At 51.4% G+C, this 57,671-nt stretch carries 57 protein-coding genes (1 of these 57 running past the window's edge); 44 read left to right on the top strand and 13 right to left on the bottom strand.

Features of this window, described 5'->3' with window-relative positions:
- A protein-coding gene (locus tag PPL9_RS19260) for a class I SAM-dependent methyltransferase (RefSeq protein WP_057464255.1) crosses the window boundary here: on the bottom strand, positions 1-547 show its 5' portion. 410 nt of this gene lie to the left of the window's left edge; only the first 547 of its 957 coding nucleotides appear in the window; it begins with the start codon at positions 545-547; its stop codon lies beyond the left edge, outside the window.
- A 605-nt stretch (positions 548-1,152) separates the two neighbouring features.
- Between PPL9_RS19260 and PPL9_RS19255 the strand changes: the two genes are divergently transcribed.
- From PPL9_RS19255 to PPL9_RS19235, 5 genes are all read left to right on the top strand, one after another.
- The gene (locus tag PPL9_RS19255; RefSeq protein ID WP_057464200.1) at positions 1,153-1,854 is read left to right on the top strand and encodes a carbon monoxide dehydrogenase subunit G; all 702 of its coding nucleotides are present in this window, start codon (positions 1,153-1,155) and stop codon (positions 1,852-1,854) included.
- Positions 1,855-2,047: 193 nt separating this feature from the next.
- Complete coding sequence (locus tag PPL9_RS19250; RefSeq protein WP_057464199.1) at positions 2,048-2,536, top strand: (2Fe-2S)-binding protein; 489 nt, start codon at positions 2,048-2,050, stop codon at positions 2,534-2,536.
- A 108-nt stretch (positions 2,537-2,644) separates the two neighbouring features.
- Entirely contained in the window at positions 2,645-5,008 is a 2,364-nt protein-coding gene (locus tag PPL9_RS19245) for a xanthine dehydrogenase family protein molybdopterin-binding subunit (protein WP_057464198.1), read from the top strand.
- 3 nt (positions 5,009-5,011) lie between these two features.
- On the top strand, positions 5,012-5,509 hold the full coding sequence (locus PPL9_RS19240) for a hypothetical protein (protein WP_057464197.1): 498 nt from the start codon (positions 5,012-5,014) through the stop codon (positions 5,507-5,509).
- Between the two features lie 41 nt (positions 5,510-5,550).
- Entirely contained in the window at positions 5,551-6,351 is an 801-nt protein-coding gene (locus tag PPL9_RS19235) for a xanthine dehydrogenase family protein subunit M (RefSeq protein WP_057464196.1), read from the top strand.
- Between the two features lie 32 nt (positions 6,352-6,383).
- Here PPL9_RS19235 and PPL9_RS19230 read toward each other — a convergent pair whose 3' ends face one another.
- Positions 6,384-7,109 (bottom strand): hypothetical protein, encoded by a 726-nt coding sequence (locus PPL9_RS19230; RefSeq protein WP_208989490.1) that lies wholly within the window; start codon positions 7,107-7,109, stop codon positions 6,384-6,386.
- Positions 7,110-7,274: 165 nt separating this feature from the next.
- On the bottom strand, positions 7,275-8,036 hold the full coding sequence (locus tag PPL9_RS19225) for an SDR family oxidoreductase (RefSeq protein ID WP_057464195.1): 762 nt from the start codon (positions 8,034-8,036) through the stop codon (positions 7,275-7,277).
- Positions 8,037-8,153: 117 nt separating this feature from the next.
- Here PPL9_RS19225 and PPL9_RS19220 point away from each other — a divergent pair, with 117 nt between their 5' ends.
- Together PPL9_RS19220 and bfr are read left to right on the top strand one after the other, a co-directional pair.
- Complete coding sequence (locus PPL9_RS19220; protein ID WP_057464194.1) at positions 8,154-8,363, top strand: (2Fe-2S)-binding protein; 210 nt, start codon at positions 8,154-8,156, stop codon at positions 8,361-8,363.
- Between the two features lie 54 nt (positions 8,364-8,417).
- Positions 8,418-8,903 (top strand): bacterioferritin, encoded by a 486-nt coding sequence (gene bfr, locus PPL9_RS19215; RefSeq protein ID WP_054784322.1) that lies wholly within the window; start codon positions 8,418-8,420, stop codon positions 8,901-8,903.
- 53 nt (positions 8,904-8,956) lie between these two features.
- On the opposite strand, the gene hrpB is transcribed toward bfr, so the two are convergent.
- From hrpB to PPL9_RS19195, 4 genes are all read right to left on the bottom strand, one after another.
- The gene (gene hrpB / locus PPL9_RS19210; protein ID WP_057464193.1) at positions 8,957-11,410 is read right to left on the bottom strand and encodes an ATP-dependent helicase HrpB; all 2,454 of its coding nucleotides are present in this window, start codon (positions 11,408-11,410) and stop codon (positions 8,957-8,959) included.
- A 100-nt stretch (positions 11,411-11,510) separates the two neighbouring features.
- Positions 11,511-12,554: a glucokinase gene (glk, locus tag PPL9_RS19205; RefSeq protein WP_057464192.1), complete on the bottom strand. Its 1,044-nt coding sequence runs from the start codon at positions 12,552-12,554 to the stop codon at positions 11,511-11,513.
- Positions 12,555-12,568: 14 nt separating this feature from the next.
- Positions 12,569-12,997: a methylglyoxal synthase gene (locus PPL9_RS19200; protein ID WP_057464191.1), complete on the bottom strand. Its 429-nt coding sequence runs from the start codon at positions 12,995-12,997 to the stop codon at positions 12,569-12,571.
- A gap of 261 nt (positions 12,998-13,258) precedes the next feature.
- Positions 13,259-14,083, bottom strand: a complete 825-nt coding sequence (locus PPL9_RS19195; RefSeq protein ID WP_208860247.1) for a DUF1194 domain-containing protein — start codon at positions 14,081-14,083, stop codon at positions 13,259-13,261.
- 680 nt (positions 14,084-14,763) lie between these two features.
- Between PPL9_RS19195 and PPL9_RS19190 the strand changes: the two genes are divergently transcribed.
- The 22 genes from PPL9_RS19190 to PPL9_RS19085 all read left to right on the top strand — a co-directional run bounded on the left by PPL9_RS19190 (position 14,764) and on the right by PPL9_RS19085 (position 37,078).
- A complete protein-coding gene (locus PPL9_RS19190) occupies positions 14,764-15,744 on the top strand; it encodes a sugar-binding domain-containing protein (RefSeq protein ID WP_193757871.1) in 981 nt (326 codons plus the stop codon).
- Between the two features lie 69 nt (positions 15,745-15,813).
- A complete protein-coding gene (locus PPL9_RS19185; protein ID WP_082596979.1) occupies positions 15,814-16,812 on the top strand; it encodes a BMP family ABC transporter substrate-binding protein in 999 nt (332 codons plus the stop codon).
- A 306-nt stretch (positions 16,813-17,118) separates the two neighbouring features.
- Entirely contained in the window at positions 17,119-18,657 is a 1,539-nt protein-coding gene (locus PPL9_RS19180; RefSeq protein WP_057464251.1) for an ABC transporter ATP-binding protein, read from the top strand.
- A gap of 61 nt (positions 18,658-18,718) precedes the next feature.
- The gene (locus PPL9_RS19175; RefSeq protein WP_057464189.1) at positions 18,719-19,822 is read left to right on the top strand and encodes an ABC transporter permease; all 1,104 of its coding nucleotides are present in this window, start codon (positions 18,719-18,721) and stop codon (positions 19,820-19,822) included.
- 10 nt (positions 19,823-19,832) lie between these two features.
- A complete protein-coding gene (locus tag PPL9_RS19170; RefSeq protein ID WP_057464188.1) occupies positions 19,833-20,801 on the top strand; it encodes an ABC transporter permease in 969 nt (322 codons plus the stop codon).
- Between the two features lie 11 nt (positions 20,802-20,812).
- Positions 20,813-21,217 (top strand): cytidine deaminase, encoded by a 405-nt coding sequence (gene cdd / locus PPL9_RS19165; protein WP_057464187.1) that lies wholly within the window; start codon positions 20,813-20,815, stop codon positions 21,215-21,217.
- A 2-nt stretch (positions 21,218-21,219) separates the two neighbouring features.
- On the top strand, positions 21,220-22,026 hold the full coding sequence (locus PPL9_RS19160) for a purine-nucleoside phosphorylase (RefSeq protein ID WP_057464186.1): 807 nt from the start codon (positions 21,220-21,222) through the stop codon (positions 22,024-22,026).
- Positions 22,027-22,040: 14 nt separating this feature from the next.
- Positions 22,041-22,820 carry a deoxyribose-phosphate aldolase gene (gene deoC / locus PPL9_RS19155; RefSeq protein WP_057464250.1) on the top strand — a complete coding sequence of 260 codons (780 nt, stop codon included), beginning with the start codon at positions 22,041-22,043 and terminating at the stop codon, positions 22,818-22,820.
- A 1-nt stretch (position 22,821) separates the two neighbouring features.
- Positions 22,822-24,138 (top strand): thymidine phosphorylase, encoded by a 1,317-nt coding sequence (gene deoA, locus PPL9_RS19150; RefSeq protein WP_057464185.1) that lies wholly within the window; start codon positions 22,822-22,824, stop codon positions 24,136-24,138.
- A gap of 99 nt (positions 24,139-24,237) precedes the next feature.
- Positions 24,238-25,458 (top strand): phosphopentomutase, encoded by a 1,221-nt coding sequence (locus PPL9_RS19145; protein ID WP_057464184.1) that lies wholly within the window; start codon positions 24,238-24,240, stop codon positions 25,456-25,458.
- Positions 25,459-25,708: 250 nt separating this feature from the next.
- A complete protein-coding gene (locus tag PPL9_RS19140) occupies positions 25,709-26,584 on the top strand; it encodes a phytanoyl-CoA dioxygenase family protein (protein WP_057464183.1) in 876 nt (291 codons plus the stop codon).
- Between the two features lie 3 nt (positions 26,585-26,587).
- Positions 26,588-27,589: an adenosine deaminase gene (locus PPL9_RS19135; RefSeq protein ID WP_057464182.1), complete on the top strand. Its 1,002-nt coding sequence runs from the start codon at positions 26,588-26,590 to the stop codon at positions 27,587-27,589.
- A gap of 243 nt (positions 27,590-27,832) precedes the next feature.
- Positions 27,833-29,068 carry a DUF1688 family protein gene (locus PPL9_RS19130; RefSeq protein WP_057464181.1) on the top strand — a complete coding sequence of 412 codons (1,236 nt, stop codon included), beginning with the start codon at positions 27,833-27,835 and terminating at the stop codon, positions 29,066-29,068.
- Positions 29,069-29,195: 127 nt separating this feature from the next.
- Positions 29,196-29,825, top strand: a complete 630-nt coding sequence (gene upp / locus PPL9_RS19125) for a uracil phosphoribosyltransferase (RefSeq protein WP_057464180.1) — start codon at positions 29,196-29,198, stop codon at positions 29,823-29,825.
- 171 nt (positions 29,826-29,996) lie between these two features.
- Positions 29,997-30,659: a phosphoribosylanthranilate isomerase gene (locus tag PPL9_RS19120; protein ID WP_057464179.1), complete on the top strand. Its 663-nt coding sequence runs from the start codon at positions 29,997-29,999 to the stop codon at positions 30,657-30,659.
- A gap of 164 nt (positions 30,660-30,823) precedes the next feature.
- Positions 30,824-31,333: a TIGR02281 family clan AA aspartic protease gene (locus tag PPL9_RS19115; RefSeq protein WP_208989489.1), complete on the top strand. Its 510-nt coding sequence runs from the start codon at positions 30,824-30,826 to the stop codon at positions 31,331-31,333.
- A gap of 142 nt (positions 31,334-31,475) precedes the next feature.
- Positions 31,476-32,468 carry an aldose epimerase family protein gene (locus PPL9_RS19110; protein WP_057464178.1) on the top strand — a complete coding sequence of 331 codons (993 nt, stop codon included), beginning with the start codon at positions 31,476-31,478 and terminating at the stop codon, positions 32,466-32,468.
- A 47-nt stretch (positions 32,469-32,515) separates the two neighbouring features.
- Complete coding sequence (locus PPL9_RS19105) at positions 32,516-33,565, top strand: histone deacetylase family protein (RefSeq protein WP_057464177.1); 1,050 nt, start codon at positions 32,516-32,518, stop codon at positions 33,563-33,565.
- A 250-nt stretch (positions 33,566-33,815) separates the two neighbouring features.
- Positions 33,816-34,259 (top strand): DUF805 domain-containing protein, encoded by a 444-nt coding sequence (locus tag PPL9_RS19100; RefSeq protein WP_057464176.1) that lies wholly within the window; start codon positions 33,816-33,818, stop codon positions 34,257-34,259.
- A gap of 102 nt (positions 34,260-34,361) precedes the next feature.
- A complete protein-coding gene (gene dapE / locus PPL9_RS19095; RefSeq protein ID WP_057464175.1) occupies positions 34,362-35,531 on the top strand; it encodes a succinyl-diaminopimelate desuccinylase in 1,170 nt (389 codons plus the stop codon).
- Between the two features lie 24 nt (positions 35,532-35,555).
- The gene (locus PPL9_RS19090) at positions 35,556-36,164 is read left to right on the top strand and encodes a hypothetical protein (RefSeq protein WP_057464174.1); all 609 of its coding nucleotides are present in this window, start codon (positions 35,556-35,558) and stop codon (positions 36,162-36,164) included.
- 95 nt (positions 36,165-36,259) lie between these two features.
- On the top strand, positions 36,260-37,078 hold the full coding sequence (locus tag PPL9_RS19085; protein ID WP_057464173.1) for a DUF2189 domain-containing protein: 819 nt from the start codon (positions 36,260-36,262) through the stop codon (positions 37,076-37,078).
- A 62-nt stretch (positions 37,079-37,140) separates the two neighbouring features.
- Here PPL9_RS19085 and truA read toward each other — a convergent pair whose 3' ends face one another.
- The 4 genes from truA to def all read right to left on the bottom strand — a co-directional run bounded on the left by truA (position 37,141) and on the right by def (position 40,324).
- Entirely contained in the window at positions 37,141-37,971 is an 831-nt protein-coding gene (gene truA / locus PPL9_RS19080; protein WP_057464172.1) for a tRNA pseudouridine(38-40) synthase TruA, read from the bottom strand.
- Between the two features lie 152 nt (positions 37,972-38,123).
- Positions 38,124-38,663, bottom strand: coding sequence for an N-acetyltransferase (locus tag PPL9_RS19075; protein WP_057464171.1), 540 nt, complete (start codon positions 38,661-38,663; stop codon positions 38,124-38,126).
- Positions 38,664-38,718: 55 nt separating this feature from the next.
- Positions 38,719-39,657: a methionyl-tRNA formyltransferase gene (fmt, locus tag PPL9_RS19070; RefSeq protein WP_208989497.1), complete on the bottom strand. Its 939-nt coding sequence runs from the start codon at positions 39,655-39,657 to the stop codon at positions 38,719-38,721.
- A gap of 139 nt (positions 39,658-39,796) precedes the next feature.
- Positions 39,797-40,324 carry a peptide deformylase gene (gene def / locus PPL9_RS19065; protein WP_057464169.1) on the bottom strand — a complete coding sequence of 176 codons (528 nt, stop codon included), beginning with the start codon at positions 40,322-40,324 and terminating at the stop codon, positions 39,797-39,799.
- Between the two features lie 232 nt (positions 40,325-40,556).
- Between def and rmuC the strand changes: the two genes are divergently transcribed.
- Entirely contained in the window at positions 40,557-41,780 is a 1,224-nt protein-coding gene (rmuC, locus tag PPL9_RS19060) for a DNA recombination protein RmuC (protein ID WP_208989488.1), read from the top strand.
- Positions 41,781-41,784: 4 nt separating this feature from the next.
- On the opposite strand, the gene PPL9_RS19055 is transcribed toward rmuC, so the two are convergent.
- Complete coding sequence (locus PPL9_RS19055; RefSeq protein ID WP_057464167.1) at positions 41,785-42,702, bottom strand: LysR substrate-binding domain-containing protein; 918 nt, start codon at positions 42,700-42,702, stop codon at positions 41,785-41,787.
- Positions 42,703-42,874: 172 nt separating this feature from the next.
- On the opposite strand from PPL9_RS19055, the gene PPL9_RS19050 reads away from it, so the two are divergent.
- The 13 genes from PPL9_RS19050 (at position 42,875) to PPL9_RS18990 (ending at position 55,595) form a co-directional block, all read left to right on the top strand.
- Positions 42,875-43,300 (top strand): VOC family protein, encoded by a 426-nt coding sequence (locus PPL9_RS19050; RefSeq protein WP_057464166.1) that lies wholly within the window; start codon positions 42,875-42,877, stop codon positions 43,298-43,300.
- Between the two features lie 10 nt (positions 43,301-43,310).
- Complete coding sequence (locus PPL9_RS19045; RefSeq protein WP_057464165.1) at positions 43,311-44,309, top strand: carbon-nitrogen hydrolase family protein; 999 nt, start codon at positions 43,311-43,313, stop codon at positions 44,307-44,309.
- 255 nt (positions 44,310-44,564) lie between these two features.
- Complete coding sequence (locus tag PPL9_RS19040) at positions 44,565-45,563, top strand: carbon-nitrogen hydrolase family protein (RefSeq protein WP_057464164.1); 999 nt, start codon at positions 44,565-44,567, stop codon at positions 45,561-45,563.
- An 89-nt stretch (positions 45,564-45,652) separates the two neighbouring features.
- Positions 45,653-46,597 (top strand): glyoxylate/hydroxypyruvate reductase A, encoded by a 945-nt coding sequence (locus PPL9_RS19035; RefSeq protein WP_208989487.1) that lies wholly within the window; start codon positions 45,653-45,655, stop codon positions 46,595-46,597.
- A gap of 132 nt (positions 46,598-46,729) precedes the next feature.
- Positions 46,730-46,945 (top strand): hypothetical protein, encoded by a 216-nt coding sequence (locus PPL9_RS19030; protein ID WP_057464162.1) that lies wholly within the window; start codon positions 46,730-46,732, stop codon positions 46,943-46,945.
- 108 nt (positions 46,946-47,053) lie between these two features.
- Positions 47,054-47,566, top strand: coding sequence for a prepilin peptidase (locus tag PPL9_RS19025; protein WP_057464161.1), 513 nt, complete (start codon positions 47,054-47,056; stop codon positions 47,564-47,566).
- Between the two features lie 230 nt (positions 47,567-47,796).
- Positions 47,797-48,576, top strand: a complete 780-nt coding sequence (gene cpaB, locus PPL9_RS19020) for a Flp pilus assembly protein CpaB (protein ID WP_057464160.1) — start codon at positions 47,797-47,799, stop codon at positions 48,574-48,576.
- A 79-nt stretch (positions 48,577-48,655) separates the two neighbouring features.
- A complete protein-coding gene (locus PPL9_RS19015; RefSeq protein WP_057464159.1) occupies positions 48,656-50,038 on the top strand; it encodes a type II and III secretion system protein family protein in 1,383 nt (460 codons plus the stop codon).
- Positions 50,035-50,784: a CpaD family pilus assembly protein gene (locus PPL9_RS19010; protein ID WP_200962340.1), complete on the top strand. Its 750-nt coding sequence runs from the start codon at positions 50,035-50,037 to the stop codon at positions 50,782-50,784. Before PPL9_RS19015 ends, PPL9_RS19010 begins: the two co-directional genes overlap by 4 nt.
- Positions 50,785-50,795: 11 nt before the next feature.
- Positions 50,796-52,076 carry an AAA family ATPase gene (locus PPL9_RS19005; protein ID WP_057464158.1) on the top strand — a complete coding sequence of 427 codons (1,281 nt, stop codon included), beginning with the start codon at positions 50,796-50,798 and terminating at the stop codon, positions 52,074-52,076.
- A gap of 41 nt (positions 52,077-52,117) precedes the next feature.
- On the top strand, positions 52,118-53,599 hold the full coding sequence (locus tag PPL9_RS19000; RefSeq protein WP_057464157.1) for a CpaF family protein: 1,482 nt from the start codon (positions 52,118-52,120) through the stop codon (positions 53,597-53,599).
- Complete coding sequence (locus PPL9_RS18995; protein WP_082596975.1) at positions 53,592-54,611, top strand: type II secretion system F family protein; 1,020 nt, start codon at positions 53,592-53,594, stop codon at positions 54,609-54,611. Before PPL9_RS19000 ends, PPL9_RS18995 begins: the two co-directional genes overlap by 8 nt.
- A 9-nt stretch (positions 54,612-54,620) precedes the next feature.
- Complete coding sequence (locus tag PPL9_RS18990; protein ID WP_057464156.1) at positions 54,621-55,595, top strand: type II secretion system F family protein; 975 nt, start codon at positions 54,621-54,623, stop codon at positions 55,593-55,595.
- 4 nt (positions 55,596-55,599) lie between these two features.
- Here the strand turns inward: PPL9_RS18990 and PPL9_RS18985 are convergent, their stop codons facing one another.
- Positions 55,600-56,382: a tetratricopeptide repeat protein gene (locus PPL9_RS18985; protein WP_057464155.1), complete on the bottom strand. Its 783-nt coding sequence runs from the start codon at positions 56,380-56,382 to the stop codon at positions 55,600-55,602.
- Positions 56,383-56,594: 212 nt separating this feature from the next.
- On the opposite strand from PPL9_RS18985, the gene PPL9_RS18980 reads away from it, so the two are divergent.
- Positions 56,595-57,671: leucyl aminopeptidase family protein (locus PPL9_RS18980; RefSeq protein WP_244273421.1), on the top strand; the 1,077-nt coding region annotated here is incomplete at its 3' end.

Below are 57,671 nucleotides of genomic sequence, written 5' to 3'. Positions count from 1 at the left end.
ATAACTCCTGGTTCTCACGTGCCCAGACAATGGCCTTTTTAGAAGCATCAACATGAGTGACTTGTGCGCCAAGAGCAGCAGGCAGCAGCGAAGCCATTCCTGTGTATCCAAACAGGTTGAGAACTTTGAGCGGACGATCTGCTTTTTTGATCTGCTCGCCAACCCAGTCCCAGTGTGCAGCCTGTTCAGGAAACACGCCCACATGGCGAAAAGACATGAACTGGCCATTGAAGGTAGCAGGGCCGTATTTCATCTGCCAGATCTCATCAACCTGATTGGCAAACTTCCAGCGACCAGGGCCTTCTTCTTCTACGTCACCGGTAAAGATAGCGTCTGCGCTTTTCCATTCGCTTTCTGGCAGGCGAGGGGCCCCCATAGCCTGCGCTTCAGGGCGGATCAGTTTATAGCGACCATAGCGCTCAAGCTTTTGTCCGTGTCCCATATCCAGCAAGGCATAATCGTCCCAGCCGTTCATTTCCACCATCACAGGCAAAATGCTGGCAGGGGTGGTGAAACGGGCAGATGTTGGCTTATGTTCGCGTACAATGGGCTCAACAACTGTGGTGGCTGGAGCGCTGCGCGTTTGGTCTCGCCGGTTCGGGCGCGTTGCTGCTGCGCTATCTTTCTTGCCACCACGAGTGTCGCGGGGATTGCGCGCCTCTCTCTGGTCCCGATTATCTCGAGTATCGCGTTTGGCAGAAAAACCACGCTTCGGACCGTTGTCCTTCCGTGCTCCGCCTTTTTTGGATTGCGCATTGCGGGTTCGTGGAGCGCCGCCTTTGGGTGATTTTCTCAAGGATGTTGCCTTTGATTTTCTGCGCACAAACGCGAGACAAAGCCTCACGCTGAATTCGTTTATTTAATGAAAAGGCATTAAGGCGATGCGGGCCTCGGGTCAACGCTTTAGCGCAAAACAAGCTCTTTACCGTTAAGTGAGTATCCACAGCGTGGGAACACTAGCATAATGCAGGACGTATAAAACGTCGTTGTGTTCTGAAAGGAAGTTTTGAGCATCCATGACAATTTTAACACGAGAGGTACTTGTCTTTTCCCTCGATTTAAGTCCAATCTACATGATGTGGAATGCAAAAGTGACCTTAAGGCGTGGAGCCTACCTAAAGGAAGCACTGAAAAGAACGAGGGGGCCAATCCATGGAAATGTCTGGAGAGCAGCAAATACCTGCGAGTCAGGAAAAGGTTTGGGAAGCTCTCAACGATCCTGAATTGCTGAAAAAGTGTATTCCCGGTTGCGATAGTCTGGAAAAAACCTCCGACACTGAGATGTCTGCCACGGTCACAGCAAAAGTGGGACCGGTCAAAGCCAAGTTCAAAGGAGAAGTAACCCTCTCCGATCTGAACCCGCCAAACTCCTACAAAATTTCCGGAGAGGGCAAAGGCGGTGTTGCAGGGTTTGCGAAGGGCTCGGCAGATGTAACCCTGTCAGAGAGTGGGGATGGCACTCTTCTAAGTTATGAGGTTAATGCAAAGGTCGGTGGTAAACTTGCTCAATTGGGAAACCGGTTGATCGATTCAACTGCCAAGAAGATGGCTGAGGAGTTCTTCTCGAATCTGAACAGAGAACTCGGTGGAACTCCGGTAGCAGGCAAGGACGAGCCGCTAGAAGCTGTTGAGTTGGATCAGGGTCTGATCGAGGAAGCCAAGTCTATCGCAAACGAGCACGCCATCGAAGGATCAGTTGAAGCCATGGCTGATGCTGAACATGCGTTGGAAGATGCAGTCAAAGACGTTGAGGAGAAGGTAGAAGTTGCGGCGGGCAAGGGATTCTTAGGTGGTCCGCTGGGTTGGGGCCTTATGGCTCTGGTTGTTTTGATTGCTCTTTATTGGTTACTTTGAAACTAGGAATTTGGCGGTCGGAAATTGCAAGGCGCGTAGAGGGCGCTTTGTAAGCTAACGGCCCCGCCGAATAACAAGGCCAATGGCCTAAATTACAACCAACTGCCTTGATAGGACGGGAGATCCTGACCAAGGCTGTTGGCTTCATAGTCTGCGGACGCGAAATTGCAGGCTTTTTTGAGGGAGGAAAACCATGACGACTGTCTCTATGACGGTGAATGGAAAGCAGATTTCTGGTGAGGTCGAAGACCGCACCCTTTTGTCTACATTTCTGCGCGAAAATCAGGGACTGACCGGAACACACATCGGCTGTGACACCTCACAGTGTGGTGCATGTCTCGTGCACATGGACGGTAAAGCAGTGAAGTCCTGCAGTATGCTTGCTGTTCAGGCAACTGGTTCTGCTGTCACCACAATTGAAGGTGTTTCCCAAAATGGCCAACTGCACATCATGCAGAAAGCCTTCAAGGAAAACCACGGTCTTCAGTGCGGTTTCTGCACCCCTGGCATGATCATGTCCGCAATCGATATGATTGATCGCCTGGGAACAGATCTCGACGAGAAAACAATCCGCCATGAGCTGGAAGGCAACATTTGTCGCTGCACCGGCTACCACAACATCGTCAAGGCAATCAAAGCCGCAGCTGACGAAATGGCCGAAGTTCTCGAAGCCGCAGAATAATTCGGAAATTCAACTGATCATTGATCCAGCTGCACCTTATTTCAGGTGCGTTGCACTGCTGGAGCCTATGAACAGTTGCTGAAGTCAACCTTCCGGGAGGGGATGGAAATGACAGCAGAAGGAATCGGCGCACGAGTGCTGCGCAAAGAAGACAAAAGATTTATTACCGGAAATGGCCGCTACACGGATGACATGACCATGCAACGCATGGGCCACGCTGCTTTCGTCCGCTCAACACACGCTCATGCTCGTATCAAGTCCATCAACACAGATGATGCGATGAAAATGCCGGGTGTTGATGCAGTCTTGAACGGACATCAGTTGGTTGCAGACGGCATCGGCAACATCATTTGCGGATGGATGATCCATTCCAAAGATGGTTCTCCAATGAACATGGGCGCGTACCGTGCTTTGGAGTCGGAAACAGTCCGTTATGTCGGTCAGGCCATCGCAGTTGTTGTTGCTGATACTCAGCAGCAGGCACGTGATGCAGCAGAAGCTGTTGTGGTGGAATATGAAGATTTGCCAGCTGTCGTTGACAGTCTTGATGCTCTGAAAGATGGCGCACCACAGCTCCATCCGGAAGCCGCTGGCAACCTCATCTACGATTGGGAGATCGGCGAGGAAGCTCCAACGGATGAAGCGTTTGCAAACGCTGCGCACATCACTCGGATGGACATTGACAACAACCGTCTTGTTCCAAATCCGATGGAACCACGCTCTGCTCTGGCGCATTTTGATCCGTCAGAAGAGCACTACACGCTTTACACCACCTCTCAGAACCCGCATGTGGCACGCTTGGTACTCTCCGCGTTCTACAACGTGGCACCTGAGAACAAGCTGCGCGTAGTTGCGCCGGATGTTGGCGGTGGCTTCGGCTCCAAGATCTTCATTTATCCTGAAGAGATTGCTTGTCTTTGGGCAACAAAGCGTGTTGGCCGCCCAGTCAAGTGGACCTCCGACCGTACAGAAGCCTTCCTGACAGATGCGCATGGTCGTGATCACCACAGCACCGCAGAGCTGGCTCTGGATGCGAACAACAAAATCACCGGGTTCCGTGTGAAGACAGTTGCCAACCTTGGCGCTTACATGTCTTTGTTCTCATCTTCTGTACCAACCTACCTATACGCGACGTTGCTGTCGGGCCAGTACAACATTCCAAACATCTACGCGAATGTGAAAGCGGTCTACACCAACACCACTCCAGTGGATGCATATCGCGGTGCAGGGCGACCGGAAGCAACCTATGTGGTTGAGCGCATGATGGAGACGGCTGCAAAGGAAGTTGGCATGGCGCCAGCTGAATTCCGCCGCATCAACTTTGTGCGCGAGTTCCCGCATCAAACACCAGTGATCATGGCTTATGACGCCGGTGATTACGAAGCCTCTCTTGATGCAGCCATGAAGGCTATCGATTATGATGGCTTTGCTCAGCGTCGCACTCAGTCTGAAGCAGCTGGCAAGCTCCGTGGTATCGGCATGTCTTGCTACATTGAGGCATGTGGTATCGCACCATCTCAGGCTGTCGGCTCACTCGGCGCAGGTGTCGGTCTTTGGGAATCTGCTGAGGTTCGTGTGAATGCCGTTGGAACCATTGAGGTTCTAACTGGGTCTCACAGCCATGGCCAGGGTCACGAAACCACATTTGCTCAGTTGGTCTCTGACCGGCTTGGCCTGCCTACGGAGAGCATCTCCATCGTCCATGGTGACACTGACAAAGTGCAGATGGGCATGGGCACATATGGCTCCCGCTCTGGTGCCGTTGGTATGTCTGCAATTGCTAAGGCACTCGACAAAGTCGAAGCCAAGGCGAAGAAGATCGCAGCGCACCTGATGGAAGCGTCCGAAGGAGACATCGAAATCGAGAATGGTGAGTTGAAAGTCACCGGAACCGATAAGAAACTCACCTTCACCGAGGTTTCTCTGGCAGCTTACACAGCCCACAACCTGCCGGAAGGCATGGAACCGGGCCTGAAAGAAGGCGCGTTCTACGATCCAACCAACTTCACGTTCCCTGCAGGGTGTTACATCTGCGAAGTCGAAGTTGATCCGGATACGGGCGTTGTCTCCATCGAGAACTTTGTCGCAGCTGATGACTTTGGCACCATCATCAATCCGATGATTGTGGAAGGTCAGGTGCATGGCGGTTTGGTGCAAGGCATTGGTCAGGCCATGCTGGAAAACACCCAGTATGACGAAGACGGTCAGCTGCTTACAGCTTCTTTCATGGACTACACCATGCCGCGTGCGGATGATGTGCCATCCTTCACGCTGGAAACCACAGTGACCGAATGCCCGGGCAATCCGCTCGGCATGAAGGGCTGCGGTGAAGCTGGCGCGATTGGGTCACCACCTGCTGTCATCAACGCCGTGACGGACGCCCTTGGCATTCGTGACATGAATATGCCTGCCTCGCCAAACCGCGTCTGGCAGCTCATTCAGGACAACGGCATGAAGCAGGCAGCGGAGTAATCAATGGCACAGGCTGGCGCTAAATCGATATTGGATCACAAGTTCATCGCCATCGAACTCAATCAGCGCGCATGGGCTCTCTTAGAAAATGAGAGCCGCTCGCCCGAGGAAAATGACGAGATGCTCCATGTCGCCCACGCCAGCCTTTGGCACTGGCTTCAGGCCGGAACGAAAGTCCATCACCAACGTGGTTTGTGGCTCGTGGGTCGTATCCATGTTCTGCTTGGAAACCGTGAAGCAGCAATGCGTTACGCCCGACAGACCATGGACCTGACAGAGGTTCATCAAGAGGATATGGCAGACTTTGACCACGCCTATGCCTCTGAACTACTGGCACGCGCCACATTGCTGGCAGGGGAAGAAAGCGAAGCCTCAGTTCTGTTTGAAAGAGCTGCGCGGCTTGGCCAACTGATCCACGGTGAGCAAAATCGCAAGATTTTCTTTTCCGATCTGGAAGCTATTCCGTACCCGAAAACTGAATTGTCTGAACTTAACTCATAGCAACTCTGCCAAAGACCCCTTTAGGGGATGGGAGGCTAAAAATGTACGAGACCAAATATCATCGCGCATCAACTGTGTCAGATGCTGCGGCAATGCTGAAAAATGCTGATGACGGCAAACTGCTTTCTGGTGGTCAGACCTTGATCCCCACCATGAAGCAACGCCTGGCAGCGCCAAGTGATCTGATTGACCTGCGCCACATCGGAGAAATCTCCGGCATTGTAAAGCAAGCTGATGGCTCTATCCGCATCGGTGCAGCAACTTGTCATGCAGATGTCGCGGCCAATGAAGATATCAAGGCTGTCCTTCCAGGACTGGCTGACCTGGCAGGCACAATCGGTGATCCGCATGTCCGCCATATGGGTACGATTGGTGGCTCTGTCGCCAACAATGACCCGGCAGCGGATTATCCGGCAGCTTTGCTGGCTCTTGGGGCAACCATCGAGACCAACAAGCGTGAGTTCTCTGCGCAGGACTTCTTTACTGGTATGTTCGAAACAGCGCTGGATGAAGATGAGATCGTGACCGCGGTTGTCTTCCCGGTCGCATCGAACACCGCATATGCAAAGTTCCCCAATCCTGCCTCGCGCTATGCGATGGCTGGCGTCTTTGTAGCAAAGACCGGAGCGGGTGCTCGTGTGGCTGTGACAGGTGCCGGTCAGGATGGTGTTTTCCGCATGCCTGACATGGAAAAAGCTCTGGATGGTAACTGGTCTGCCGATGCGGTTGCAGGCATGGCGCCATCTGCTGACAACATGCTTTCAGACCTTCACGGTACCGCTGCCTATCGCGCTAATCTGGTGACGGTCATGGCGAAGCGTGCTGTTGCAGCATCCAGCTAACACATTGAGGGAAGGGGCTTTGTCCCTTCTCCTCACTTCTCTGGTGTGACATAACCTGCCTGAATTGATCGCTGGAATGTAATGGCCGCGTACTGGTGAACTTCACCCAGATAGGCAAGCAGAGCAGAGAGAAAGGTCGTCAGACCGACCAGCTCGAATGTCTCTTCCAAAATGTAGAAGATCTTGTAGCCAAGCGCATCATAGCCTTCGCTACCAGCAAACACAGCTCCCAGCATCTCAAAACCAATCGCACCGGACAGATAGATGCTGCCTGACAGCACAAACAAAACAGCAAACCGTTTTGGTAACCGCATGAGAAAGCGAAGATAAATCAGCCCAAGCGTTCCAACCAGAACCACAGCAGGCAACACCCACGCAAAGTAAAAAGCACCGCTCAGGTTAAATGCATTGCGTAGCGGATCGATCGTGACTTCATGGATTGCGATGTTCTCGTCAACGGACATGTAGAGAAAACCAAAGGCGAGCACGAACCAGTAGGGCCAGTTTTGCGGTTTGTTGGAGTGCCGTTCAATGATGCCAATCAGAGCAGTCAAACCGGCAATGCAGAGCATCACCATGGAGGAGAACCATGCGCCGAGGTTGAGTTCTTCATCCAGTGAGATATGCCGCAGGTCTTTCAAAGGCGTTTCAATGCCAATGGTATCAACGAACACCTGCTGAACAATGCCGAGCAGCACAATCAGAAACACCATGCCGTACAAAACGACCGGCACTCTTTTTAAGTTGACCGCTGGCATGTGTTTGATCCCCCAACACTTCTGAATGCAACCAGCTAATTAAATCAGAGGATCCATAAAAAAGAGCTAAGATATATTGCCAATGATTGACGCTCTTCAGCACGCATGCTGGTAACAAAAAAGGGCGCCCAAAGCGCCCCTTTCACGTTTCACAGAATAACGCGTTTATACGTGCTGACCGCCGTTGATATGTATTTCAGCGCCTGTCACGTAAGACGATGGGGCTGAGCACAGGAAGTAGATGGTGTCTGCCACTTCTGTGGTGCTGCCCAAACGGCGCATCGGAATGGTCTCGACGATTTTCTCGGTACCAGGTGAGAGAATCGAAGTATCGATCTCGCCCGGAGCAATCGCATTCACACGAACGCCGTGCGGCCCAAAGTCAGCAGCCATTTCGCGCGTTAGGGAAGCAAGAGCTGCCTTGGAAGTGGCATAAGCTGTTCCCGCAAACGGATGCACACGGCTCCCAGCGATGGACGTGACGTTCACGACAGAGCCTCTCGCAGCCCTCAGCTCATCAAACAAACCGCGAGCCAGCATAATTGGCGCGAAGAAGTTCACCTGAAACACATCTCGCCATGTTTGCATTGGGGTTGTCAGGGAATCGAGGCGTTGGCCTTCCTCGTCTTTCGGGCTGATACCCGCATTGTTGACGAGGGCATGAAGCATGGAGCCGTTGTCTTTCAGACGCTCTTTGATCTGGAGAACGGCGTTTTCCAGATTACCTGCATCACCCAAGTCCACTTCAATGTGGTCCTCCGGCCCGGATGGCCAAGGGCATTTGTCAGAAAATGGTTGTCTGGAACAGCTAATGACCCGATAACCCGCTGAAGAAAATTTCTTTACGGTTGCGTGGCCGATTCCACGGCTTGCGCCCGTTAAGACGATTGTCTTGCGGAGATCCTTCGTCGTTTGGTTGGTGTTCATAGGGGCTTTGCTCGTGATAGGACTGCAGGAAACTGGAGTATTATTCTCTAGTTTTAAAAGATCTACTGTTTATATAATGCTTTGCAAGCGAAATTGGGAGCCCGAAAGCAACCAACAATGATCATTTGTCACTGCAACGTCATTAATGACAAGGAAATAAAACAAGCTGCACGTGAGCTTTGCGAGAATCCTGAGGGGGGTGTCCCCACTCCGGGCGCGGTATTTCGTCATCTTGGGTACAGGCCAAAATGTGGTGGTTGCTTTAAAAGCATCATCGAAGTTGTATACGCTGAGGCTGAACAAGTTAAAGATGACTCTGGACAGTAACTTGGAATTATTCTAAAAAAGGTCAATACCTCAATTTGTCAAGGAGAGAGTGACATGAAGGGTGAACCTAAAGTACTGGAATATCTCAACAAGGCTCTACGCCACGAGCTGACCGCAGTAAATCAATACTGGCTGCACTACCGTCTCCTTGAAGACTGGGGCTTCACAAAGCTTGCAAAAAAAGAACGTGAGGAATCCATTGAGGAAATGGAACACGCCGATAAACTGATCGAGCGTATCATTTTCCTCGAAGGTCACCCGAATCTGCAGACACTCGATCCGCTGCGCATCGGTCAGGACCTCAAGGAATGCCTTGAATGCGATCTGGCAGGTGAATACTCCGCTCGTGCTCTTTACAAAGAAGCACGCGAAGTTTGCCGTGATGAAGGTGATTACGTCACCATGAAACTCTTTGAAGACCTGATGGCAGATGAAGAAGGTCACATCGACTTCCTCGAAACCCAGCTGGAACTTCTGGAAAAGATCGGCGTCGAGCGTTACGGCCTGCTGCAGGCAACTCCTGCAAACGAAGGCGAATAAGCTTTTCATCTTTGAGTTTTAGAAGGCCGGAGAGCGTTATGCTCTTCGGCTTTTTATTTGCGCGGCTTCACGCGGCGCGTAGCTTCTGCATCCAGCGGATTATCAGGCCACGGGTGTTTAGGATACTGCCCCTTCATATCAGCCTTCACATCCGCCCAGGACCCTTGCCAGAATCCAGGTAGGTCCCTGGTGATCTGAATAGGTCGCTGAGCAGGGGAGAGCAGTTGCAGCACCAGCTGAACCTTCCCACCGCAAATGCTTGGGTGCTCCGCAAGGCCAAACAGCTCCTGCACCCGAACGGAAAGCATCGGCCCTTGCTCGCCATCATAATCAACCGGAATGCGCGATCCGGTGGGTACGACAAAGTGTGAGGGTGCCAGATTGTCCAGTTCCGAACTCAACTCCCACGGAACCAGCGTTGCAAGCGCGTCCCCCAACGTGCCCGCACTCACTTGAGACAGCACCGTCTTCCCTGCTAGGAATGGACGCAGCCACTCAAAATCTGTACCCAGAGCCTTGTCACTCAAGTCTGGCCACTCTTTCCCAGCAGTCTCGCGCAGATAAGTCACCCGTCCGCGATAGCGTAACTGATCCTTGTTCCATGGCAGACGGGCTGCACCTTTACGGGTAATCTGTTCAAGCAGCGCATCAACAATCGCTTCAGGATCAGGGTCAGAGATTTTCTTCTCGTTCAGCACCAGTTTGCCAAGGACCCGCTGTCGAACCGCTTTGATGGCACCGTCTGGCATCAACTGCACCTGTTCCTTCTCGCGGATGTGCGAGGCAAAGCGAGCTCCGAGTTCATTGAAGGAAAGTGGTGCAGCCAGCAAGATACGTGCACGGGCTGCTGTACCGGTCACTTCAGCAATACTCAGGAATTTCTCGGCATAAAGCGCCTCGCTCTCTTCCAGCTGTGCACCACGCCCATTGGCAAGGCGGAAGCTGCCCCGGGCACCACGTTGCTGTGCGATGCGGTCAGGATAGGCAAGGCTCAGGATATCGCCCGCATCCTCAAAACTGGCACGCTCAGAGGGGCGTCCGCCAACAAGCTTCACCCAGCGCTTGGCCTGCGCTCGTGCTTCTTTGCCTCGTGGACTCTGGTCTTGCATCAAGCGGCGTAAGCGATCTCGCAGATCAGTCGAGCGACCGCCTAAACCATGCTCACCAATAATCACGGCAATCAGCGATGCCAGCTCGGCCTGTCCCTCTTGCGAGGCTTGCACCAGCATGTGCCCGAGACGAGGGTGCAGCGGCAGTCCGGCAAGGTCACGCCCAGCTTTGGTCAGTCCGCCATCTGCATCCAGCGCGTCGAGCTCTTCCAGCAGCTCTTTAGCCTCAGACCAGGCAGCTGCAGGCGGCGGTGTCATAAACTTCAGCTGAGCGGGATCAGAAACACCCCAATTGGCGACATCAAGCACAAGTCCGGAAAGATCACTCTCCAAAATCTCTGGCTTTTCAGCAGCAGGCAGGGCCTTCGTCTGCGCTTCCTCCCAAAGTCGATAACATATGCCCGATTCCACACGGCCTGCGCGCCCTTTACGCTGTTCCGCTGTCGCACGAGAAACCTTCACGGTCTCAAGACGTGTCAGTCCCGTTTGCGGATCATAACGCGGTACGCGGGAAAGACCCGCATCAATCACAATACGCACGCCCTCAATGGTCAGGGATGTCTGCGCAATGGCTGTGGTCAGCACCACTTTTCGCTGACCGGGCTTGGCAGGACGAACAGCCAGATCCTGCGCCTTACTATCCAAAGCGCCATAAAGAGGTGCAATGCTCACATCAGCAGCAACGCGTCCTTCCAGCAAGGACTGCGTGCGCTTGATCTCCCCCTGACCCGGCAAGAACACAAGCACAGAGCCTGTCTCTTCAGCCAAGGCTGAACGAACAGCCCGCGCCACCTGGTCTTCCAGCCTTCCACGCGGATCACGGCCAATGTAGCGCGTCTCAACCGGATACTGCCGACCTTCACTCTTCAGGATTGGTGCATCATCCAGAAGCTTGGAAACTTCAGCCGCATCCAGTGTTGCGGACATCGGCACAATGCGCAGGTCATCGCGCAACGCTTCCTGAACATCCAAAGCAAGCGCCAGCCCAAGGTCTCCGTCCATGGAGCGCTCGTGGTATTCATCAAAGAGAACGGCAGCCACGCCGGAAAGCTCAGGATCATCAAGGATCATGCGGGTGAAGACACCTTCCGTCACCACCTCAATGCGTGTTTTGCCTGAAACCTTGCTGTCCATGCGCACACGATAACCAACCGTCTCGCCAACGCTCTCACCCAGCGTATGCGCCATACGTCGCGCAGCAGCACGCGCTGCAAGGCGCCGAGGTTCCAGCACGAGGATCTTACCATCGCCTCGCCATGGAGCATCCAGCAGGGCGAGTGGCACACGGGTTGTCTTACCCGCACCCGGCTCGGCAACAAGAACCGCATTGGTGTTTTGCTCAAGAGCAGAGAGCAAGTCCGGCAGGATCGCTTCGATTGGCAAAGAGGAAGACGTCATGGGCTCCGCAAAAAAGTAGGCGTCAAAAAAGAGAAAGCAGCTCCACAGACCTTAATCTATGCAAAGCTGCTCCCAGTCAATTTGGAATTTAAGCACAAGGCTAATCTGCAGTCTTGGCGTCCTTGCGGTGCCAGCTACGGCCCGTCAGATCTACCAGATACTCATCAGGTGCGCGGGTATAAGCCGCAAGACCTTCAAGGGCAGGGCTTTTGTGCGTGATGATGTAAGTCGGAATAGACTTCATGATGCCTTCATGCGGAGCCTTGGCCTCAAAAGCAGCCCGAAACTCACCACCATGCAGCCAATGTGAGATCTTCGGCGGAATGCCGCCCGCCAGATACACACCGCCGCGCGCAAGATTGGTGATCGCGAAATCCCCCGCAACACGGCCAAGTGCAGCACTGAACAAGCGCAGCACTTTTTGCGCAACTTCATCACCATCATCCGCCGCCAAAGGCACATCCGATGGCTTCTCATAGGTACGATGCACCCCATCAGCCTGCAGCACAGCTTTAGCAAGGCGCACAAGGCCGGCACCACAGACAACCTGCTCGGCACCAACACGCCCGCCAATGCGCTCGATATACGGCCAGATGCGGTATTCTTCCTCACTCAGCGGGCCAAGCTCAACATGGCCGCCTTCGCCGGGAACCGGAATCCACTTTCCGCAGGAGCGGATCATCGCACCAGCACCAAGGCCAGTACCCGGACCAACAACAAACTTGGTCGCATTCTGCTCAGCCACGCCGCCGCCCACCTGATCCAGATCGACTGGGGAAAGGGATGGCAAGGCAAGGGCCTGTGCTTCAAAGTCGTTGAGAAGAACCACCTGTTCCAGACCAAGCTCTTTGATGAGAGCGGGAGGCTCAATCACCCAGCTTGCATTGGTCAGGGCGATCCGGTCGCAGGAAACGGGAGCAGCAACAGCCAGCACCGCAGACCGTGGCGCAGCGTAGCCTTGTTCCAGAACTCCGGCACGAATGGCATCCTGAATGGTTGCATGCGCCTTCGTTCCTTCCTGACCACAAAGCTTGGTTGGCTCATTGGGGCCTTCTATCAACGCAAAGCGAGCATTCGTGCCGCCGATGTCAGCGACAAGGACCGGGTAGGGTAGGTTTCTTGTAAGCGGAGCAGAGTGCAGCATTTATAAGTTTGACTTTATTGTTGGCTGGAAATTTCTGGTGTCTGCGAGGAAGTGGAAAGTCCCGCTAAGCGTGCAGAGCGCAAAATGATGTCTGCTGTACTGCGGTTCAACGCCATTGGAATATCGTAGACCAGCGCCAGACGCATCAATGCTTTCACATCCACATCATGCGGCATTGGGGAGAGGGGGTCGACAAAGAAGAAAAGACCATCCAGCGCACGGTCAGCAATCATTGCGCCAATCTGCTGGTCACCACCAAGCGGGCCGCTTTTCATGCGTTCTACATCCAGAGATGGGCATGCATCCTGAACACGGCCACCCGTTGTCCCTGTCGCAAAGAGCTTATAGTCAGCGAGTTTGCTTTCGTGCAATTTGGCAAACGCGACCATTTCGTCTTTTTTTGCATCGTGGGCGATAAGGGCGAGAGTTCTACGCTCGGTCATTTGGGCTCCGTCAACACGTCGCTGGAGCGCATCCCTGAAAGGTGGTTCCGTTTTTCGGAGAGGGACACGCAGAAACAAAAACTTAGAGCTTGCCTGAAACTGTGCACGGCATGCTCTAAGTCTCTTGGGATTACTTATCCTTTAGCGCGTCTTGACAGGCTTTGAAAGAGTCAACTTGCGCCGTTTGTACCTGATATCTGAGCGGCGACAAACGGCAGCAGGTCATACACAGGTTTCCGAAACATTTCGGAGCCAGCAGCATCAGTCGAACAAAGAGCACATGACCATATCTCTGCGTGACTTGGCGCGGATGAATTTAGGTTTGTCATCGACAAGACCGGCAATCTCCAGCACAAGCTTCATGCGGATGGCATCACTGAAGCCTTCCTTGGAACGGACTGGAATCGAAAATGCCCCAGGCCCACCAATGACGCAGTCTTCATAGTAATGGTCCAGATGCAGCATGGATTGCCACGAAATGCTCTCTTCCTTCAGCATCAAAGGCAGACCGTTGACTGTCATACCCTGCGCGATCGCAGCATCACGCGCTTCGGTGACAGCACTGCCCTGATTGTTCGGACCATCACCGGAGATGTCGATGACCTGACGCATGCCGTTGTATTCGTTCGCGATGACCAGATTGACCGCCTGTGTCAGCGCGGAGGAGATGGAAGTGCGCTGTACACGGCGCAAAGGGGCCTCGGCAATCTTGCCTGCAAACTTACCCGCAGTTGCCTCGTCCGAAATAATGGTCCAGTCCGCAACAACAAAGTGCTCGTCCTTGCCACCCCATTCCATGTAGGCAACAGCAATGCGACCGATGGGGCCGTATTTGATCGCATCAAGCACCTCGTCAGATGTCAGTGCTGCAACATACCCTTCTCTTTGAATGCGCTGTTCCTCTGGATCCATACTTTGAGAAATGTCCACGGCCAGAACCAGTTCAAGGTCCACCTCCTTGGACATATCGAAGTTCAAAGATGCATGAGTATTGGAAGTTGCCAGGATGGGGGTAGAAAACAAGAAACCACCAAGTGCGAATGCGCCCGCAATCGCAGTGAGGGGTTTTGTGCACATGGGCCGCATTTTCAGCCTCCTTTTTTGCAAGGTTCAGGGTGTCCCGGTCACGGACCTCCCCGCCTCAATTTTTTTATTTTGCTGCAATCGACACTGAGCTAACGAAAACAGGTTACATCCATAGTATTCCCACGGTCATCCATGAATGTGGAAGACCATTCACTAGCATTGATATATATAGGGTTGTATTAAGCTGGCTCTGCGGAAAATAACTGTTTGATTTGCCAGTAAACGCAATCTGAAGATTTTGCGGCGACAAATGTTGTGCCAGTTAGTGCGTTGAAAATATTTTGTTTATTTTACAAATATTGAGAGTTGATCAAATGTTACATAAAGTTGATTAATTTCTTCATGATCGCTTTGCAACTTTGACCTGAGACGTGAGTCGTAACCTAAGTAATTTCCGCAAGTACTTGAATTGAAACTATTTGATTTTATTAGTATGGCAAAAACAGTGGTTTAGTTAGCTAGCAATAAGATTCTGCAAATCGCGCAGTTTATTTCCTTGACCTTCCGTTTCACCTAATGCAAATGTGTGGTTGAAATATTTCTCACGTGGTGAAGAAATATTCTTCTCTGATTTGGGGGAGTGCTCAGAAGCTCTGAAACTGAGCATTTCGGTAGGAAAATTGGGAATGGATTCTGGAGGTATTTCCAGAAAGCCATATAGGAATATAAGAGGCTAGACCATGAAGGCAGACGAATGGACCACATCTTTGGCCATTAGGGCCGCTTGGATGTCTTTCATTGGCCGAAGCACTCAGGGAGAGATTGCTGGCCGCCTTGGGGTTTCTCCTGCAAAAGTTCATCGCCTAATAGCACATGCTCAAAAAGAAGGCTTGATAAAATTTCATATCGAAGCCCGGCCTTCTGAATGCGTTGAATTAGAACAATTTCTCTGTAAGCGAATGAATCTGGAAAATTGCTTTATTGCTCCGGATCTTGGCAGCGGTGACGAAACAGACTCTTTCACGGCAGTTTCATCTTTTGCTGGCCAATACCTTCATTCACTTTTTACAACGAATCCACCTAAGCGCATTGGCGTAGGCATGGGGCGCACGCTCCAGTCCACCATCGAGGCGATGCCTCGTGTTCACCTTCCTGAGCTTGAGCTGCTGTCCGTATCCGGCTCGCTCACCCGTCGTCTTTCTGCCAACCCGTATGATGTTGTGCAGCAGCTATGTGCGAAGACAGGCGGTGAAGGTTTCTATCTTCCTGTTCCTTATATTGCTGAAACCAAAGCAGAAAGAGACACCTTTGTGTCTCAGGGCGCTGTTCAGGAGCTGCTCGCAAGAGCGAAGGCCGCAGAACTCTTCATCATCGGCATCGGGTCCGTTGAGAAGGAAGGCCACCTTGTACAACGCAAGCTGATTACCTCTGAAGAACGTGAAGAGCTGCTGGAAAGCGGCGCTTGTTCTGACGTGATGGGCCGCTTTGTCGACATTGACGGCAACGAAGTGGCCTGTTCTCTAAACGAAAAAGCAGTTGGATTGCACTTTGATGACGTCCGTAAGGCGCATGTTGTCGCGATCGTTGGCGGTTACCGCAAGGCGAAAGCAACACTGGCAGCATTGGCGACCGGCATCATCAAGGATCTGATCATCGATGAGGTTTTGGCCAGAGAACTCGCTGGCCTGCTGAAAGAGAACGAGCTCGAAGCAACGACATAAGTTGGGAGTCTGTTCTTCTTAAGGGAGAGTCCTTTCCGCTCTACGGGAAGATATAATAAGGAAGAAACCGTGAAAACCACAACAATCCTCGGTGCAGTTGCTTTAGCAGCAGTCATGACGACTGGAGCTATGGCAGAAACTTTCAAGCCCGCAGTCGTTTATGATTTCGGCGGTCGTAATGACCGGTCTTTCAATGAAGCAGCTTACAAAGGCGCGTTGCAGTTCGAAGAGCGCACAGGCATCAAGTTCCGCGATTTTGAGATCCAGAATCCATCCCAGCGTGAACAGGCTCTGCGTAACTTCGCGCGACGTGGTCTCGATCCAATCATCACGATTGGTTTCGCTCAGGCAGCTGCACTGGAGAAAGTTGCTAAGGAATTTCCTGACACGCACTTCGCAATCGTTGATTCTGTTGTAGACCTGCCAAACGTACGTTCCATTGTCTTCAAAGAAGGTGAAGGTTCATTCCTCGTTGGTCTTCTGGCTGCAATGTCAACTGAATCCGACACCATTGGTTTTGTTGGCGGTATGGACATTCCGCTGATCCGCAAGTTTGCATGTGGTTACAAGCAGGGCGCGAAATACGCGAAGCCTGACATTGAAATCATCGAAAACATGACCGGAACCACCGGCGCAGCATGGACTGACCCACTCAAGGGTGGTGAGCTTGCGCGTTCACAGTTCGCGCGTGGCGCAGATGTTGTGTTCCACGCAGCAGGTCTGACCGGCACTGGCGTTCTTCAGGCAGCAGCAGATGAAGGCAAGCTGGGCATTGGTGTGGATTCCAACCAGAACCACCTGCATCCGGGTTCTGTTCTGACTTCCATGATCAAAGCGGTAGATGTTGCTGTCGATAAGACGCTGACAGATGCTAAAGAAGGCAAGTGGACTTCAGGTGTTGAAGTTCTCGGCCTTGCTGAGAATGGTGTTTCCTGGTCTTACGACGAGTATAACAAGCCTCTCATCACAGCAGAAATGCAGTCTGCAGTTGAACAGGCAAAGATGGATATTATTTCTGGCAAAGTAGAAGTTCACGATTACATGGTGGATTCTTCCTGCCCGTTCTAATCTAATGAAAAGTGCCCGCACTATCTGGTGTGGGCATTTTCGCTTACGGTGGTTCTTCGGAACGACCACTCCTTCCAGACTTTCAGTCTTGAAGGGATTTATGAGGGACTTGCGCCCCTGTAGCCCGAGTAGAGTTTTCAGCCTTTGGGAGCGAAGGTTGAAGGGGAAACGAGGATAACTGCATTGGGATCTGTTCTCTGCTTCTCCTGGGGGTGGGGCAACGCTTTTGAAACGGTGTACTTCGAAAGCAAGAACGAGATTGATGCGCAAGTTATTGATTTGATAGACCAGAAAGGCCGGGCAACAGTGGCTGAAAGCAATGTACCTGCCATCGAGTTAATTGGCGTAAGTAAAAGTTTTGGGCCTGTTCAAGCAAACAAGGACATTGACCTTGTTGTAGGAAAAGGGTCCATTCACGGCATCATTGGGGAGAACGGAGCGGGCAAATCCACCTTGATGTCGATCCTCTACGGTTTTTACCATGCCGATAGCGGAACAATTAAGATCGATGACAAGACAACCACTATTCCTGATTCGAAGAGCGCGATTGCGCAGGGCATCGGTATGGTGCACCAGCATTTTATGCTCGTCGATCCATTCACAGTTCTAGAAAACGTTATTCTTGGCGCTGAGGGCGGCGCACTGTTGAAAGATGGTGTAGCAAACGCACGTCGCGAACTTAAGCGTTTGGCAGACGAATACGACATGACAATTGACCCTGACGCAGTCGTGGGTGAGTTGCCAGTTGGTTTGCAGCAGCGAGTAGAGATCCTGAAGGCTCTGTACCGCGGCGCAGACATTCTCATTCTTGATGAGCCGACTGGTGTTTTGACACCATCTGAGGCTGATCACCTCTTCCGCATTCTTCGCGTTCTTCGCGATCAGGGCAAAACAGTTCTGCTGATCACCCACAAACTGCGTGAGATCATGGATGTGACCGATACGGTCTCCGTGATGCGTCGTGGTGAAATGGTGGCCTCTCGCAAAACTGCAGAAACCTCCATGGAAGAACTGGCTGAACTTATGGTTGGCCGCAGTGTTCTCTTGGAAGTTGACAAGCCTGAAGTCGAAGTTGGCAAGCCTCTCCTCAAAGTGGAAGGCCTCAACGTTAGGGACGATCGCGGCGTGCTACGTGTGAAGGATGTGTCCTTCGAAGTGCGTGCAGGTGAAGTTCTTGGTATCGCAGGCGTTTCCGGTAACGGTCAGTCTGAGCTCCTCGCAGCTCTTTCCGGCATCACCCGCGCCGAAAGCGGCAAGATGGAGCTGTCAGGCGAGACGCTGGACCTCTCAGCGCCACATAATGCAGCTGAAATGCGCACCAAGGGAATGAGCCACGTACCTGAAGATCGCCACCGGATGGGGCTGGTCAACAAGTTCGCAGAGTATGAGAACTCCATTCTCGGCTACCATCGCGAACCGAAGTACTCAAAAGGTATGTTCCTCAATAAAGATGCGATCCGTAAGGAAGCTAAGGAACGCATCGAGAAGTACGACATTCGCCCTCCAACCACCGAAATGACAGCTGCAAAGTTCTCTGGCGGTAACCAGCAGAAAATCGTTCTGGCACGTGAAATTGAGTGTAACCCGGACGTTCTTCTGATCGGTCAGCCGACACGCGGTGTTGATATTGGTGCGATTGAGTACATCCACAACCGGATCATGGACATGCGCGCGCAGGGCAAAGCTGTCCTTCTTGTATCCGTGGAGCTTGAAGAAATTCGTTCACTCTCCGACCGCATCATTGTCATGTTTGATGGCAACGTGGTTGGTGAACGCGGGCCAGAAGCAACAGAGCAGGATCTTGGTCTTCTCATGGCTGGTGTCAATCAAGAGGCAGCAGAATGATCATGAACTCCCTGTTTAACAACAAAATTTGCTTTGACCTGACATTTGGGGGAACACAGAAATGAGTAAGGGGCAACTTCCTCGTTGGGTTGACTACGGTGTTTTACCGGCCCTCAACCTGCTCGCGGCATTTATCATCTCTGGCTTGGTCGTTGTAGTAATTGGCGAAGATCCGTTCGAAGCCGTTAAATGGCTCGTTTGGGGTGCTTTGGGGTACGGTGAAGGCTTTGGCTATACACTGTACTACGCAACAAACTTTATCTTTACCGGTCTGGCTGTGGCAGTCGCCTTCCATGCTGGTCTGTTTAACATTGGTGGTGAAGGTCAGGCCTATGTCGGCGGTCTGGGTATCGCTCTGGTCTGCCTCGCCATGGACCGCTTTGTGCCATGGTGGGTGACGTTCCCATTCGCGATTATCGGTGGTGCCGTATTCGGTGCAGCCTGGGCATTCATTCCGGGCTACCTGCAGGCTAAGCGCGGCTCTCACATCGTTATTACGACGATCATGTTCAACTTCATCGCATCCGCGTTGATGGTGTACCTGCTGTCTAACATCCTGATCCCTCAGGGTACGATGTCCCCATCCTCTCGCAACTTCGAGGCTGGCGGTCAGCTTCCGCTGCTCAGAAACGTCTTCTCAAGCTTCGACTTCGGTCAGTCTCCTGTGAACCTGGCGTTCTTCCTCGCTCTTGCTGTTTGCGTGGTGGTCTGGCTTCTGATCTGGCACACCAAGCTTGGCTATGAAATCCGCAGCTTCGGTGCAAACCCGGATGCAGCAGCCTACGCTGGCATCTCCCCGGTTCGCATTACTGTTGTAACCATGCTGATTTCCGGTGCTCTTGCTGGCTTGATGGGCATCAACGTTGTGATGGGTGAGCAGACACGCTTGCTTCTCGACTTCGCAGGTGGTGCAGGCTTCGTTGGTATCGCGGTAGCGCTGATGGGACGAGGGCATCCGATCGGGATTATTCTCGCCTCCATGCTCTTTGGTTTGCTCTATCAGGGCGGCGCAGAGCTGGCGTTCGAAATCCCAACAATCTCACGCGACATGATCGTGGTCATTCAGGCCCTGGTTATTCTCTTCGCTGGTGCTCTTGAGCATATGTTCCGCCCAGCAGTCGTAGCGTTCTTCGATCGCTTCTCATCAAACACAGCAGAAGCATAGGGAGACGGACATGTTAGACACAATCATTCTCGTTCTCGACAGCACATTCCGCCTGTCAACTCCTCTTCTGTTTGCGTGCCTTGCTGGCCTGTTTTCAGAGCGTTCCGGTATCGTTGATATCGGTCTGGAAGGTAAGATCCTCGGCGCAGCTTTTGCTGCCGCTGCCGCAGCCTACGTCTTCCAGAGCCCGTGGATCGGCCTTCTGGCGGGTATCATGGTTTCCGTTATGCTGGCATTGGTGCACGGTTACGCATCTATCAGCCAGCGCGGCAACCAGGTGGTTTCCGGTGTGGCGATCAACTTCCTTGCAGCTGGTCTGACCGTATTGCTGGGTCAGGCATGGTTCTCTCAAGGTGGACGAACACCGGCTCTGTCTCCGGCAACCCGCTTTGAAAGCCTCACGCTGCCATTCGCCGACACTCTGGCAAACGTGCCTGTGCTAGGTCCGATCTATGCTAATCTGATCTCCGGTCACAACATTCTGGTTTATGCATCTTTCGCTGCCGTACCGTTGACCTGGTGGATCATTTTCAGAACCCGCTTTGGTCTGCGTCTTCGTGCAGTAGGCGAGAACCCTTCCGCAGCTGATACAGCAGGTCTATCAGTAACACTGCTACGTTACCGTGCGACAATCATTTGTGGTATTCTCTGCGGGTTCTCTGGTGCTTACCTGTCTGTTGCTCAGGGCGCCGGATTTATTAAAGATATGAGTGCGGGCAAGGGCTTTATTGCTCTGGCAGCTCTTATCTTTGCAAAGTGGAAGCCAGTGAACGCCATGTTCACATGCCTTCTCTTTGGTTTCCTAGATGCATTGGCAATCCGTCTTCAGGGCCAGGAAATTCCTGGAATTGGTGAAGTGCCTGTTCAGGTCTTCCAGGCTCTGCCTTACGTGCTGACTGTGGTTCTTCTTGCCGGCTTTATCGGTCGCGCAATCCCACCGAAAGCATCTGGTATCCCATATGTTAAAGAGCGTACATAAGGACAATAATAATGAGCGCATTTGACAAGCTTTTTGAAGAAGCAAAGGCGGCACGAGAAACCGCCTATGCGCCATACTCCAACTTCAAGGTGGGCGCTGCATTGCTCACCACTGATGGCAAAGTCGTCTCCGGGTGTAACGTCGAAAACGGCGCCTACCCGGAAGGCACCTGTGCTGAAGGCGGAGCAATCGCGGCAATGATCCGTGGGGGCTCCACCAAGATCAATGAGGTTGTAGTGCTGGCAGACGCCGCGCTGTGCACACCATGCGGTGGGTGTCGTCAAAAACTTTCTGAATTTGCAAGCAACAAGCAGATCAAAATCCATGTAGCCAACCTCGAAGGTCTGCGTAAAACCTTCACCATGGAAGAACTGCTGCCTGCTGGCTTTGAATTGAATGAACAGATTGAGGATTGATTATGAGCGGATTTGGTAAGGAATCAGCGGAAATTGTACGCGCTGCTCGCCCAGGTGATTATAAAGTTGGGATGATCCTCGGTTCTGGTCTGGGTTCTCTGGCTGACGAAGTGGAAGACGCGGTTCGCGTGTCTTACAACCGTCTCACCGGTTTCCCTGTTTCTTCTGTTACCGCGCACGCAAGTGAACTGGTTGCAGGCACTCTGGAAGGTGTCCCGGTTGTTATTCTGTCCGGTCGTGCACACTACTATGAGAGCGGCAACCCATCCGTGATGCGCACTCCGCTTGAGACCCTCAAAGCACTTGGCTGTGACACAATCGTTGCAACCAACGCTGCAGGCTCCCTGCGTGAAAATATCAAGCCGGGTTCTCCAATGCTGATCAATGACCACATCAACTGGTCTGGTCTGAACCCGCTCATCGGCGAAGAAGACGAGAGCCGTTTCCTCGATCTTTCCTCCGCATACGACCCAGAGCTTCGTGAGCAGCTCAAAAAAGCAGCTGCTGAAACTGGTGAAGACCTCGAAGAGGGCGTCTACATGTGGTTCTCCGGCCCGTCTTTCGAGACACCGGCAGAAATTCGCATGTCTCAGGTGCTCGGTGCTGATGCCGTTGGCATGTCCACTGTACCGGAAGTGATTATGTCTCGCTTCCTCGGCATGCGCGTCGCAGCAATCTCCACCATCACCAATATGGGAGCTGGCCTACAAGCCCACGGCCTCTCTCATGATGAAACCAAGGAAATGGCCCCGCTCGGAGCGGCCAAGATCAAAAAGATTTTGCGTGCCTTCCTCAAAAACATGGCTTGAAGGAAACTGGCAAAATGACCGAAGCATCAACAAAAGAAATAGCAAAGCGTGCTCTAGGACTTATCGATCTTACCAACCTGAATGATGACTGCACTGCAGAAGATGTAGCAGCACTTATTGAGCGCTCAACTACACCTTACGGTCACACTGCAGCCATCTGCATCTGGCCTCGCTTTGTAAAGCAGGCTGCTGAGCTTCTGAAGAACTCTCCAGTTCGCATCGCGACTGTTGTGAACTTCCCTGCTGGTGGTGAAGACACTGCAGCAGTGATTGAAGAAACCAAAAAGGCTGTTGCTGACGGCGCGGACGAAGTTGATCTCGTCATGCCATATCGCGCATTCGCAGAAGGCCGTCGTGGTTTCGCTGAAGATCAGATCAAACAGGTTCGTGGCGCAATTCCTGCTCCAGCACAGCTCAAGGTTATCCTTGAAACCGGTGAGCTGAAGGATCCTCGTTTGATCCACCTGGCTTCTGAAATTGCAATTGCACAGGGCGCAGACTTCATCAAAACCTCAACAGGTAAAGTGGAAGTCAACGCAACTCTCGAAGCTGCGGAAATCATGCTCAACGTGCTGCGTGAAACTTCCAAGGAAGATCACCGTGTTGTTGGCTTCAAGCCAGCCGGTGGTGTGCGCACTGTAGAAGAAGCAGCTGAATACCTGAAACTGGCTGACGACTTGATGGGCAGCAACTGGGTATCCTCAGCAACGTTCCGTTTCGGCGCAAGTGGCCTGCTTGATGCAGTGCTCGCTGGCATCGAAGGCCGTGATAACGACACTAAAGAGACCTACTGATATGCTTCCTCAAGAAATCGTTCGTAAGAAACGTGAAGGCGAAGTCCTGACAGCTGAAGAAATTCAGTTCTTTGTAAAGGGCATCACTGATAACAGCGTAACCGAAGGACAGGTTGCTGCTCTGGCAATGGCCGTGTTCTTCCAGGGTCTCAGTGTTGACGAGCGTGTTGCTCTGACACTCGGAATGCGTGACAGCGGTGACGTTCTTGACTGGTCCGACATCGGCGCGCCAGTCGTTGACAAGCACTCCACGGGTGGTGTTGGCGACAACGTTTCTCTGATGCTTGCACCTGCACTTGCTGCAAACGGTGCTGCTGTTCCAATGATCTCCGGTCGCGGCCTCGGCCACACCGGCGGTACTCTGGACAAGCTGGAAACCATTCCAGGCTACTCCGCAAAACCATCCAATGAACTGTTCCGCAAGGTTGTTCGTGAAGTTGGTTGTGCGATCATCGGCCAGACTGGTGACCTCGCACCTGCTGACAAGCGCTTCTACGGTATTCGTGACGTGACCGCGACTGTTGAGAGTATTGATCTCATCACCGCGTCCATCCTGTCCAAGAAGCTGGCGGCTGGCCTTGAAACTCTGGTTCTCGACGTTAAGTGGGGCACTGGCGCATTCATGGCGAACTACGAAGACGCGAAAGCTCTGGCAGAAAGCCTCGTTCTTGTTGCAAACGGTGCAGGTCTTAAAACCACCGCATTGCTCACAGATATGAACGAGTCTCTGGCATCTGCAGCTGGTAACGCGATCGAAGTTCAGAACGCTGTAGACTTCCTGAAAGGCACCCACGTTGACAATCGTCTGTGGGATGTGACCGTTGCAATTGGTGCAGAAGGTCTTGCCAACTCAGGTCTTGCTGACAGCGTTGATGACGGTAAGAAGAAGATGGAAGAAGCCTTCACCTCTGGTAAGGCAGCTGAACTCTTCGGCAAGATGGTCGGCGAACTCGGCGGTCCAAACGACTTCATGGAGAAGCCAGAAGCATACCTTGCAAAGGCTCCGATCCAGCGCGCAATTCATGTGCCAGAAGCATCTTTGGTGACTGGTGTTGATGCACGTGCAGTTGGTCTCGCAGTTGTTGAACTTGGTGGTGGTCGTCGTGCCGCAGCGGACGAAATCGATCCTGCTGTTGGTCTCACAGACATTGCTGGTGTTGGCACGTCCGTAGACAGCGAAACTCCAATCGCCGTCATCCACGCACACACCGAAGATCAGGTAGAGCGTGCAGAGAAAGTTCTGCGTGATGCTTACACCTTCGGTTCTGCAGCGGACGTTAAAGAGTTCGACACAATCCGTGACCGTATTGCGCCTTAATCTGCGCAGCAATAATTAACTGGCAGGACAGCCTCTCACCTCTTTTGAGCAGACAATTATCTGATTGAGAGCTGTCCTCCAAAAACTAAGGAAACGCGAATGCCACGCGCAATTATGTGTGTACTCGACAGCTTCGGTATCGGCGCAGCCGACGACGCTGACAAGTTTGGCGATGTCGGCTCCGACACCCTTGGTCACATTGCCGATGCATGTGCAGAAGGTAAAGGCGATAAAGAAGGTCTGCGCAGCGGTCCTCTCTCCTTGCCAAACATGGATCGTCTTGGACTGGGTGCTGCCGCTCGTGCATCCACTGGTAAAGACATTAAAGGCCTGGATTTCTCCGGCACGCCAGAATCCCATTGGGGTTTTGCTGCTGAAGTTTCCAACGGCAAAGACACACCATCCGGTCACTGGGAAATTGCTGGCGTACCAGTCATATTCGACTGGGGCTACTTCCCGGATGAAAACCCGTCATTCCCTGCTGAGTTGATCGAAAAGATCATCGAAGTTGGTGAACTGCCGGGCGTTCTGTGTCTGACGCATGGTTCTGGCACTGTTGTCATCGAGGAATTCGGTGAAGAGCACGTCAAGACCGGCAAGCCAATCATCTACACCTCTGCAGACAGTGTTCTTCAGATCGCTGCACACGAAGAGAGCTTTGGCCTTGAGCGCCTGCTGGATCTCTGCGTGAAATGCCGCACGCTGGTAGACGAATACAACATCGGTCGTGTGATTGCCCGTCCGTTTGAGGGTTCTGCTGAAGCAGGCTTCGAACGGACTGCAAACCGTCGCGACTACTCCGTTCTGCCACCGGCTCCAACTGTTCTGGATCGTCTGGAAGATGCTGGCCGCCAGGTGATTGCTGTCGGTAAGATCTCCGACATCTACGCAGCACAGGGCATCACCAAACTGCTGAAGGGTGCTGGCAACGATCAGCTCTTTGACCGCACGTTGGAAGCAATGGATCTGGCGAAAGACGGAGACCTTGTGTTCTCCAACTTCGTTGACTTCGACATGCTCTACGGCCACCGCCGTGACGTGCCGGGTTATGCCGCAGCTCTGGAGCATTTCGACAAGCGTCTGCCAGAGATGATCGAAAAGATGAACGACGGCGACCTGCTCATTCTGACTGCCGACCACGGTTGTGACCCAACCTGGAAAGGCACTGACCATACACGTGAGCATGTTCCTGTACTGGCTCTGGTGAAAGGCGAGAAGGGTTCCAACATCGGAAAACGCCCGACTTTCGCTGATATGGGCGAGTCCGTTGCCAAACATCTTGGAATTTCAGCTGGCGAAAACGGAAATAGTTTTCTGTAGATCCAGTAGGAAATTTTGAAAATAAGCCGGGCAAGCATTGTTTGCCCGGTTTAGTGTACCGCGATATATTTCTGAATTGCCTATGATTTGCAATTGTTAGAGTGCGTTCCGTTTGTTTGGACACAATCAAACGGCAAGAATTCACTCCAATAAAAATGTTAGAGCATGATGCGTGACTTTAAAGGAACGCGGCATGCTCTGAGGATGCTGGGAGAGGCATCCGTCGTGTTACATGAGAGGGGAATGCAGCATGCAGGCTCGCACGTTTACTGCACAGCAAGATGGAAGCTTAACGCCTGAGATGAAGCAGGCATTTGAAGAGGACGGCTTCCTCGTTCTTGAAGGATTTGCATCGCCGGAAGAGTGCGATCAGTTGAAAGCACGCATGGCTCACATGATTGACGAGTTTGACCCGTCAACAGTCGCGTCCGTGTTCGAGACCAATGCGCAGACGCATGCGAAGGACGCTTATTTCCGTGAAAGCGGTGATAAAATCCGTTTCTTCTTCGAGGCAGAAGCATTTGACGAAAATGGTGCTCTGACCAAAGACAAACATCAGGCACTGAACAAAGTCGGCCATGCCCTGCATGACTATGACCCTGTGTTTGAACAGTTTTCACGTTCCCCGAAAATGGAACGCGTTGCCAAAGATATCGGACTGACAGAGCCACTGCTTGCTCAGTCCATGTACATCTTCAAACCGCCTCACATCGGCGGAGAAGTAAACAACCATCAGGACTCCACATTCCTCCACACAGCGCCGTTGACCTGCACAGGCTTCTGGTTCGCTTTGGAAGATGCGGATGAAACCAACGGTGGTTTGTATGGCGTTCCAGGTGGTCACCAAGGACCGCTTCGCAAACGCTTCCATTACAACGGCGAGGGCCTTGTGATGGAGACCCTAGACGAAACCCCACTCGAAAAATCTGCAGATGATGCGGCGCCACTTGTTGCCCCGAAAGGGACGCTTGTTATCCTTCATGGACTTGTGCCGCACAAATCTGCTCCGAACCGTTCTGATAAGTCCCGCCATGCCTATGCAGTACATATGGTAGATGGAACTGCAAAATGGTCGGATGACAACTGGATTGTTCGGGCTAAAGACAAGCCAATGCACGGATTTTAAGAAATGAGATCAAAGCAGAACGTGGTGCCACGTGCCGAACTGCACTGCCACATTGAAGGTGCAGCACCTCCAACGCTCGTAAGAAAGCTGGCAGAGCGCTATGATGTAGATCTGGGTGATCTGTTCGACACCAACGGAGCCTACAGCTGGCATGACTTTACCACCTTTATTCAGCAGTACGATGTTGCAGCATCTCTGTTCCGCCGCCCGGGCGACTATGCAGAACTGGCTGAAACCTACTACAAGATGCTGGCAGCTGAAGGCGTGATCTATGCGGAAGTATTTATCTCTCCTGATCATGCAATCAAAGCAGGCCTGAGCTACAACTCCTATCTGGAAGGCCTCATAGCCGGTCTGGAACGCGCGAAAGCAGACACAGGCATCGAAGGTCGTCTGGTTCCACTCGGCGTGCGTCATGAAGGCGCTGAGTCCGTTGAAGGCGCAGTTAAAGCTGTCATCGACAACCCACACCCAATGGTAACAGGCTTCGGTCTGGCTGGTGACGAGCGCATTGGCCCGGCAAAGGACTTCGAAAAAGCCTTTGCTATGGCCCGTGAAGCTGGTCTCGGCCTCACAGCCCATGCTGGTGAGTTCGGTGGTGCTGAAAGCGTGCGTGATGCACTGGATTATCTGAAGATCACCCGTATTGGTCATGGTGTGCGTGCCGTAGAAGACGACGCGCTGGTTCAGCGTCTGGTGGATGAGGAAATTACCCTTGAGGTGTGTCCACATTCCAACATTGCACTCGGTGTCTACTCAAACCTACGCTTCCACCCGGTAAACATGCTGCGTCAGGCAGGTGTGCGTATCACCCTCAACTCCGATGATCCGCCATTCTTCCACACAACGCTTGGCCACGAGTATGTTGAAACATCTCGTGTGTTTGGCTGGACGCGTGACATCCAGAAATCCATCACAAAGAATGCGCTGGAAGCGGCGTTTGTTGATGAGGAAACCCGTGCTGTTCTTCTAAAGCGTTTGGACACTTTAACTGAAGAAGCATGAGTTTTTGCTTGAGTTGAGTGTGCATAAGCAGGAAAACTGGCATAGCCGGGTTTCTTATGCTCAAAACCTCAGAGCATAGATTGCAAAAAGCCCGTACCTTCATAAAAAGGTGCGGGCTTTATAGCGTAGATCACTGGGGCATTTTAAGCTTCGGGGCAGACGTTGCATAAGGCCCACTCCGGCAAACCAGAAATACGAGTGCTTTACAGGCCTCACTAGGCAAAACGATAGGAACCGACGAAGATGGAGATGCAAGCATCGCAGGCTTTGTCCTTGCTCAACGCAAAAGCAGTCCGTGAACGCTCACATATGCTTTTGGAGCTGGGATTGCAGGGCGAACTTGAGCATTTTGCTGTTGATCTGTCTCACCTTGCAGAAGCTGCCCGCAGAACACTCGCTGCGACCGACAACACCTATCCAGATCGGCAAATTCCGTTTCATGCCCGCTGGCGCCAGTTTGAGACCGGTGGCATAGACCGTTGGGGAATGCTGGCTGGTGCACGACGCTTTTCTGATGTGCAGGGCATGGGTCGTGCAGCCTGCGATCTGGCAATTGTTTCTGCGCTGCTGGATGCTGCCGCTGGTGAACACTGGACGTATCGCGAAGCAATCACCAACGAAACCTTCAAACATTCTGAAGGACTGGCGATTGGTTCACTGGCCATGTTCTCGGCTGGTTTCTTTTCTCACGAGCCGCTGGACCCGCTCAGGGCAGATGCCATCACCTTGTTCCGTCTGGACAAGGATGAACTCGCAGAAGGCTTACAAATCACAGAGAAGAACCAGCTCATCGGGCTGGATGGGCGACTGTCTTTGCTGAACCGTCTGGGAGAGGCTGTTTCTCTTCGTGATGATCTGTTTGGTAAAGAAGATGAGCCACGTCCGGGCGGTCTCTTTGATATCCTCTATGAGGAAGGGCAAAAGGGCCCTCTGGATGCAGAACGTATTCTGGAGCTGGTTCTGGACGGATTAGGGCCGATCTGGCCCAATCGTGAGCAGATTGACGGTGTGATCCTCGGGGACACATGGCGTCATTCCAAAGTCACAACTCAGGACAAAACCACCAATCTTGTCCCTCTTCACAAACTTTCTCAATGGATTGCTTATTCTTTAGTTGAACCTCTGTCGTGGGCTGGTATTGAGATGACAAACATTGATGGTTTGACTGGCCTTGCTGAGCATCGCAATGGCGGATTGTTTTTGGACACGGGCGTGCTGCGCCTGAAAGATCAAAAGCAGTTCCTGAACAAACACGAAGTAAGCAGCGAGCTGGTTGTTGAATGGAGAGCGCTCACGATCGCTCTTCTCGATAAGCTCGCGGATTGGATTCGGGCAGATTTGTCTGTCTCCCGGGACCAGCTTCCACTGGCATGTGTGCTGGAAGGTGGGTCTTGGGCTGCAGGACGACAAATTGCCCTTGAAAAACGAGGTGATGGATCTCCACCCCTGATGATTATCAGTGATGGAACCGTTTTTTGATCTATAACCTTTCGTCAATTGCACCTGAGAATATCAGGTGCCTAACTAAGACACGCACTGCCATGTACATGCTGACAAAAGGCAGCTGCATATAAAAGACCCGACTGGGTTGAAAAAGAGGAACACGATGTCCGGCGCAACCGTAATCGCACACCCGCTGGTCCAGCATAAGCTGACCCACATGCGGAGAAAAACAACCCCGACGCAGGACTTCCGCCGCTTGCTGCGCGAAATCTCTTTGTTGCTGTGCTACGAAGTAACACGCGACCTGAAGATGACCACCCAGTCCATCGAGACACCAGTTGCTGAAATGGATGCACCGGTTCTGGCTGGTAAAAAGCTTTGCTTCGCCTCCATCCTGCGTGCTGGTAACGGCCTGCTGGAAGGCATGCTTGAGCTGATCCCGTCTGCGCGCGTTGCGCATATCGGTCTCTACCGCGATCCTAAGACCCTTGAAGCCGTTGAATACTACTTCAAAGCGCCTCAGGAGCTGGAAGAGCGTCTGGTGATCGTTGTTGACCCAATGCTGGCAACTGCAAACTCTGCGATTTCTGCTGTAGACCGCCTGAAGAAGCGCGGCGCAAAGAACATGGTGTTCGTTTGCTTGCTGGCTGCTCCTGAAGGTGTTGCGCGCTTCAACGAAGCACATCCTGACGTGCCAATCTACACCGCCTCCATCGATGAAAAGCTCAACGAAAAGGGCTACATCATCCCGGGTCTCGGTGATGCTGGTGACCGGATGTACGGTACAAAATAAACTTTCTTGGTTTAGAAGCGTCAGGCATCAGGTCTGGCGCTTTTTTCTTGAAGGCATCCTCAAGAAATACAGACAGAAATACCGGAGACGATACGCATCTCAAAACTGTGTATTCGTCCTTTATGAGGTGTAGACCGTGTTGTAAGGTCATGCGCGCAAGGGGATGATGGAATGCCTAATAAAGCTCGTACCCGTTTGAAGGTTTGCTGTATTTCAACATCGGGTGAAGCAGCCACCGCTGTTGCTTGCGGCGCCGATGCTGTCGGTCTTGTTGCCCACATGCCGTCCGGTCCCGGTGTGATCGAAGATGACCTCATTCTCAATATTGCCCGGCAAGTCCCACCAGCTGTAGCAACCTGGCTCCTCACATCACGTACCACTGCAAAAGACATCGTCGAGCATGTGCTCACATGCGGCACCAACACGGTTCAAATTGTCAAACCAATTGATCCGGGCGAATATCAGGAACTGCGCTTGGACCTGCCCGCCTGCACACGCATCGTGCAAGTTGTTCATGTCGAAGACGAGTATTCCTTTGAAATCGCACAGGAATATAGCCGCGTTTCAGATGCGGTTCTGCTCGATTCAGGTCGCCCTTCAGAAAATGAACTCGGCGGAACAGGCCGAACGCACAACTGGGATCTAAGCCGCCATATTGTCGAGAAACTCGATATTCCGGTATTCCTTGCCGGTGGGCTAACCCCTCAGAACATCATCGAAGCAGTTGAGACTGTAAAACCCTACGGCGTAGATGTTTGCAGTGGCGTACGTGTGAATGGTCGCCTCAACCGAACTCGATTGTCAGAATTTGCTGCGGCAATCGCCTGTACCTGAGTTCTAGGTAGATCTCCGGAAATCTTAGGTTTTTAATTAGAATTCTTGCCTTTTTCTTCGGCTCGGCTGTATACCTATGAAAAGTAATGGGCAAAACACTGAGTGATCTCTGAACACGGCGAAAAACCGGGATGTTGTGGTGCCCAGAAGATGTGGGGGCGCACGTGCAACGTTATATCTGGGTCATGGTTGTCGTCATTTGTGTCGCGTTGATCGTGCCCAAGGTGCTCGAAGAGCGCTTGCTGGGCGTCGTTGAGGTGCACGAATCTCAGAGTGTAAACGAGCCTCAGAAAACCGCAAAACGCATCACCAGAATCCGCAAGTCTCCCAACGGCCACTTCATGGCGACCATCAAAATCAATGGTCACAAGACCTCAGCTCTGATTGATACGGGTGCAAGTTTGCTCGCCATACCTTACAGCATCGCACGTAAGGCTGGCATAAGGGTGCGCAACGAAGATTTCACCGTCGAAGTGCGCACAGCAAACGGCATCACATCGGGGGCATCAGCCTCTATTTCAAATCTCTATCTGGGTTCAATTCATATACGCAACGTTAAAAGCCTAATCCTTAAAGATGAAGCGCTCTCACAGGTGCTTTTAGGGATGTCTGCGTTGAACAGGCTTGGCAAAATCACGCTCGGCAACAAAGAACTCGTGATCGCGCCAAGATAACCAAAAAAATAAACCCTGCTTTCTGCTGCTCTTAGACTGGCGGTATCCTTTTGTCTTGCTTGTACTAATTCTCGTTTCATAGGAGGTTGGTATGGAATGAATGACCTGAGGGGAGGCAGGTCTGCAATGGAAAGGGAAAGCAGTGGCTATTCGTGATTTCGGTGAACTGGAAAACCGGGAAATTGTCAAAGAAGTGACACTGCATGGCGGCAACCTCACCGCAAGCATCCTCACCTATGGCGCCACAGTTCGCAGACTGCAACTGGGAGATCGCGACCTGACGCTCGGCTTTGACAATCTGCGCGACTATGAACTGCACTCCCCGCACATGGGCGCGACTGCAGGCCGCTGCGCCAACCGCATCGCAAGCGGTTGTTTCTCAATTGGCTCTGAAGAATTTCAGCTCTCTGTGAATGAAGGCGGACGACATCACCTGCACGGCGGGCACAAAGGCTTTGCTCATCGGATCTGGACCATTGAAGAAGCCAGCGAGGACAGCGTTTTACTCTCTTTGGAATCTCCGGATGGCGAAGAGGGGTACCCGGGCACAGTCCAGATCACCTGCCGTTATACCCTGACCAAAGATAACACGTTGCGCATTGAGTTTTCCGGCACCACAGACAAGCCAACCCTGCTGAATCCGGCGCATCATAGCTACTTCAATCTGGGCGATCATGAGGATGTTACCAGGCATCAGATCATGATTCCTGCGCGCTCTTACCTCCCTGTTTCTGATCAGCTGATCCCGACTGGTGAAATCGTTGATGTCGCGGGAACACCCTATGATTTCCGTGAGATGCGCGAGATTGCCGACGCACAGGATTCACGCTTCGATAACAATTTCTGCCTCAGGCAGTTCCGTCTGAAAAAGCCTGAGCTATCCGCTGTGGTGTTTGAACCTGAGACCGAGCTCAAGATGGAAGTCTGGTCAACAGAGCCCGGCATCCAGTTCTATGACGGCAGTTCCCTCAATACCCCGGTTCCGGGCTTTGGCGGCAAAATGTATGGCCCAAGAGCAGGCCTGTGTCTGGAACCTCAATGCTGGCCAGACAGCCCAAACCACGAAGAATTTGCGTGTTCCACGCTTCAACCCACTGAGCACTACCTACAAGTAACCGAGTACCGTTTCATCTGATGTGCAAAGGAGAGACAGCACATCAGTTGTTGTAAAGGACGATAACAGTGAAGACCATTTTCTCACCTGATCAGCTGTTGCATGCCCCGACCAAAGAAATCTCTGATGGGCAGTTGGTTCCTGCCAATGAGATCCCGTCTCGTGCCGAAATTGTTCTTGCGCACCTCAAAAAAGCGCAGTTCGGTGAGGTGCTTACACCAAATGAGTTTTCTCTGGACCCAATCCTCAAGGTACATGATGCAGATTATGTCACCTTTCTGCAGGATTTCTGGAAGCTTTGGCTGGCAGAAGGGCGCACAGTAGAAGAGGTCTTCCCGTTCGTCTGGCCCGTACATGGTCTCAGACATGACATTGTGCCCGATCACATTGACGGCAAGCTCGGTTTCTACTCGTTCGATGCTGGCTCGCCCATGGGCGAACACACATGGGTCGCAGCGCGCAAAAGTGCGGAAACCGCTCTGACAGGGGCGGAGTTGATCCTGTCAGGTGATAACTCCGCCTTCGCACTCTGTCGTCCTCCGGGGCACCACGCACACCGTCGCCTTTATGGTGGCTATTGCTTCCTGAACAATGCAGCGATTGCCGCGCAATACCTACGAGATCAGGGCGTTGCCAAGGTCACGGTCTTCGACGTGGATTACCACCATGGCAACGGTACTCAGGCAATCTTCTATGACCGCGCTGACGTGCAGTTCCTCTCCATCCATGCAGACCCGAAGGTTGAGTTCCCTTATTATCTCGGCCATGCGAATGAGCGGGGCTTGAAAGAGGGCGCAGGGTACAATCACAATTATCCTCTGCCACACGGCACTGCATGGGCTCAGTGGGAGGAGGCGATGGAAGATGCCTGCCACTCCATCGAGAAGTTCGCACCAGATGTCATCATAGTCTCTCTGGGCATGGATCCATACGAGAATGATCCGATCTCTCAGTTCAAGCTGAAGACGGATGATTTCACAAAAATCGGTGCCCGCATTGCCAAACTAGGTAAGCCAACATTGTTTGTGATGGAGGGCGGATACGCTGTTGGGGATCTGGGCATCAATTGCACCAAAGCGTTAAGCGGATATCTCGATACTGTGAAGGTTGGCTCCTGATCAGCTAACACGCTCAGAAACCTATGTTTTATGTGGTGTCGGGGAAAGATCTTTCCCGCCACTTGTGTCTTGCCGCAATGCCCCTCTTGAAAGCGGCCCACAATATGCGTACATCCTTGCGAACTGAAATTTCTTAAAGCGTATTCCCGTAAGGTGGGGAACGGTTTACGGATAACAACACGCGAGACCACGAGGGATTAAAGCAGCACAGCCAGTCTGACGAAAGGCGGCTGCTTTAAGTGATCAAAGAATGCCAGAGCAAAATCTAAGAAAAACAAGCCTTCTGTGGTTATTTTGCAATCCGTTTGGACGCATCTCCAAAGGCGTCTACTGGCTGGCAACGGCACTGATCTTCTGTGTTTTATCCATTGCAGTGAATGTTGCCACAAGTTCGCTTGCCGACACCTATATCGAAAACGGAACATCAGATCTCACATTGGCACAAGCCTACAGTGACCTGCTGACTACAAATCCGTTGCTGTACCCCTTGCTGCTTATTGCAAACTTTATGGTGTTCATGCTGGTGATCAAACGGTTACAGGACCGTGGTGTCACTGGTTTCGTTGCACTGACACTCTTCTTGCCATTCCTGAATCTTCTCGTGCCAATCATTGTTGGTTTCCTCAAGAGCCAGGAAGGCCCGAACAAATACGGTCCGGCATCCAACACCCGCCCATTACAACGCAAAAAATAAGCGTTTATGTTGAGATTTTGCGTTGCTATGTGCCAGTGAAAATCACGAAGTGCTGGCAACTCGTGATTGACCATCAGGCACAGCACAGCTAAATCTCGAGGCATGACTGATACGCTTTCTCCTGCGGTACAGATCTGCCGCGACCTAATCCGCTGTCCAAGTGTCACCCCAGCTGAGGGTGGTGCTCTCACCACGCTTGAAAAGCTGCTCGCTGACGCTGGTTTCAACGTCTCCCGTGTGATGTTCTCCGACGAGAACACACCCGACATCGAGAACCTGTTTGCAACCATCGGCTCTGGCAATCCACACTTCGTGTTTGCAGGCCACACTGATGTTGTGCCAGTCGGAGATGAAGCAGCCTGGACTCACGGTCCGTTCGACGGCACCATCGCAGATAGCATGCTTCATGGCCGCGGAACCGCAGATATGAAAGGCGGCGTAGCAGCGTTTGCCGCTGCAGCAATCGACTACGTTAAAGCGCATCCAGATGGAATTCCCGGCCAAATCTCATTCCTGATCACAGGCGATGAAGAAGGTCCGGCAATCAATGGCACTGTTAAACTGTTGGAATGGGCTAAAGAGCAGGGACATGTTTTCGATGCCTGCATTGTTGGTGAACCAACCAATCCGGATGCGCTGGGAGATGCGATCAAAGTTGGCCGCCGCGGGTCACTGACGGGCACAGTCAAAACCAACGGAACCCAGGGACACGTTGCTTATCAGCATCTTGCGGACAATCCGGTCCCGGGCATGCTCAAGCTACTGAGTGCCGTTGCTGAGGTTGAGTTGGACAAAGGCAACGAGCGGTTCCAGCCATCCAATCTGGAAATCACAACTGTAGATGTCGGCAACACCGCAACCAACGTCATTCCAGCCCACGTCATGGCGAAGTTCAACATTCGCTTCAACGATCAGTGGTCTGTCAGCTCTCTGAGCCAGCACATTGAGAAACTTCTGAATGATGCGGCCCCGGACGGTCTTGACTGGAGCATTGAGTTTGCCAGAGAAGCCACCGACAGCTTCCTGACACATGATGAAGCGTTGATCCAGACCCTATCCAATTCCATCAAGATGGTCACTGGTCGCACACCAGAGCTGTCTACAGGCGGCGGAACTTCAGATGCACGCTTCATCAAGAATTACTGTGCTGTAGTCGAGTTCGGCCTTGTTGGTCAGACCATGCACAAAGTTGATGAGCACGTTGCTGTGGCTGACATCGAGCAGCTCGCAGACATTTACCTCCGCTTCCTGCAAGATTACTTTCAGGCATAAGCTAATAAGGAACAGGGTGTTGTGATGGTTCTTGGCACACAGGAAATTCGCCAGTCCTGCATTGCATCCTGGAGGATCATGAAGGGCGAGACGGAAGCGTTGCAGCAGTTTGATCTGTCTGCAGATGGCTTCTGGCGCTCCTTTCTGGTCATCTTCCTTCTGCTTCCGTTTTATCTGCTGAGCCTGATCGCAGAGCATGCGTTGATGGTTGAGCATTTCACCACGCAGGGACAAGAGAGCACTGAGATGGTTGCTGGGGGCTTCCAGCTGTATTTCGGTAAGTTCCTCTCCCTGTTTGTCGACTGGGTCACATTCCCGATCGTTGTTGGGCTTCTCGCTGGATCGTTAGGGCTGAAACGCAACTACGGCCCATACATCATCGTCCGCAACTGGAGCACGCTCATCATCCTGCTCCCGCAGACGCTGCTGTATCTGCTTTATATGGCGGGGCTCATTCCCTCAGAACTGCTGATCATGTTGACCTTCCCGATCATCGGATGGGTGCTGTGGTACAGATTCCAGATTGCCCGTGTTGCGGGGGATTGCAGCTTCTCAATCTCGATTGGTCTGGTGGTTCTGGATCTGGTGCTTTCCATCCTGATCAGTGCGTCACTTGACCGACTATTTGCGTAATAATACCTATTTTTCATGCACCCCTTTAAATTTTCAGTAGCGCTCATCCCAGTTTCCGCGCACACTTAACGTGGAGGAAAATTGGGAGGGACGGAATGTCAGACAATCATCTGACTGTGCCTGCGGGTGCGCAAAACTCACAGCACAAACTGGCGAAACCGATCGTGCGTCAGGTTACTCTGGAGGATATAACAAGCTCCCTGAAGCTTGGAATTCTGGATTTTGTGAAGACGCCTGTTATTGGCCTGACCTTTGGCGCCTTCTTTGTCGTCGGAGGGGTACTGGTCACGCTGCTCTCGTTCTGGGTGGACATGAGCTACATCAGCTACCCATTGGCCTGTGGCTTCCTGCTTCTGGGACCATTTGCTGCTTTGGGGCTCTATGAGGTTTCCAGACGACTGCAGGCAGGCGAGACACCGCGCATGAGCGGCCTGTTTACGCTGATGTGGGAGCAACGCCGCGGTGAGATTGCATGGATGGCCTTTGTCGTCATCTTCATCCAGTTCCTATGGATGTTTAAGGTCCACCTGCTGCTGGCCCTCTTTTTGGGAATGCAGGGCTACGGCACATTTCTGCAATTCGCGCAGACGATCTTTGAGACCTCTGATGGTCTCCTGTTTCTGTTGGCTGGTCACCTTGTTGGAGCATTTTTCGCCATGCTGCTGTTCGCAGTCAGTGTGGTGTCATTCCCGATGCTGCTGGACACGGAAGTGGATTTCGTGACTGCAATGATCACAAGCTTCAAGGTGGTGACGGGAAGTCCGGTGATCATGGTGGGTTGGGGATTGCTCATCACAGCGACATTGATGGCTTCAATGATCCCTATGTTTGTCGGCTTACTGGTTACATTGCCAGTGCTCGGCCACACAACATGGCACCTTTACAAACGGGTCGTGTCATTCGAAGAGAAGTAAGCTTATGTAACCGGAGGTGGACGGCCTCCGGTTTCCTACTAAGCTAACAGGTTGAAGAGAACCTAGTCTTCTTCATCCGCCGGGGCTTCATCAGCACCAACGCTCTTCAGGCTATCCTGATAGGCAAGGAACGACGCCTCATCCTCTTCTGGGGTGCGATAATCGACCTGGGTAAGATAAAGCCCCTCTGGAACAGCAACAGGTCCACACGCTTGTCTGTCACAGGCTTCCAGTGCCGCTCTCAGATCGTCCTTAGTCCAGCGGCCTTCACCCACAAGACGAAGGCTACCCACCATGGAACGAACCTGATTGTGCAGGAATGAGCGGGAGCTGCATTCAAGGAAGACATGATAGCCTTGACGATAAACGCAGATGCGCTCCATCGTCTTCCACGGGCTCTTCGCCTGACAGCGTGTATGGCGGAAGGTCGTGAAATCATGATGACCCAGCAGCACTTGCGCCGCGTCGTTCATAGCCTCTGCATCCAGCTCTGGCTTCACATGCCATGCCAGCCCAAGGTCGTGGGTCAGCGGCTCAAGGCGGTTTGCGATCTTAAAGCGATAATGACGGCGGATTGCTGAAAACCGGGCATCAAAGCCCAGACCTGCCTTCTCACAGGCCAGAATGGCAACAGGGTCCGGTTGCGCATGAAAGTTCAGCGCATTCTTCACGGTTTCCGCAGGCCAATCCTTTTCAAGGTCCAGATGCGCCACCTGTCCGGTCGCATGTACACCTGAGTCCGTGCGTCCGGCACCGCCAATGGTCACTGTCTCACCCGTGAAGGACTTGATTGCGCGCTCAATAACACCCTGGGCTGTCGGCCCGTTGTCCTGACGCTGCCAGCCTACAAAAGGGCGTCCGTCATAATCAATGGTAATTTTGTAACGCGGCATTCTTGTTCTTTGCAAAGGTTAGGCAAGCAGACTGTAAGCCAGTTTGCAGGGCGTGAGACAGGCATGAGCCTGCAGGATATCTCTGAAATTTTGCGCTGTACTATCAGATTTGAATGGGCAAGGCCAGACCCGACAGCGAGGCGTAAAGGAACCTACTCAAACTCTCGGAAAGGTGTGGCATAGGTAACTTCAACCGGCAGGTCTTCTCGGCCTGCTTGAGTAAAAGGCAATGCCATGAAGATTGGTCCGGCATAGGGTCCTTGCACCTTCTTTGCCAGCTCGCTGTCAAAACCAAAGCGGGAATAGTAATCAGGAGCCCCCAACACCAGAACCAGGTCTTCCCCCAGTCCCTGCAAGTCATCCAATGCTTCCTGAATGAGCTTTGTACCAACGCCTTTGTTTTGAGAGGATGGATCAACGCAAACCGGTGCAAGGCAGCTGATTTTCAGACGGTGTCCTTCTCCCGTTCCCGTCACACGGGAAAATGCAAGGTGGCCGAGCAGCTTACCGTCATCGTCTGTCGCAATCCGTTCAAGAACCAACGCACCACAAGCACGCAGTCGCTCAACCAGGCGTCCTTCGTTGCTCTGCCCAAAGGCTTTGACGAGCAAAGACAAAATCGCAGGCTCGTCATTCTTTTCAGGCGTACGGAGACCAACTTGATCCTCTCCAATCTGGTGGAACTCAACCATGATGCCTCCGTGCTTCCTGATGTTTCTTAAGAAAAGCCTATCTGATTAAACAGGGTCAGGAAACCGTGTCTCCGGCACTAAGCTTAGAGCCACGTAAAAATTCATCAGCAGACATCGCCTTTTTGCCAGCCCGTTGAACCTGAACCAGCTTGATCGCACCAGAACCGCACGCAATCGTCAGCGTGGTCTCATCAACAACCAGGACCTCTCCAGCAGCGCCTGAACCTTCAGCAACACTGCTGCGCAGGATTTTCACGCGCTCAGGGTTCTTGCCGCCCAAATCCATCTCACACCATGCACCGGGGAAGGGAGAAAGGCCGCGAATGTGGTTGTGCACCTGCTCAGCTGGCAAAGACCAGTCAATGCGTGTTTCGCTCTTCTGGATCTTCTTGGCGTAGGTCACGCCCTCTTCAGGTTGAGGCGTAGCACCAAGACCACCACGAGACAGAGCAGACAGCGCACGCATCATCAAATCGCCGCCCAAAGCAGACAGACGGTCATGCAGCTCGCCTGCTGTCATGTCTTCAGTAATCGCAACGGTTTCAGACATGCACACAGGGCCAGTATCCAGCCCTTCTTCCATCTGCATCACCTGAATGCCAGAGGCCTTGTCGCCAGCCATGATTGCCCGGTTAATCGGGGCCGCACCGCGCCAGCGTGGAAGTAAAGAGGCATGGCCATTCAGACAGCCGTGCTCAGTGCCTTCTAAAATGGCTTTTGGCAGTAACAGGCCATAAGCCACAACAACAGCCACATCAGCTTCAAACGAGCGGAACCGTTCCTGTTCCTCTTCGCTTTTCAGGGAGGTTGGTGTGAAGACAGGAATGCCAAGGCTTTCAGCAGCTTCATGCACCGGCGTCTTCTTCAGCTCCATACCGCGTCCAGCTTTGCGTGGGGGCTGCGAGTAACAGGCAACCACATCCCAACCTTGCCCGACGATCTCAAAGAGAGTTGGAACGGAGAAATCAGGAGTACCCATAAAGATGACGCGCAATGACATAGCTGACCTGCCTGGCTTTAATTCTTGTGTTCCAGACTTAATGCGTCAGCTGGTAGGGAAGGACAAGGAAAAAACAACAAAAAAAGCGGCTCTCCAAAGAAGGCCGCTTATTCCGCTTGCAGTACTGAGTTGATCAGGCTTGTTTTGCCTGCTTGATCATCTTCTTCACGATCCGGTCACGCTTCAGTCGGGACAGGTAATCGATGAACAGCACACCGTTCAGATGGTCCAGCTCATGCTGAATGCAGGTGGCCAGCAAACCGCCAGCTTCAATTTCCTGCTTCTCACCTTCAATGTTGAGGAAGGAAACGCGCACTTCGCTTGGGCGCTCAACATCCTCGTAAACGCCAGGAATGGACAGGCAACCTTCCTGATAAGTGCTCTTCTCCTCAGACGACCACGTGATCTCTGGGTTGACGAACACCATTGGCTCTTTCTCGACGGAATCGTCTTCTTCGCTCTCGCGCTCTGCAACATCAAGAACGAACATACGCTTCAAAACGCCAATCTGACTTGCTGCAAGGCCAATGCCCGGCGCGTCATACATGGTCGCCAGCATATCGTCGGCAAGTTTTCTGATTTCGTCGTTGATGTCTTCAATCGGAGCGCACTTCTCGCGAAGGCAGTTTTCCGGGACAAATTTTATCTCGCGAATCGTCATAATTACTTTTGAAGTTGTTCTCGTTGCAAAGCTGTCTGCTCAACGTGAGGCCAGCTGATAGTGTTGTTTAGGCTTCATATCCTCTTATGAGAACTTTGCCAAGTCGTTGACTATAGGCTTTTGGCTAGCAGCATTTAATGGATACTCCCCATCAATTGAAGGATGTGGGTTGCAGTGCATCCAAGAAAGCTGAGAGGTATCGCGGTCTTGCAAAGTGTTCTATGTTTGTTTCATGGAACAGACAGTCTTCACATACGGTGCATTCACCCTCTCATATGTTCAGGCAACCATAGTTACTGGAGGCCTTTTTTTTCTTTTGCTGCTCATCTGGATCATGAGCCTGCGCGCAAAACTGAACAGAGTGCGTGGTACATCGGTGCAGGAGCAAAAGCGGGCAGAGGATACCGAAGCTGCCTTGGCAAACCTAGTGCGCTCTCAGGGTGAAATGACAGGCCGCATGCAAACCATGGCAGAAGTGTTTGGCTCCCGTCAGTCAGATCTCATGCGTGTGGTGAATGATCGTCTGGATGGTCTTGGAAAAACGCTGGGTGCGTCTGTTCTGGAAACCCACCGCCAAACCCACGCCAGCCTCACGGGCCTGCAAGAACGTATGGCACTGCTCGACAAAGCGAATAAAACCATGGGTGAGCTGGCAGGGCAGGTGACTGACCTACAGATGGTTTTGAACGACAAACAAACCCGCGGCGCATTCGGCCAGGGGCGTATGGAAGCAATCATTGATGACGCCTTGCCGCCAACAAGCTTCTCGTTTCAAAGCACACTCTCCAACCGCTCCCGACCTGATTGCCTGATCCATATGCCGACGGGTGCACCACCGCTGGTGGTGGATGCCAAATTCCCGTTGGAAGCTTTTGCTGCAATCAAGGATGCCGAAACCAAGCAAGACCTGAAAGAAGCAGCTGCTCGCTTCCGAAAGGATATCTCCAAGCATCTGGAAGACATCGCAGGCAAGTATTTGCTTCCGGGTGAGACGCAGGACACGGCGCTGATGTTCGTTCCCTCCGAAAGCCTTTTTGCGGAGATCCACGAAGGCTTCCCGGACCTGACGCAGAAAGCCCACCGCCTGCGCGTGGTCATCGTATCACCGTCTCTGCTTGTCCTTGCTGTGCAGGTGATCCAGTCTGTGCTGCGCGATGCCCGCATGCGTGAACAGGCTCACTTCATTCAGGCTGAAGTTGGTAAGCTCCTGCTGGATGTTGGACGTCTGACAGAGCGTGTCTCCAAACTGCAAAACCACTTTGCGCAGACCAACAAGGATCTGGATCAGATCATGATCTCAGGCGACAAAATCGGTAACCGGGCTCGCAAGATCGATGAGATGCAATTGGGTGGAAAAGTAACTGACCATGTCTCATCATCCGCCTCTCAAGCCCCACAAACAACACACCTGGCAGAAGATGAGTTGCCATCCCCCTTTCAGTTTGATCGGCGATGAGCAGCTACTCGATCTGTAGTAGATGATCACGCAAGGCAGCCACTGCCGGACGCCTCCAGGCAGCTGAACTCCCAACGATGTAATAGGTGTTCCCTGTCATATGCCGTGCAGGGACTGGCTCGATCAGCGTTCCATCTGCCAGATCTTTCTCAATCAGCAATGAAGGAAGCAAGGCAAGGCCAAGCCCCTGTCGTGCTGCCTCCAGAACCATGAAAAAGTGCTCAAAGGAGAGGGAGGTATCTCCAGGCAGGTAGCTTGATAGCTTGTGTGCCTCCGCCCAGTATTCCCAACTGCCAAGTCGCGTGGAATGAATGAGGCGGGGCAGGCCCAGAAGGTCTTTTATGCTCTCCGGCTGGGTATCCCCCAACAGGCTTAGATGACAAACCAAAACCATCTCTTCATCACAAATCCGGTGACTTTCCAGAGCAGGCCAACTGCCACGCCCAACAGTAAGCGCTACATCCACACTGGACGGATCCCAGTTGACTGGATCCTTATGACCAGCTGAAAAGTCGGCTGGAATGGTAACAAGATCAACGCTGATAGCAGGATAGGCCCGCTTAAAGCCTTTGATCCGCTCCATAAACCAGAGATTGGCGAGTGAGGGAAGCGTGCCGATACGCAGCTGACCAGAGACTGAACCCTTCAGCTCATGCTCAAGATCCTCCACCAGCTTCAACGCGTTCTTGGCCTTCTGGCTCAGCAGCAACCCATCTTGAGTAAGTGCCAGCGTTTTTCCCTGACGGGAAAACAACACCAACCCCAGCTGCTCTTCCAAATTCTGAATACGGCGGGACACAGCCCCTTGCGTGATGCCAAGCTCCCGTGCTGCCCGGGTAAAGCTCCCATGCCGTGCTGCTGCATCAAAAACAGGAAGAACGGCAAGGATCTGCGAAGTGATCGAAAGACTATGTCGGCTCATACTATGAGTTTAACTCATGTCTATGTGACTGTCATTGGCCTAGCTATGAGATTTTACGTAGTTTAAAACAACTCCAACATGAGTTTTGGGTATAGAGCCTATTCTAGGTAAGTGGCCCTCAATGCCCCTACCTGAATACGGTTTTTAGTTTGAAAATAAGGTGAGGCTGAACATGGCGCGTCCATTCCATCTGGCATTTCCGATTGATGATCTGGAACAAACCAAAGCGTTCTACATGGGCGTGCTTGGATGTAAACAGGGCCGTGAACTTGAAGGCAAATGGGTCGATTTTGATCTGTTTGGACACCAGATGTCCGCCCACCTTCGTGAAAAATCACAATTTCCCCTTGGAGTCACTGGTGTTGTTGATGGAGATGCAGTTCCCATTCCTCATTTTGGCGTTGTTTTGCCAATGGATGAATGGAAGACGCTTGCTGATCGACTGAAAACACATGAAACTATTGAATGGTTGCTGGAACCGAAAATCAGGTTCGAAGGGCAACCGGGAGAGCAGGGAACTTTTTTCATCAAAGATCCCTCGGGCAATGCTCTCGAATTCAAGGCATTCGCCAGTGACTCTGACATTTTCGCAACCTGAGTAGATCCCCATGGAAATTTTAGAAGCAACACATACAACACAAAACCCTGCCGAATCTGACCGGATCAAAGTCGCGCTCGCACAGATCGCTCCGGTCTGGTTGAAGCGAGAAGAAACACTGAAAAAAGTGGCTGATGCAGTAGAGCTCGCAGGCAAACAGGGCTGTCAGCTTGTCACCTTCGGCGAAGCACTGGTCCCGGGCTACCCGTTCTGGATAGAACGCACCGACGGGGCACGTTTCAACGATCCAAAGCAAAAAGCGATTTATGCGGAATACCTTGAGCAAGGCGTAGTGATTGAAGACGGCCATCTCGATGGCATCTGTGCGATTGCGAAGAAATACAACATCGCTGTGTATCTCGGTGTCATGGAGCGTGCTGCAAACAGAAGTGGTCATAGTCTCTATTGCTCGCTGGTCTACATCAACCAGAATGGTGAGATCGGCTCCTCGCACCGCAAACTGCAGCCAACCTTTGAGGAGCGCCTTGCCTGGGCACCGGGCGATGGCAACGGCTTGCGTGTCCATCCGCTGGGCCGCTTCACCGTGGGTGGCCTCAATTGCTTCGAAAACTGGATGCCTCTGTCTCGCGCTGCCCTTTATGCGCAAGGAGAAGACCTTCACGTTGCCGTTTGGCCGGGTGGGCTGCACAACACCGAAGACACAACCCGCTTTGTTGCCAAAGAAAGCAGAAGCTATGTGATTTCGGTCTCTGGCCTCATGCGACCAGCGGACTTCCCGGAAGACACGCTGGAACTTGCCAAGATCCTTGAGAACAGCGATGACTTTCTCGCAAACGGTGGCTCCTGCATCTCTGCGCCAGATGGGTCCTGGGTTGTTGAGCCACAAGTCGGTCGGGAAGTTCTGATTACAGCAGAACTGGACCATGCCGTGGTACGTGGTGAACGCCAGAATTTTGATCCAACGGGTCATTACAGCCGACCAGATGTGACGCGCTTGGTCGTTGATCGGAAACGTCAGCAACTCGCGGATTTCATCGACGCTGAATAAAATTAAGTACTCAGGCAGATTTATTGGGGCAGGGTTTTGATTAGCTTAGGTTTTGTCTCTCAAAAAATTCAGTAAAGTTGAGGGATACGACCAGCTACAGGCACCCCTGCCTCATAGTAAGATCAAGATCTGAAATAACAGAATCTCAAAGCAGGTGGTGCTGACGTGCTTCATTGCCTGAATGATGGACTCTGTTGTTTGCAGCCCCGCCAAACCCGAGTGTGATCTTCGCATCTGCAAGCTGAGTATTGAATTATGGAAATTTTGGAAGCAACGCATTTATCTCACGACCCGTCCGCATCTGACAAAATCAAAGTCGCCCTCGCGCAGATCGCTCCAGTCTGGCTGAAGCGTGAAGCGACCTTGGACAAAGTGATTGATGCGGTAGAGCTTGCTGGCAAGCAGGGCTGCCAGCTTGTTGCATTTGGAGAGACACTGGTGCCGGGCTATCCGTTCTGGATTGAACGAACAGACGGTGCACGCTTCAATGACCCAAAGCAAAAAGCCATGTACGCCAAATGCCTTGATCAAGCCGTGGTGATTGAGGACGGTCATCTGAATGCTGTCTGTGCAGCAGCAAAGAAACACAGCATTTCCGTGTATCTCGGTGTTATGGAGAGGGCAGCAAACAGAAGCGGGCATAGTCTGTACTGCACACTGGTCTACATTGATCAAAACGGAGAGATTGGTTCTGCACACCGTAAACTGCAGCCAAGCTATGCCGAACGACTTGCGTGGGCGCCGGGAGATGGTAACGGCTTGCGTGTCCATCCGCTGGGCCGCTTTACGGTTGGTGGCCTGAACTGCGCTGAAAACTGGATGCCCTTGTCACGTGTCGCCCTGTATGCGCAAGGAGAAGACCTGCACGTGGCCGTCTGGCCGGGTGGCCTGCGGAACACAGAGGATCCAACACGTTTTGTTGCCAAAGAAAGCAGAAGCTACGTACTATCAGTCTCAGGGCTGATGCGTGCTACAGACTTTCCAAAGGATACGCCAGAACTAGCCGAAATTCTCGAAAACAGTGGTGAGTTTCTCGCTGATGGTGGGTCCTGTATCGCTGCGCCTGATGGATCATGGGTGGTCGCACCACAGGTAGGCAAAGAACTCCTGATCACAGCAGAATTAGATCACGCATTGGTGCGGGCTGATCGCCAACTCTTTGACCCGACCGGCCACTACAGCCGACCCGATGTTACACGTCTTGTCGTCGATCGTAAGCGCCAACAGCTTGCTGAATTCGTCGACTCTGAATAAAACAAATCGCAGATTGATATATTACAGCGTGTTTGTGAGATGAGCCTGCTGATCTCAAACAAAAAATACGCTCAACAATGGAGTGCCTCATGAACCTGGTCTTATCTCTCAAAAGCTTCAACGAACCTGAGTGGATCGACCGTTTGCAGGCACTTCTTCCCAATCGAAAGATTGAGGGCTGGAACGGCGGCGCCGCTGAGCCCGAAAAAGCAGAATATCTCCTTGCCTGGAAACCGGACCCTGCCGTCTTTTCTGCCCTGCCAAACCTCAAGGTGATCTTTTCACTGGGCGCAGGTGTCGATCATCTGACCTCATTGCCGGAACTCCCCAACCTCCCGTTGGTCCGGATTGTTGACCCAGACCTCACCAGCCGCATGACAGAATGGGTGGTCTTCCAAACGTTACTCCACCATCGCCAACATTTAACCTATGCCGCTCAGCAAGAAGTAGGTGTTTGGAATGGACACAGGCAGTGGGCAGCAAAGGACGTGCGCGTTGGTATTCTGGGGCTTGGTGAGCTGGGGTTGGATTCAGCAAAAGCCCTCAAAGCGCTGGGCTTTAACGTTGCCGGGTGGTCTCGCTCGCCAAAAGATGTAGACGGCATTGAAAGCTTTGCCGGTGAAGACCAGCTTGAGACGTTCCTTAATCGTACAGACATTCTGATCAATCTGTTGCCCTCAACACCTGCCACGCACAAGCTGGTCAATGCAGAGCGATTGGCTATGTTGCCTCAATCTGGCGCATTAGGAGGGCCTGTCTACATCAACGCCGGACGTGGTGCGACACAGGATGAAACTGCGATCGACAAAGCTTTGACATCCGGCGAGCTCAAAGGAGCCAGCCTAGACGTGTTCGCGATTGAGCCTCTGGCTGACACAAGTCCTCTCTGGCAGCAGAAAAACTGCATCATCACACCACATGTGGCAGCTGAGAGCGACCCGCAAGCTCTCTCCGAATATGTTGCTCAGCAAATCAAGGGCTTTGAGCGAGGTGAAGCGCTCGAGAACCTAGTTGATTTGGAAGTCGGGTATTAAGTTCACCTGATTCTTGATGAAACCTTAGTTTAGAGTGCCAAATACCGGAAGAAGTTGAGTGCGCAGATCAATCTAAGGTTTAGCTGCAAGGAGTAGCATCAAACACAACTATAACAATTAAGTTGTGACCTGATGCTCTCCATAATCCGAGGTTTGTTCCAGCGAGATCTGGGCAGCGCGACTATTGAATTCAGCCTCATCTCAGGCCTCATTGCTCTGGCGATTCTTGCCATGGTGTCCGCACCAACGCTCAGCAGTGCCTCTTTTATTGCTAAGAATGCTACATCACAGCCAAACGCAGCCGAGCGTGATCTTCAATTGTGGGAACTGGTGAAGCCAAACAATTAAATTTGTAAATAAATGAATTTTAGCGAGACAAAACTACCAAGTGTTAAGGCCTTCTTTGGAATTACCCTTGCAAAACCATAACATGGTATTTGTGGGGGAGATCACGACATGATTGCAAATGGACTATTGATCATTTTTCCATTGCTGCTTGCAATCGCCGCATTCTTTGATCTCTTCACAATGACGATCCCGAACAAGCTCAACCTGATTATAGTCGTTGCCTTTGTCAGTTTGGCCTTCTTATTGCAATTGCCCCTAGAACAGGTTGGCATGAGCTTCGCACTCGGCTTCGGTGTGATGGTTGTCGGCTTCGGTCTGTTCGCGCTCGGTGTTATGGGCGGCGGTGATGTGAAGTTCCTCGCTGCAATCTCTCTTTGGCTCGGTCTCTCGATGAACATGCTGGACTTTATTTTGCTGACCAGCATTTATGGCGGAGCATTAACGCTGGTTATCCTGGCCTTGCGTAGGGTTCCGTACTTTCCGCAGTTCATGCAGGGGCAGGAATGGCTCTTAAGATTGCATGACAGAAAAGCAGGCGTTCCATACGGGATTGCAATCGCAATTGCGGGGATTCAGGTGTACCCGAAGACCTTCTGGTTTGCTCAAATTCCAACTTTCTGAGCATTTCGCGAGTAAAACATCTTAGTAAAGTATTAATGTTTTGAACTAGTGTGCTTTCACTGGCGATAACCTATTGCTGTTCATGCATATTCCTAATTTGACTCTATGCACATAAGTAAAAAATACAAATGTAGTGATGTTACGGAATATTAACTATGTCTTGACAATTTTTGCTCAAATTAGGGTTAACGAATGCTGTTTAGCTAAATCTCTTAGAGGGTGGGTGCCACATGAAGGCCTCCAGATTACTAGTTTTAATTATTGCTTTAAGCGCCGGTGGGTTGGCCGCCTGGTTGAACCTGTCTTCCGGTTCCCGGGAGCAGTCACCAACCATTGTTGTGCAGGAACAAGAGATACCGTCACTGGAAATTCTTGTTGCAGCGCAAGACCTCAAAGTCGGTACATCTCTTACTCCAGGCGATTTAGCTTGGGCCAAATGGCCAGAAGAATCTGTAACTGACGGTGTAATCTTGCGCCGCTCAAGTCCAAATGCAGACAACGAGTTTCTGGGACAGATCATCAAAGCGGCGATGTTCGGCGGGGAACCAATTCGCGCAGAGCGTCTCATCGATACGGATAAAGGCTTCCTGGCAGCGATCCTCCCAAAAGGAAAACGCGCCGTTGCTGTTCCGGTTGATGCAGTCTCTACCGCAGGTGGTTTCATCCTTCCTGGAGATAAGGTTGATGTGCTGGTTACCATGCAAGCCAAGAAACGCGATGATGGCGTTATAAGTGAAACGCTCCTCGAGAATATCAAGGTGCTCGCTATCGATACCACGACGGCCTCTGAAAACAGTGAGAAGGCGATGTCTCCAGACCAGACAGCTACACTGGAACTCTTGCCCCACGAAGCTGAGGCTATCGCTCGCGCAACCCAGATGGGAACTCTCTCGCTCTCATTGCGCAGTGCTGCAGATTCCAGAGACGGTTTGAAGCAACCGCCGCGCGTCAAAGGTGGTGTGAAGTTCGTAAAATATGGGATTGCCTCCCAGTCTGTTAACGGAAATTAGTAGGTAAACTATGGTTTTTCATCGACAAATTAGTCTGGCGAGAAGTTTACCGCAAAAATGTCGCCTCAGCGGAACTCTCATGCAGTTCCTTCTGATCTTTGCTCTAGCGCTTGTCGGACCGCAGATCGCATTCGCTCAGAGCAAATTTGAAGCCACAGTGGAAGTCACTTCCCAGCATCGCGACCATGTCCGCCAACTGAATGTTGGTAAAGGAAGATCTGTCGTCCTCAACACAAACGAGGAAGTTCGCGACGTCCTTGTCTCAAATCCAGATATTGCAGATGCTGTTGTCCGCACCAGAACCCGCGTTTTCGTCTTTGGTAATACAATCGGTCAAGCCTCGCTGGTTTTGTTTGGCAACGGTGGCCGCCAACTGGCATCGTTTAACCTAAATGTACAGCCTGATCCATCCGGATTGGTCGACCTCATCCAACGACTGCTGCCGAACTCCGCGATCAATGCTGACGTCGTCAATCAGAGTGTCGTCCTTTCAGGAACAGCAATCTCCGCCCTTGAAGCACAACAAGCCTACGATATCGCGCTGCAGTTTGTGGGCAACGATAGTAAAAAAATTGTCAATACAATTGCGGTTGCCGAGAAAGATCAGGTCCAGCTTAAAGTAACAGTCGCTGAAGTTGACCGGACGACGATTAAGCAGCTTGGCGTTAACCTCCAAGGCTCACTCAAAATTGGTGCTCTTGATGTCAATTTCAATACGTCGCCTGCTTATAACATCAACCCTTCTGTCGTAAATGCAGGATCCCTGGCAGGTAAGTTAGGGTTCGATGGCGGTACGCTTAATCCCACGATCAAAGCGCTCGAGCGTGAAGGGGTAATGAGAACACTGGCGGAGCCAACACTTGTAGCGGTCTCTGGCGAAAACGCTAGCTTCCTCGCCGGTGGTGAGTTCCCGATCCCGGTTGCTTACGAAGACAATAAAGTAAGTCTTGAATTTAAACCTTTTGGTGTTGGGTTGGATTTCACTCCTGTCGTTCTTTCAGAAGGACGCATCAAGCTGCGTGTAAAAACCGAAGTCAGTGAGTTAAGTTCTGAGGGCGCTGTAAGTATCGCAGGTGCTATTGCCGTTTCTGCACTTAAAGTTCGCCGAGCGGAGTCTACACTCGAGCTCCCTTCTGGAGGAACCTTGGTTATGGCAGGTCTCCTGAAGCAGAATTATGGGCAGGAGATTGACGGGATACCTGGCTTAAAGAATATCCCAATTCTCGGTACCATGTTTAAGAGCCGCGATTATATCAATCGCCAAACTGAACTTGTAATTTTTGTGACGCCTTATGTTGTGAGACCAATCGCGCAATCTCAAGTTGCGCGACCTGATGATAATTTTGCAGCACCAAGTGATCAATCTACAATCTTTCTAAACCAATTAAGCCGGATTTACAGGGGAACAGACGCTCCTGTGAAAGGGAATTATCACGGCAAAATTGGCTACATTTACGAGTGAGGACAAGTGAAATGAATACCCTACTGTCACCCACTTTGAAATGTGTACGCAAATTGAGAGAAGCTTCAGTAGTGCTCGGCACCGTTGTTATACTTGGAGCATGTCAGTCACAACCATCATATGTTGAACATCAGTCGATTGCAGACTTTGATTATCGGAAAAGGCATCCGATTGTTATTACAGAAGCGCCTGAAAATTTTGATATTCCCGTAGCTGGGGAGATGCGCAATTTGAACGGGTCCATGAAAACGGCAGTTGCTGCGTTTGGTAAACAAGCTGATATCGATGGAAATGGATTTGTTGAGGTTTTGGTTCCGTCAGGTTCTGGGAATGAAGCAGCAGCAAAAGCTATTTCCCCTCAGATTCGCACCGCATTGAAAAAAGGTGGGGTAGCCGCAAATCATATCGTTATGAGGAGCTACGCGGTGTCTGACATGAGTGCATCAGCACCAGTTCGTCTTTCATTTATGCGTGTGAAAGGGATTGTGCGTGATTGCGGTAATTGGCCTGATGCGATGATAAGCAATCATCAAAACACAGACTATCACAACTTCGGGTGTGCTACTCAGGCAAACCTCGCTGCGATGGTCGATAATCCGACAGATCTGTTGCGACCACGCCCCTTGGGACCGAATGATCCCTCGAGAACCAATGAGATTTTGGCAAACAACCGATCTGGAGACCTGACTGCAGGTCAGTATGGAGCTGGTGTTGGCACAAACGTATCATCCGTGGCGCAGAACTAGTGGGATAAATTATGAGCGATTTAGCGCAGTTCGATTCAGATACCTCATCACGGCAAGAAACGACGAGTCAGCTTTCAACTTCTGACTTTCAGTTTGTAAATATTCCGCGAATTTCTGTTCAGGCATTTTGCGTGGATTCGAGAACATCAGAGACGATCCAGAATGCGAGCTTAGATCGCCGGATGTCGAAGACGCATACGATGGTGCGACAAGGTGGTATTCCCGCAGCTGTAGAAACATTTGAAAGTGCCGCTACACCTAACTTCTTGATTGTCGAATCGTTGTCTAATCCAAAAGAGATGATCGCTGAGTTAGATCGACTGGCTGAGTACTGTGATGCTGGGACTAATGTTCTTGTTATTGGGCGCATAAATGATGTCAACTTGTACAGAACGCTCATTAGCAGGGGGGTCGGTGAGTACATTGTCGGACCAGTTGATATCCCTCAATTGATAAATACAATTGGTCAATTTTATGCAAATACTGACGCGGAACCCTTCGGTCGAACTGTGGCTGTAATCGGAGCTAAAGGTGGATGTGGTGCATCGTCAATTGCTCATAATCTGTCTTGGTCAATTGCGAAAACACTCGATAATGATGTTGCTATTGCTGATTTGGATTTGCCATTTGGAACAGCAGGTTTAGATTTTAATCAAGACCCATTACAAGGCATAATGGAAGCAATTGCATCTCCTGAGCGGCTTGATGACACGCTACTGGATCGCCTTCTTGCTAAGTGTAATGACCGTCTCAGATTGTTAGCAGCACCAGCTACGCTTGATCAAACCTACGATTTTGATACTGAGAAGTTTGATCAAGTTATTGAGGTCATGCAGAAAGGAACGCCGACTGTCGTTCTTGACTTGCCGCACACGTGGAACAGCTGGGTACGGCATATCCTTGCACATGTAGACGAAGTCTTGATTGTAGCTGAGCCTGATTTAGCAAATCTTCGAAATGCAAAGAATCTAGTAGATAGCATTGGTCAACTCCGACCAAATGACACAAAACCATACTTGGTTTTGAACAAGGTTGGCATTCCGAAACGACCTGAAATTAAGCCTGATGAGTTTAGTAGCGCTTTAGATGTGGTTTCTTTAGCGGTAATGCCGTTTGAGCCTGCATTGTTTGGGACTGCATCTAACAACGGTCAGATGATTGCAGAGTTTGATAGCAAACACGCTGTTGCGGGTTTGTTTGAAGAGATTGCGGCCAAGGTCACGGGCAAGGCTGAAACGTATACAAAAAGCAAGTCACTCATCGCATCTCTTATTAAAAAAGTCCGCAAATAGTCCTCTGGTTGATTTTGTGCTGATTTCAAAGGCGGAAGAATATGTTTGGTAGACGTGGCAAAGGTGAATTTGGAAACAAAAATCCAAAGTCTGCTCCAATAAATCCTGCGATACAGAAACAGGCAACAAAGCCTGCTGTTCAGGACACACCAAGCACTGCAAAACCTAAGTCGTCTGGCGCCGAAGTTCAGCAGGAAAAGCCCAAAGAAACTGCTCCTGAAACACAACGAACTCAGGAGTACTACGCAACCAAGGCATCGATTTTCAATGCATTGGTGGAGGCAATCGATCTTTCTCAGTTGAGCCGGTTGGATCAAGAAGATGCACGTGACGAGATCCGGGATGTCGTCAACGACATCATCGCCCTCAAAAACCTCGTCATGTCGATTTCTGAGCAAGAAGATCTGCTTGAAGACATTTGCAACGATGTGTTGGGTTATGGACCACTTGAGCCGCTATTAGCCCGTGATGACATTGCCGATATCATGGTGAATGGGGCGAACACCATCTATATCGAAACGGCTGGCATGGTGGAGCAAACCAACATCCAGTTTCGCGATAATCGTCAGCTGATGAACATTTGCCAGCGAATTGTGTCTCAGGTTGGTCGTCGTGTAGATGAAGCCAGCCCGATATGTGATGCGCGCCTTCCTGATGGTTCTCGTGTAAACGTGATTGCCCCACCACTGTCATTGGACGGACCAGCGCTGACAATTCGTAAGTTTAAGAAAGACAAGCTTACACTCGACCAGTTGGTGAATTTTGGTTCGATTTCGCCTGAAGGCGCTGAGATCCTGGAAATTATCGGCCGGGTCCAATGTAATACGGTTATTTCTGGTGGTACGGGTTCAGGCAAAACCACGCTTTTGAACTGCTTAACGCGCTATATCGATAGCACGGAACGCATTATCACTTGCGAAGATAGCGCCGAACTCCAACTTCAGCAGCCACATGTCGTCAGATTGGAAACCAGACCTCCAAATCTGGAAGGTGAGGGTGAGATCACAATGCGTGACCTCGTGAAAAACTGTCTGCGTATGCGCCCTGAGCGGATCATTGTAGGTGAGGTGCGTGGCCCGGAAGTCTTTGACTTGCTTCAGGCGATGAACACCGGTCACGATGGCTCAATGGGTACGATTCACTCCAACTCCCCACGTGAGTGCTTGAAGCGTATTGAATCCATGATTGCTCTTGGAGGTTTCTCTCTTCCATCTAAAACTGTACGCGAGATCATTGTTGGCTCTATTGATGTGATTGTCCAGGCTGCACGCTTGAGAGATGGTTCGCGTCGCATTACCCATATTACCGAAGTCGTCGGAATGGAGGGAGATGTCATCACGACACAAGATCTCTTCACCTATGACATCACAGGAGAAGACGCGAATGGCAAAATCATAGGCCAGCATCGCTCTACCGGCATAGGACGTCCGCTCTTCTGGGAAAGAGCAAGATACTTCAACGAGGAAGAGCGGCTAGCCCGCGCGCTAGATGCTTCAGATGTTTCTGGAGGGCTGCATGGCTGACCTGAATAGCTTTCTGGCTTCTCCGCTGGCAGATTATCTGATTACAGCTTTGATTATGGTGAGCGTTGTGGGTGTCACGTTCACGCTTTTGATGCCAATGTTCTCTAGAGACAAACTAGATAAACGAAAAGAAGGCCTTGTTAATAGTAGTAATTCTGTGGCTGGGAGTAGTGCCAAAAGAGTAGATACAACTGCGAGGCGGAAATCAGTACAAGATCAACTTAAGACGATGGAGGCTGCTCAGGCAGCAAAGAAAAAAAATGCTGATAAACCAATTTTTGCAGATTGGATTGGGCAAGCTGGTCTAACTTGGTCAAAGCCTAAGTTTTACGTAATTTCAGTTGGTTGTGGTCTTTCTATCTTTCTTATCAGCGTATTGCTTGGTCAACCGATCTGGATTTCGTTTGCGCTACTTTTTGTTGGCATCTTCGGTTTACCGCGATTTTATGTTTCTAGAAAGCGAAAGAAACGTTTCAGTAAATTTCTTGATGAGTTTCCAAACGCAGTAGATATCATTGTGCGCGGTATTAAATCAGGAATGCCGCTTGGAGACTGCATGCAAATTGCTGCAACAGAATCCAAAGATCCAGTCGGAGCTGAGTTTGCTCACGTGCTCGACAAAATGCATATGGGCATGCCGTTGGCGGAAGCAATACACTATATTCCCAAAAGAGTACCACTTCAGGAAACAAACTTTCTTGCAATCGTCATTACAATTCAAGCTCAAGCTGGCGGTAGTCTTTCTGAAGCACTCGGTAATTTATCAAAAACACTTCGTCAACGCAAAGAAATGAAGGGTAAGATTAAAGCCGTTAGTCAGGAAGCGAAAACTTCTGCTGCAATTATCGGCTCACTTCCATTTCTTGTGACACTAATGCTTTCAGCGGTAGCGCCAGACTATATTGGTTTGCTCATTGAAACCGAAATTGGCCTAATTCTAGTTGGTATTGGTCTGTTTTGGATGTCGTTAGGTATACTGGTGATGCGCAAGATGATTGACTTCAAAATATAGGTCCTTGGTATGTTTTTAGCTGATCTTGGAAACAGCAATGTTTTTGTCGTTATCCTTACTCTTTTAGCAGTATCGGGTACTATCTACGCATTACTTATGCCGCTGTTCGATCGTGACGAGTTGAAAAGTAGAATGAAGTCAGTCGCGCTTGAGCGTGAGCAAATCCGCGCACGCGAAAGAAGTAGACTCGCAAATCAGAAAGAGAATGAGCGTGTTTCTCTCCGGAGTAGTCCGAAAGAGAGTGTGCGTGAGTTTGTTGATAAATATAACTTAAAAAATCTTTTGGCTAGTGAAAGCTTGATTAGAAAACTGAAAATGGCGGGATATAGGGGGGCTTCACCTTTATATACTTATTTGTTTCTGCAAATTATTTTGCCGATTGGATTTTTTGCATTTACATTTTTCTATCTGGAAGTCGTTCTCAAGATTGAGACTTCAATCGCTGGGGTCCTTTTGATATCATTATTGGTCGCAGCTATTGGTTTTGTTGGTCCAGGCGTTTTTGTGCAGAACCAAATAGCAAAAAGGCAAGAATCTATAAGATTGGCTTGGCCAGACGCAATGGACCTAATGCTGATCTGCATTGAATCTGGAATGTCAATCGAGGCAGCATTTAAAAAAGTTGCTGAAGAAGTTGGTACTCAGTCAGCAGCTCTTGCAGAAGAACTGGTATTGGCGACTGCTGAATTATCATTTTTAGATGAACGCAGGAATGCCTATCTGAATCTTGCAGAGCGAACCGGCCTTGATGGTGTTAAGGACGTTGTTGTTGCTCTGATGCAGGCAGAAAAGTATGGAACTCCTATCGGATTTGCATTGAGAGTGCTTTCAGATGAAAACCGACAGGCGAGAATGCAAGAAGCTGAACGAAAGGCTGCTGCGCTTCCACCGCGTTTAACGGTACCAATGATGATGTTTTTCATGCCAGTGTTGTTTATTGTAATTATCGCACCGGCTGCAATTCAGGTCATGCAAACTTTCTAACCCATCACGCCTTGCCCAGCATGGTCTTCAAATACGCCACATTCTCGGCGGCTTGGCGTGGGTCAATATCGGATTGGGCGACGCGAACGGCTTCGTCAAACCGGCCTTGCAGTCCAAGGGTCAGAGCAAGGTTCTGGCGAACCTGACTGCCAGCTTTGCCGGTATCCAGTGCTGTTCGTAAAGTCGTCTCTGCGTTGCGCAGGTCGCCTCCCAGCAAGTAGGACATTCCCAGGTTATTCAAAACAGTTGGCTCATTTGGTGAAAGCTTCAGCGCTTGCTGGTAGGTTGAGCGTGCTTGTTTTGTGTCACCGAGTTGATCCAGAATAGCCGCCTTGGCAGAAAGCATCTTCCAGTTTGGCTGTGCTGGGTCGAACGCATTGTCAATGACATTGAGCGCTTCCTGCAACTTGCCGTTTTCAGCTAGCACTTTGCCATAGCTTGCCGCAATCGTGTTGTTATCAGCATTAGCGATGACACCACGTCGTAAAATTGCTTCTGCTTGCTGGCCCTGGCCATCAATTCTCAAAGCTGCTGCAAAGTTCAGGATCGTCCGTGGATTTTTCTGATCTTTGGCATAAGCACCGCCCCAATAGGCGAGGGCTTTTTGCATCTCTTGTGAGCCAGGTTTAAGCTGCTGGTTCTGTGAGATAGATGCCTGAGCGCGTGGTTTGTTGGTTGCGCAGCCGGAAAGTGCAAGCCCACAAACCAGCAACAGCGAGACAGCTGTTGCACTTCTTAAAATGCCAGAAGACATCTTAGTTGTGTGTGTGCGGTCAAATACGGCCATAGAACCCTCAACAACGAAGCAATTCAAATATTGTTTGAAAATCTAATACTATCCCTAATTTCTGGTTAATTTAGTGCAGGTGCACCCACTGTTGGGCGGGGGAGCAGCAAGCTGAATGTCTTGCGCAGAACCAGTAACGCCGTTAGGTTGCCACAACGCTGCCCGTATAGGACAGAACACAAATTTCAAACATCTCATCAATGGAGCTCCCGGTGCACGGACCGTTAATTTCTGCCGATAAAACAGTAAATCCAATCCCGGTCGTAGCGCTCTCTGCCAGTGAGTTAGAAGCGTATCTTGATGCCGCGGGTTCCATGGTGAAATCTTGGGCGAAAGCGCAGGAGTTTACAGCTGCTTTTGGGGAGACTCTGGCAGTTCCAAATGAAGCAGGCAATATTGCAACCGTGCTGTTTGGATATGGTGAAAGCCAGAGAGATGCTTTGGAAACAGGCGCTGCTCTTAATAAAAAGCTCCCAGCTGGCGCGTTTGAACTTGCAAAAGGCTTTGAAGATCCAGCTGGTATCGCTCTCGGGTTCTCACTCGCAGCCTACCGTTTTGATGCTTATAAGAAAGTCCCTGCATCAAAGTCTCAGCTCGTCATCAGCGAGCCGGGCATTTTGGAAGAGCTAGCACCAATTATCGCTGGTGCGCACCTGGCAAAAGATCTCATCAATACGCCCGCGAATGATATGGGTCCGGAAGAACTTGCCGCAGCAGCTTGCCAGCTATTTGAAGATCATGGCGGATCTTCAAAGGTCATCATGGGCGATGTTCTAGAGAACGAGTTCCCGCTTGTGCATGCCGTCGGCAACGGCAGTGACAGGGCACCGCGCCTGATTGATGCGACTTGGGGCAAAGAGACTGATCCGAAAATCACCTTGGTCGGCAAAGGGGTGATCTTCGACAGTGGCGGTTTGGACGTAAAGCCAGCAGCAGGCATGATCCTTATGAAGAAGGATATGGGCGGCGCGGCAAATGTTCTTGGTTTGGCTGCAATGATCATGAAAGCTGAGCTGCCAATGCGCTTGCGCGTGATTATTCCTGCTGTTGAAAATGCAATCTCGGGCCGCTCATTTCGCCCTTCTGATATTTTCACAAGCCGTAAAGGCCTTTCTGTAGAGATCGGAAATACAGATGCTGAAGGACGCTTGGTCCTGGCAGATGCACTTGCGCTGGCTGATGAAGAGAGCCCGGAGCTGATTGTTGATATGGCAACGCTGACAGGTGCGGCCCGTGTCGCACTTGGACCTGATTTGCCGCCATACTATACTGATGATGAAGACTTGGCC

Origin of the sequence: Pseudovibrio sp. POLY-S9 (assembly GCF_001431305.1) — a bacterium.
Lineage (GTDB): Bacteria > Pseudomonadota > Alphaproteobacteria > Rhizobiales > Stappiaceae > Pseudovibrio.
This window is presented reverse-complemented; position numbering and strand designations above follow the sequence as displayed.

Coding starts and splice junctions, on each gene's coding strand:
- PPL9_RS19255 (WP_057464200.1), top strand. CDS start 1,153: ATGGAAATGTCTGGAGAGCAGCAAATACCTGCGAGTCAGGAAAAGGTT.
- PPL9_RS19250 (WP_057464199.1), top strand. CDS start 2,048: ATGACGACTGTCTCTATGACGGTGAATGGAAAGCAGATTTCTGGTGAG.
- PPL9_RS19245 (WP_057464198.1), top strand. CDS start 2,645: ATGACAGCAGAAGGAATCGGCGCACGAGTGCTGCGCAAAGAAGACAAA.
- PPL9_RS19240 (WP_057464197.1), top strand. CDS start 5,012: ATGGCACAGGCTGGCGCTAAATCGATATTGGATCACAAGTTCATCGCC.
- PPL9_RS19235 (WP_057464196.1), top strand. CDS start 5,551: ATGTACGAGACCAAATATCATCGCGCATCAACTGTGTCAGATGCTGCG.
- PPL9_RS19230 (WP_208989490.1), bottom strand. CDS start 7,109: ATGCCAGCGGTCAACTTAAAAAGAGTGCCGGTCGTTTTGTACGGCATG.
- PPL9_RS19225 (WP_057464195.1), bottom strand. CDS start 8,036: ATGAACACCAACCAAACGACGAAGGATCTCCGCAAGACAATCGTCTTA.
- PPL9_RS19220 (WP_057464194.1), top strand. CDS start 8,154: ATGATCATTTGTCACTGCAACGTCATTAATGACAAGGAAATAAAACAA.
- bfr (WP_054784322.1), top strand. CDS start 8,418: ATGAAGGGTGAACCTAAAGTACTGGAATATCTCAACAAGGCTCTACGC.
- hrpB (WP_057464193.1), bottom strand. CDS start 11,410: ATGACGTCTTCCTCTTTGCCAATCGAAGCGATCCTGCCGGACTTGCTC.
- glk (WP_057464192.1), bottom strand. CDS start 12,554: ATGCTGCACTCTGCTCCGCTTACAAGAAACCTACCCTACCCGGTCCTT.
- PPL9_RS19200 (WP_057464191.1), bottom strand. CDS start 12,997: ATGACCGAGCGTAGAACTCTCGCCCTTATCGCCCACGATGCAAAAAAA.
- PPL9_RS19195 (WP_208860247.1), bottom strand. CDS start 14,083: ATGCGGCCCATGTGCACAAAACCCCTCACTGCGATTGCGGGCGCATTC.
- PPL9_RS19190 (WP_193757871.1), top strand. CDS start 14,764: ATGAAGGCAGACGAATGGACCACATCTTTGGCCATTAGGGCCGCTTGG.
- PPL9_RS19175 (WP_057464189.1), top strand. CDS start 18,719: ATGAGTAAGGGGCAACTTCCTCGTTGGGTTGACTACGGTGTTTTACCG.
- PPL9_RS19170 (WP_057464188.1), top strand. CDS start 19,833: ATGTTAGACACAATCATTCTCGTTCTCGACAGCACATTCCGCCTGTCA.
- cdd (WP_057464187.1), top strand. CDS start 20,813: ATGAGCGCATTTGACAAGCTTTTTGAAGAAGCAAAGGCGGCACGAGAA.
- PPL9_RS19160 (WP_057464186.1), top strand. CDS start 21,220: ATGAGCGGATTTGGTAAGGAATCAGCGGAAATTGTACGCGCTGCTCGC.
- deoC (WP_057464250.1), top strand. CDS start 22,041: ATGACCGAAGCATCAACAAAAGAAATAGCAAAGCGTGCTCTAGGACTT.
- deoA (WP_057464185.1), top strand. CDS start 22,822: ATGCTTCCTCAAGAAATCGTTCGTAAGAAACGTGAAGGCGAAGTCCTG.
- PPL9_RS19145 (WP_057464184.1), top strand. CDS start 24,238: ATGCCACGCGCAATTATGTGTGTACTCGACAGCTTCGGTATCGGCGCA.
- PPL9_RS19140 (WP_057464183.1), top strand. CDS start 25,709: ATGCAGGCTCGCACGTTTACTGCACAGCAAGATGGAAGCTTAACGCCT.
- PPL9_RS19135 (WP_057464182.1), top strand. CDS start 26,588: ATGAGATCAAAGCAGAACGTGGTGCCACGTGCCGAACTGCACTGCCAC.
- PPL9_RS19130 (WP_057464181.1), top strand. CDS start 27,833: ATGGAGATGCAAGCATCGCAGGCTTTGTCCTTGCTCAACGCAAAAGCA.
- upp (WP_057464180.1), top strand. CDS start 29,196: ATGTCCGGCGCAACCGTAATCGCACACCCGCTGGTCCAGCATAAGCTG.
- PPL9_RS19120 (WP_057464179.1), top strand. CDS start 29,997: ATGCCTAATAAAGCTCGTACCCGTTTGAAGGTTTGCTGTATTTCAACA.
- PPL9_RS19100 (WP_057464176.1), top strand. CDS start 33,816: ATGCCAGAGCAAAATCTAAGAAAAACAAGCCTTCTGTGGTTATTTTGC.
- dapE (WP_057464175.1), top strand. CDS start 34,362: ATGACTGATACGCTTTCTCCTGCGGTACAGATCTGCCGCGACCTAATC.
- PPL9_RS19090 (WP_057464174.1), top strand. CDS start 35,556: ATGGTTCTTGGCACACAGGAAATTCGCCAGTCCTGCATTGCATCCTGG.
- PPL9_RS19085 (WP_057464173.1), top strand. CDS start 36,260: ATGTCAGACAATCATCTGACTGTGCCTGCGGGTGCGCAAAACTCACAG.
- truA (WP_057464172.1), bottom strand. CDS start 37,971: ATGCCGCGTTACAAAATTACCATTGATTATGACGGACGCCCTTTTGTA.
- PPL9_RS19075 (WP_057464171.1), bottom strand. CDS start 38,663: ATGGTTGAGTTCCACCAGATTGGAGAGGATCAAGTTGGTCTCCGTACG.
- def (WP_057464169.1), bottom strand. CDS start 40,324: ATGACGATTCGCGAGATAAAATTTGTCCCGGAAAACTGCCTTCGCGAG.
- rmuC (WP_208989488.1), top strand. CDS start 40,557: ATGGAACAGACAGTCTTCACATACGGTGCATTCACCCTCTCATATGTT.
- PPL9_RS19055 (WP_057464167.1), bottom strand. CDS start 42,702: ATGAGCCGACATAGTCTTTCGATCACTTCGCAGATCCTTGCCGTTCTT.
- PPL9_RS19050 (WP_057464166.1), top strand. CDS start 42,875: ATGGCGCGTCCATTCCATCTGGCATTTCCGATTGATGATCTGGAACAA.
- PPL9_RS19045 (WP_057464165.1), top strand. CDS start 43,311: ATGGAAATTTTAGAAGCAACACATACAACACAAAACCCTGCCGAATCT.
- PPL9_RS19040 (WP_057464164.1), top strand. CDS start 44,565: ATGGAAATTTTGGAAGCAACGCATTTATCTCACGACCCGTCCGCATCT.
- PPL9_RS19035 (WP_208989487.1), top strand. CDS start 45,653: ATGAACCTGGTCTTATCTCTCAAAAGCTTCAACGAACCTGAGTGGATC.
- PPL9_RS19030 (WP_057464162.1), top strand. CDS start 46,730: ATGCTCTCCATAATCCGAGGTTTGTTCCAGCGAGATCTGGGCAGCGCG.
- PPL9_RS19025 (WP_057464161.1), top strand. CDS start 47,054: ATGATTGCAAATGGACTATTGATCATTTTTCCATTGCTGCTTGCAATC.
- cpaB (WP_057464160.1), top strand. CDS start 47,797: ATGAAGGCCTCCAGATTACTAGTTTTAATTATTGCTTTAAGCGCCGGT.
- PPL9_RS19015 (WP_057464159.1), top strand. CDS start 48,656: ATGCAGTTCCTTCTGATCTTTGCTCTAGCGCTTGTCGGACCGCAGATC.
- PPL9_RS19005 (WP_057464158.1), top strand. CDS start 50,796: ATGAGCGATTTAGCGCAGTTCGATTCAGATACCTCATCACGGCAAGAA.
- PPL9_RS19000 (WP_057464157.1), top strand. CDS start 52,118: ATGTTTGGTAGACGTGGCAAAGGTGAATTTGGAAACAAAAATCCAAAG.
- PPL9_RS18995 (WP_082596975.1), top strand. CDS start 53,592: ATGGCTGACCTGAATAGCTTTCTGGCTTCTCCGCTGGCAGATTATCTG.
- PPL9_RS18990 (WP_057464156.1), top strand. CDS start 54,621: ATGTTTTTAGCTGATCTTGGAAACAGCAATGTTTTTGTCGTTATCCTT.
- PPL9_RS18985 (WP_057464155.1), bottom strand. CDS start 56,382: ATGGCCGTATTTGACCGCACACACACAACTAAGATGTCTTCTGGCATT.